General features: G+C 70.0%; 54 protein-coding genes and 1 riboswitch (1 of these 55 only partly in view). Of the genes, 19 read left to right on the top strand and 35 right to left on the bottom strand.

Annotated features, from left to right (window positions below; genetic code table 11):
* Positions 1-345, bottom strand: the 5' portion of a protein-coding gene (locus tag ABTZ43_RS00910) for a TetR/AcrR family transcriptional regulator (RefSeq protein WP_045253331.1). It extends 225 nt beyond the left edge of the window; the window shows 345 of its 570 coding nt (coding positions 1-345); the start codon lies at positions 343-345; its stop codon lies off the left edge, out of view.
* Positions 346-411: 66 nt separating this feature from the next.
* Between ABTZ43_RS00910 and ABTZ43_RS00915 the strand changes: the two genes are divergently transcribed.
* Complete coding sequence (locus ABTZ43_RS00915; RefSeq protein WP_149422178.1) at positions 412-1,050, top strand: NAD(P)H-dependent oxidoreductase; 639 nt, start codon at positions 412-414, stop codon at positions 1,048-1,050.
* Here ABTZ43_RS00915 and rlmN read toward each other — a convergent pair.
* The gene (gene rlmN / locus ABTZ43_RS00920; protein ID WP_188042288.1) at positions 999-2,303 is read right to left on the bottom strand and encodes a dual-specificity RNA methyltransferase RlmN; all 1,305 of its coding nucleotides are present in this window, start codon (positions 2,301-2,303) and stop codon (positions 999-1,001) included. The genes ABTZ43_RS00915 and rlmN overlap by 52 nt on opposite strands.
* A 70-nt stretch (positions 2,304-2,373) precedes the next feature.
* Here rlmN and ABTZ43_RS00925 point away from each other — a divergent pair, with 70 nt between their 5' ends.
* Positions 2,374-2,928, top strand: a complete 555-nt coding sequence (locus ABTZ43_RS00925; RefSeq protein WP_350537544.1) for a ribosomal protein L7/L12 — start codon at positions 2,374-2,376, stop codon at positions 2,926-2,928.
* A gap of 43 nt (positions 2,929-2,971) precedes the next feature.
* On the top strand, positions 2,972-3,721 hold the full coding sequence (locus ABTZ43_RS00930) for a sulfite exporter TauE/SafE family protein (RefSeq protein ID WP_350537545.1): 750 nt from the start codon (positions 2,972-2,974) through the stop codon (positions 3,719-3,721).
* A 37-nt stretch (positions 3,722-3,758) separates the two neighbouring features.
* Here the strand turns inward: ABTZ43_RS00930 and ABTZ43_RS00935 are convergent, their stop codons facing one another.
* Both ABTZ43_RS00935 and ABTZ43_RS00940 read right to left on the bottom strand, forming a co-directional pair.
* Positions 3,759-4,589 carry an SDR family oxidoreductase gene (locus ABTZ43_RS00935; RefSeq protein WP_056415183.1) on the bottom strand — a complete coding sequence of 277 codons (831 nt, stop codon included), beginning with the start codon at positions 4,587-4,589 and terminating at the stop codon, positions 3,759-3,761.
* Positions 4,590-4,644: 55 nt separating this feature from the next.
* On the bottom strand, positions 4,645-5,406 hold the full coding sequence (locus ABTZ43_RS00940; RefSeq protein ID WP_350537546.1) for an SDR family NAD(P)-dependent oxidoreductase: 762 nt from the start codon (positions 5,404-5,406) through the stop codon (positions 4,645-4,647).
* A 183-nt stretch (positions 5,407-5,589) separates the two neighbouring features.
* Between ABTZ43_RS00940 and ABTZ43_RS00945 the strand changes: the two genes are divergently transcribed.
* A complete protein-coding gene (locus ABTZ43_RS00945; RefSeq protein ID WP_350537547.1) occupies positions 5,590-6,315 on the top strand; it encodes a phosphotransferase in 726 nt (241 codons plus the stop codon).
* Between the two features lie 3 nt (positions 6,316-6,318).
* Here the strand turns inward: ABTZ43_RS00945 and ABTZ43_RS00950 are convergent, their stop codons facing one another.
* The 5 genes from ABTZ43_RS00950 to ABTZ43_RS00970 form a co-directional block, all read right to left on the bottom strand.
* The gene (locus ABTZ43_RS00950) at positions 6,319-7,620 is read right to left on the bottom strand and encodes a hemolysin family protein (protein ID WP_350537548.1); all 1,302 of its coding nucleotides are present in this window, start codon (positions 7,618-7,620) and stop codon (positions 6,319-6,321) included.
* Positions 7,621-7,714: 94 nt separating this feature from the next.
* Positions 7,715-8,746, bottom strand: coding sequence for a TerC family protein (locus ABTZ43_RS00955; protein WP_056415170.1), 1,032 nt, complete (start codon positions 8,744-8,746; stop codon positions 7,715-7,717).
* A 221-nt stretch (positions 8,747-8,967) separates the two neighbouring features.
* A complete protein-coding gene (locus ABTZ43_RS00960) occupies positions 8,968-9,765 on the bottom strand; it encodes an energy-coupling factor transporter transmembrane component T family protein (RefSeq protein WP_350537549.1) in 798 nt (265 codons plus the stop codon).
* Positions 9,762-11,222, bottom strand: a complete 1,461-nt coding sequence (locus tag ABTZ43_RS00965; RefSeq protein ID WP_350537550.1) for an ABC transporter ATP-binding protein — start codon at positions 11,220-11,222, stop codon at positions 9,762-9,764. Before ABTZ43_RS00965 ends, ABTZ43_RS00960 begins: the two co-directional genes overlap by 4 nt.
* A complete protein-coding gene (locus ABTZ43_RS00970; RefSeq protein ID WP_350537551.1) occupies positions 11,219-11,887 on the bottom strand; it encodes an ECF transporter S component in 669 nt (222 codons plus the stop codon). Before ABTZ43_RS00970 ends, ABTZ43_RS00965 begins: the two co-directional genes overlap by 4 nt.
* Positions 11,881-11,990: riboswitch (TPP riboswitch) on the bottom strand. (Overlaps the previous gene by 7 nt.)
* An 83-nt stretch (positions 11,991-12,073) precedes the next feature.
* Between ABTZ43_RS00970 and ABTZ43_RS00975 the strand changes: the two genes are divergently transcribed.
* Complete coding sequence (locus ABTZ43_RS00975; protein WP_350537552.1) at positions 12,074-13,696, top strand: D-alanyl-D-alanine carboxypeptidase family protein; 1,623 nt, start codon at positions 12,074-12,076, stop codon at positions 13,694-13,696.
* An 85-nt stretch (positions 13,697-13,781) separates the two neighbouring features.
* Here the strand turns inward: ABTZ43_RS00975 and ABTZ43_RS00980 are convergent, their stop codons facing one another.
* From ABTZ43_RS00980 to ABTZ43_RS00990, 3 genes are all read right to left on the bottom strand, one after another.
* Positions 13,782-16,025 carry an ABC transporter ATP-binding protein gene (locus tag ABTZ43_RS00980; RefSeq protein WP_350537553.1) on the bottom strand — a complete coding sequence of 748 codons (2,244 nt, stop codon included), beginning with the start codon at positions 16,023-16,025 and terminating at the stop codon, positions 13,782-13,784.
* Entirely contained in the window at positions 16,022-17,749 is a 1,728-nt protein-coding gene (locus tag ABTZ43_RS00985; protein WP_149422168.1) for an ABC transporter ATP-binding protein, read from the bottom strand. Before ABTZ43_RS00985 ends, ABTZ43_RS00980 begins: the two co-directional genes overlap by 4 nt.
* Before the next feature lie 168 nt (positions 17,750-17,917).
* Positions 17,918-18,979 carry an enoyl-CoA hydratase/isomerase family protein gene (locus ABTZ43_RS00990; RefSeq protein ID WP_350537554.1) on the bottom strand — a complete coding sequence of 354 codons (1,062 nt, stop codon included), beginning with the start codon at positions 18,977-18,979 and terminating at the stop codon, positions 17,918-17,920.
* A 121-nt stretch (positions 18,980-19,100) separates the two neighbouring features.
* Here ABTZ43_RS00990 and ABTZ43_RS00995 point away from each other — a divergent pair, with 121 nt between their 5' ends.
* Positions 19,101-20,630: an ATP-binding cassette domain-containing protein gene (locus ABTZ43_RS00995; protein WP_350537555.1), complete on the top strand. Its 1,530-nt coding sequence runs from the start codon at positions 19,101-19,103 to the stop codon at positions 20,628-20,630.
* A gap of 81 nt (positions 20,631-20,711) precedes the next feature.
* Here ABTZ43_RS00995 and ABTZ43_RS01000 read toward each other — a convergent pair whose 3' ends face one another.
* The gene (locus ABTZ43_RS01000) at positions 20,712-21,161 is read right to left on the bottom strand and encodes a hypothetical protein (RefSeq protein WP_056415150.1); all 450 of its coding nucleotides are present in this window, start codon (positions 21,159-21,161) and stop codon (positions 20,712-20,714) included.
* A 147-nt stretch (positions 21,162-21,308) separates the two neighbouring features.
* Here ABTZ43_RS01000 and ABTZ43_RS01005 point away from each other — a divergent pair, with 147 nt between their 5' ends.
* Positions 21,309-22,583 carry an HNH endonuclease signature motif containing protein gene (locus tag ABTZ43_RS01005; RefSeq protein WP_350537556.1) on the top strand — a complete coding sequence of 425 codons (1,275 nt, stop codon included), beginning with the start codon at positions 21,309-21,311 and terminating at the stop codon, positions 22,581-22,583.
* 251 nt (positions 22,584-22,834) lie between these two features.
* Here the strand turns inward: ABTZ43_RS01005 and ABTZ43_RS01010 are convergent, their stop codons facing one another.
* The 11 genes from ABTZ43_RS01010 to hemE form a co-directional block, all read right to left on the bottom strand.
* Complete coding sequence (locus ABTZ43_RS01010) at positions 22,835-24,187, bottom strand: glutamate-1-semialdehyde 2,1-aminomutase (RefSeq protein WP_350537557.1); 1,353 nt, start codon at positions 24,185-24,187, stop codon at positions 22,835-22,837.
* Between the two features lie 189 nt (positions 24,188-24,376).
* Positions 24,377-25,354 carry a porphobilinogen synthase gene (gene hemB / locus ABTZ43_RS01015; RefSeq protein WP_350537558.1) on the bottom strand — a complete coding sequence of 326 codons (978 nt, stop codon included), beginning with the start codon at positions 25,352-25,354 and terminating at the stop codon, positions 24,377-24,379.
* A complete protein-coding gene (locus ABTZ43_RS01020) occupies positions 25,351-26,142 on the bottom strand; it encodes a uroporphyrinogen-III synthase (RefSeq protein ID WP_350537559.1) in 792 nt (263 codons plus the stop codon). The genes hemB and ABTZ43_RS01020 overlap by 4 nt, the downstream gene beginning before the upstream one ends.
* Positions 26,139-27,155 carry a hydroxymethylbilane synthase gene (gene hemC / locus ABTZ43_RS01025; protein WP_350537560.1) on the bottom strand — a complete coding sequence of 339 codons (1,017 nt, stop codon included), beginning with the start codon at positions 27,153-27,155 and terminating at the stop codon, positions 26,139-26,141. The genes ABTZ43_RS01020 and hemC overlap by 4 nt, the downstream gene beginning before the upstream one ends.
* Before the next feature lie 7 nt (positions 27,156-27,162).
* On the bottom strand, positions 27,163-27,840 hold the full coding sequence (gene hemQ, locus ABTZ43_RS01030) for a hydrogen peroxide-dependent heme synthase (RefSeq protein WP_045253314.1): 678 nt from the start codon (positions 27,838-27,840) through the stop codon (positions 27,163-27,165).
* A 94-nt stretch (positions 27,841-27,934) separates the two neighbouring features.
* Positions 27,935-28,216 (bottom strand): hypothetical protein, encoded by a 282-nt coding sequence (locus tag ABTZ43_RS01035; protein WP_188042287.1) that lies wholly within the window; start codon positions 28,214-28,216, stop codon positions 27,935-27,937.
* Positions 28,203-28,610, bottom strand: coding sequence for a phage holin family protein (locus tag ABTZ43_RS01040; RefSeq protein ID WP_045253313.1), 408 nt, complete (start codon positions 28,608-28,610; stop codon positions 28,203-28,205). The genes ABTZ43_RS01035 and ABTZ43_RS01040 overlap by 14 nt, the downstream gene beginning before the upstream one ends.
* A gap of 1 nt (position 28,611) precedes the next feature.
* Entirely contained in the window at positions 28,612-29,019 is a 408-nt protein-coding gene (locus tag ABTZ43_RS01045; protein ID WP_056415131.1) for a hypothetical protein, read from the bottom strand.
* 206 nt (positions 29,020-29,225) lie between these two features.
* Positions 29,226-30,806 carry a protoporphyrinogen oxidase gene (gene hemG / locus ABTZ43_RS01050; RefSeq protein ID WP_350537561.1) on the bottom strand — a complete coding sequence of 527 codons (1,581 nt, stop codon included), beginning with the start codon at positions 30,804-30,806 and terminating at the stop codon, positions 29,226-29,228.
* 59 nt (positions 30,807-30,865) lie between these two features.
* Positions 30,866-31,204: a metalloregulator ArsR/SmtB family transcription factor gene (locus ABTZ43_RS01055; protein WP_350537562.1), complete on the bottom strand. Its 339-nt coding sequence runs from the start codon at positions 31,202-31,204 to the stop codon at positions 30,866-30,868.
* Positions 31,205-31,378: 174 nt separating this feature from the next.
* Positions 31,379-32,401, bottom strand: a complete 1,023-nt coding sequence (gene hemE / locus ABTZ43_RS01060) for a uroporphyrinogen decarboxylase (protein ID WP_350537563.1) — start codon at positions 32,399-32,401, stop codon at positions 31,379-31,381.
* 61 nt (positions 32,402-32,462) lie between these two features.
* Between hemE and ABTZ43_RS01065 the strand changes: the two genes are divergently transcribed.
* Positions 32,463-33,758, top strand: a complete 1,296-nt coding sequence (locus ABTZ43_RS01065; RefSeq protein WP_350537564.1) for a glutamyl-tRNA reductase — start codon at positions 32,463-32,465, stop codon at positions 33,756-33,758.
* Positions 33,759-33,809: 51 nt separating this feature from the next.
* A complete protein-coding gene (locus ABTZ43_RS01070; protein WP_350537565.1) occupies positions 33,810-34,379 on the top strand; it encodes an HhH-GPD-type base excision DNA repair protein in 570 nt (189 codons plus the stop codon).
* A gap of 93 nt (positions 34,380-34,472) precedes the next feature.
* On the opposite strand, the gene ABTZ43_RS01075 is transcribed toward ABTZ43_RS01070, so the two are convergent.
* A complete protein-coding gene (locus ABTZ43_RS01075; RefSeq protein WP_253384605.1) occupies positions 34,473-35,858 on the bottom strand; it encodes a glycine--tRNA ligase in 1,386 nt (461 codons plus the stop codon).
* A gap of 89 nt (positions 35,859-35,947) precedes the next feature.
* Positions 35,948-36,637, bottom strand: a complete 690-nt coding sequence (locus tag ABTZ43_RS01080; protein ID WP_230109434.1) for a GNAT family N-acetyltransferase — start codon at positions 36,635-36,637, stop codon at positions 35,948-35,950.
* A 90-nt stretch (positions 36,638-36,727) separates the two neighbouring features.
* On the opposite strand from ABTZ43_RS01080, the gene ABTZ43_RS01085 reads away from it, so the two are divergent.
* Together ABTZ43_RS01085 and ABTZ43_RS01090 are read left to right on the top strand one after the other, a co-directional pair.
* Positions 36,728-38,191 carry a peptide MFS transporter gene (locus tag ABTZ43_RS01085; protein WP_350537566.1) on the top strand — a complete coding sequence of 488 codons (1,464 nt, stop codon included), beginning with the start codon at positions 36,728-36,730 and terminating at the stop codon, positions 38,189-38,191.
* Between the two features lie 83 nt (positions 38,192-38,274).
* The gene (locus ABTZ43_RS01090; RefSeq protein WP_350537567.1) at positions 38,275-39,717 is read left to right on the top strand and encodes an MFS transporter; all 1,443 of its coding nucleotides are present in this window, start codon (positions 38,275-38,277) and stop codon (positions 39,715-39,717) included.
* Between the two features lie 33 nt (positions 39,718-39,750).
* Here ABTZ43_RS01090 and ABTZ43_RS01095 read toward each other — a convergent pair whose 3' ends face one another.
* From ABTZ43_RS01095 to ABTZ43_RS01110, 4 genes are all read right to left on the bottom strand, one after another.
* A complete protein-coding gene (locus ABTZ43_RS01095; RefSeq protein ID WP_350537568.1) occupies positions 39,751-40,146 on the bottom strand; it encodes a hypothetical protein in 396 nt (131 codons plus the stop codon).
* A 65-nt stretch (positions 40,147-40,211) separates the two neighbouring features.
* Positions 40,212-41,135 (bottom strand): serine hydrolase, encoded by a 924-nt coding sequence (locus ABTZ43_RS01100; RefSeq protein WP_056415099.1) that lies wholly within the window; start codon positions 41,133-41,135, stop codon positions 40,212-40,214.
* Positions 41,136-41,289: 154 nt separating this feature from the next.
* On the bottom strand, positions 41,290-43,254 hold the full coding sequence (locus tag ABTZ43_RS01105) for a M13 family metallopeptidase (RefSeq protein WP_350537569.1): 1,965 nt from the start codon (positions 43,252-43,254) through the stop codon (positions 41,290-41,292).
* Between the two features lie 50 nt (positions 43,255-43,304).
* A complete protein-coding gene (locus ABTZ43_RS01110) occupies positions 43,305-43,880 on the bottom strand; it encodes a DnaJ family domain-containing protein (protein ID WP_350537570.1) in 576 nt (191 codons plus the stop codon).
* A gap of 155 nt (positions 43,881-44,035) precedes the next feature.
* On the opposite strand from ABTZ43_RS01110, the gene ABTZ43_RS01115 reads away from it, so the two are divergent.
* Positions 44,036-45,355, top strand: a complete 1,320-nt coding sequence (locus ABTZ43_RS01115; protein WP_350537571.1) for an MATE family efflux transporter — start codon at positions 44,036-44,038, stop codon at positions 45,353-45,355.
* Positions 45,356-45,463: 108 nt separating this feature from the next.
* Here the strand turns inward: ABTZ43_RS01115 and ABTZ43_RS01120 are convergent, their stop codons facing one another.
* Positions 45,464-46,177 carry a TrmH family RNA methyltransferase gene (locus ABTZ43_RS01120; RefSeq protein ID WP_056415089.1) on the bottom strand — a complete coding sequence of 238 codons (714 nt, stop codon included), beginning with the start codon at positions 46,175-46,177 and terminating at the stop codon, positions 45,464-45,466.
* 70 nt (positions 46,178-46,247) lie between these two features.
* Between ABTZ43_RS01120 and ABTZ43_RS01125 the strand changes: the two genes are divergently transcribed.
* The gene (locus ABTZ43_RS01125; protein ID WP_350537572.1) at positions 46,248-47,507 is read left to right on the top strand and encodes an Nramp family divalent metal transporter; all 1,260 of its coding nucleotides are present in this window, start codon (positions 46,248-46,250) and stop codon (positions 47,505-47,507) included.
* Positions 47,508-47,581: 74 nt separating this feature from the next.
* On the opposite strand, the gene ABTZ43_RS01130 is transcribed toward ABTZ43_RS01125, so the two are convergent.
* A complete protein-coding gene (locus ABTZ43_RS01130; RefSeq protein ID WP_350537573.1) occupies positions 47,582-50,143 on the bottom strand; it encodes a rhamnogalacturonan lyase in 2,562 nt (853 codons plus the stop codon).
* A 158-nt stretch (positions 50,144-50,301) separates the two neighbouring features.
* Here ABTZ43_RS01130 and ABTZ43_RS01135 point away from each other — a divergent pair, with 158 nt between their 5' ends.
* The 5 genes from ABTZ43_RS01135 to ABTZ43_RS01155 all read left to right on the top strand — a co-directional run bounded on the left by ABTZ43_RS01135 (position 50,302) and on the right by ABTZ43_RS01155 (position 53,025).
* A complete protein-coding gene (locus ABTZ43_RS01135) occupies positions 50,302-50,604 on the top strand; it encodes a hypothetical protein (RefSeq protein WP_149422143.1) in 303 nt (100 codons plus the stop codon).
* A 132-nt stretch (positions 50,605-50,736) separates the two neighbouring features.
* Complete coding sequence (locus ABTZ43_RS01140) at positions 50,737-51,369, top strand: metal-dependent transcriptional regulator (RefSeq protein WP_056415077.1); 633 nt, start codon at positions 50,737-50,739, stop codon at positions 51,367-51,369.
* Between the two features lie 108 nt (positions 51,370-51,477).
* A complete protein-coding gene (locus tag ABTZ43_RS01145) occupies positions 51,478-52,287 on the top strand; it encodes an HAD-IIA family hydrolase (RefSeq protein WP_045253294.1) in 810 nt (269 codons plus the stop codon).
* Position 52,288: 1 nt separating this feature from the next.
* Positions 52,289-52,858: a YdeI/OmpD-associated family protein gene (locus ABTZ43_RS01150; protein WP_350537574.1), complete on the top strand. Its 570-nt coding sequence runs from the start codon at positions 52,289-52,291 to the stop codon at positions 52,856-52,858.
* Positions 52,855-53,025, top strand: a complete 171-nt coding sequence (locus ABTZ43_RS01155; protein WP_167541586.1) for a hypothetical protein — start codon at positions 52,855-52,857, stop codon at positions 53,023-53,025. The genes ABTZ43_RS01150 and ABTZ43_RS01155 overlap by 4 nt, the downstream gene beginning before the upstream one ends.
* Before the next feature lie 69 nt (positions 53,026-53,094).
* Here the strand turns inward: ABTZ43_RS01155 and ABTZ43_RS01160 are convergent, their stop codons facing one another.
* Positions 53,095-54,261, bottom strand: a complete 1,167-nt coding sequence (locus tag ABTZ43_RS01160; RefSeq protein WP_350537575.1) for an anhydro-N-acetylmuramic acid kinase — start codon at positions 54,259-54,261, stop codon at positions 53,095-53,097.
* A 208-nt stretch (positions 54,262-54,469) separates the two neighbouring features.
* On the opposite strand from ABTZ43_RS01160, the gene ABTZ43_RS01165 reads away from it, so the two are divergent.
* Positions 54,470-54,925: a hypothetical protein gene (locus ABTZ43_RS01165; protein ID WP_350537576.1), complete on the top strand. Its 456-nt coding sequence runs from the start codon at positions 54,470-54,472 to the stop codon at positions 54,923-54,925.
* A gap of 36 nt (positions 54,926-54,961) precedes the next feature.
* Here ABTZ43_RS01165 and ABTZ43_RS01170 read toward each other — a convergent pair whose 3' ends face one another.
* Both ABTZ43_RS01170 and pyrE read right to left on the bottom strand, forming a co-directional pair.
* The gene (locus ABTZ43_RS01170) at positions 54,962-55,864 is read right to left on the bottom strand and encodes an ROK family protein (RefSeq protein WP_056415066.1); all 903 of its coding nucleotides are present in this window, start codon (positions 55,862-55,864) and stop codon (positions 54,962-54,964) included.
* A complete protein-coding gene (pyrE, locus tag ABTZ43_RS01175; RefSeq protein ID WP_350537577.1) occupies positions 55,861-56,421 on the bottom strand; it encodes an orotate phosphoribosyltransferase in 561 nt (186 codons plus the stop codon). The genes ABTZ43_RS01170 and pyrE overlap by 4 nt, the downstream gene beginning before the upstream one ends.
* Positions 56,422-56,446 lie beyond the last annotated feature (25 nt).

Below are 56,446 nucleotides of genomic sequence, written 5' to 3' on the forward strand. Positions count from 1 at the left end.
CACGGTCGGGTCGTAAATCACGTCGAAGCCGTGCGGGTGCTCGACGGCGAAGCGGATGTAGGCGGCTCCGCCCTCGACCGCGGCGGAGGCCGGGTCGGAGGCGCCCTCGATCGACGTGCGCACCGCCGTGACCAGATCGGCCATGCTCCGCTCGGCCAGCACCTTGAGCAGACCGCGGCGGTCGGAGAAGTGGTGATAGGGCGCGTTGTGGCTCACGTCCGCCGCGCGCGCGACCTCGCGCAGGCTGATCTCCTGCGCCGGCCTGTCGACGAGCAGCTGCATCGCCGCCGCCTCGAGCGCGTGGGCGAGGTCGCCGTGGTGATAGCCGGATCGGGAACTTGACACAAGCAACATTGTTGCTTATCTTGACAGTGTCCACCAAAGCTTGACACTGTCAACATAGGAGTCCGCATGTCTTCCGCACTGATCATCGACGGCCACCCGGATGCCCGATCCCTCACCGCAGAACTCGCGCGTCGGTACGCCGCGGCCCACGGCGACGCCCGCATCCTCGCCCTGCGCGATCTCGACTTCGACCCGTCGCTGCGCTTCGGCTACCGCGAGCGCATGCCGCTCGAGCCCGACCTGATCGACGCCAAGCGCGCACTGGCCGAGGCGCGGACGGTCGTGGTCTTCACGCCGCTCTGGTGGGGATCGGTGCCCGCGCTGCTCAAGGGATTCTTCGATCGGGCACTCCTGCCGCAGCAGGAGTACCGCTACTCGAGGCTCGGGATGCCCGAGGGCCTGCTGACCGCCGCGAACGGTCGGCTGTTCCTGCTGGCGGACACCCCGTGGTTCCTCACGCCGTTCACCGGACTGCCGGCGCAGACGCACGTCGCCCGAGGAACGCTGCGGTTCTGCGGCATCCGCTCCGTTCGGACCACCCGGATGCTCGGCGTCAAGGACGCGAGCCCCGCACGCATCGAGTCATGGCTGTCGCGCGCCGAGCACCTCGGTCGCCGGGACGGCCTCCGCGATCGGAGCGGTTCCGCTGGGCCTCAGGCCATCGCTGCGGAGGTGGCCTCGTCTTCAGTCGTCGCGACGAGCTGACCGCACGCGCCGTCGATCTCCTTGCCGCGGGTGTCGCGCAGGGTGGTCGGAATGCCTGCGTCGTTCAGTCGGCGCACGAATTCGTCCGTGACGTCCTTGTCCGACGAGGTCCAGATCGAGCCGGGCGTCGGGTTCAGCGGGATCGGGTTGACGTGCACCCAGCCGCGACCGCGCTCATTGAGCTTGTCGGCGAGCAGGTCCGCACGCCAGGCATGGTCGTTCATGTCCTTGATCAGCGCGTACTCGATCGAGACACGACGGCCGGTCTTGGCGTAGTAGTCGTAGGCGGCATCCAGCGCCTCGTCGACCTTCCAGCGGGAGTTCACCGGAATGAGCTCGTCGCGCAGGTGATCGTCGGGCGCGTGCAGCGAGAGGGCGAAGGTCACCGGAATGCCCTCGTCGGCGAGCTTCTTGATCGCGGGCACGAGACCCACCGTCGAGACCGTGATGCCGCGTGCGCTCATGCCGAGGCCGTCGGGCTGCGGTGCGACCATCGAACGCACCGCGTCCATCACCCGCTTGTAGTTGGCGAGCGGCTCCCCCATGCCCATGAAGACGATGTTCGACACGCGCTCCGGCGTCTGCCCCGGTCCCTGAGCCTGACGAAGGGTCTTGCCGCCGAGACCGCCCTCGGCGATCAGACGGTTGGCGCGGACGATCTGCTCGATGATCTCGGCGGTCGACATGTTGCGGGTCAGACCCGCCTGCCCCGTGGCGCAGAACGGGCAGTTCATGCCGCATCCCGCCTGGCTCGACACGCACAGCGTGATCCGGCCGGGATAGCGCATGAGCACCGACTCGACGAGCGCACCGTCGTGCAGACGCCAGAGGAACTTGATCGTGTCTCCGCGATCGGTCTCGAGGCGGCGCACCTCGGTGAGCAGCGGCGGCAGCATGCCTGCGACGAGCTGCTCGCGAGTGTCGGCCGGAAGATCGGTCATCGCCGCCGCATCCGACGTGTAGTGGCGGAAGTAGTGGGTCGAGAGCTGCTTCGCGCGGAAGCCGGGCAGGCCGAGCTCCTTGACCTTCTCGATGCGCTCGGCAGGGGTCAGATCGGCGAGGTGCACCGGCGGCTTGCCGCGTTTGGGGCTCGCGAACTGCAGCAGCGGCCGCCCCTCGGCATCCTTCAGCTGGGTCCAGCCCTCGGTCGCCGGACGCACCTGGGCGGGTCCGGTGGAGCGGACAGCCCCCGAACGGGACGACGCGGGAGCCGTGGCGGGGCGCGTCTCGGGCGTGCGGGGAGTCTCGGTCATACCTCCAGGGTACGCGGTGGCGGATGGGAAGGCCCTTCGGCGAGAGCGCACGCGTCCCTAGACTGAGCGGATGGACACCATCCTCGTCATCGGCGGAGTCATCCTCGTCATCGCCGTCGGCGTGCTGATCCTCGCTGCCGCACTGCGGTCGATGCGTCCGCAGCCCCCCGAGCCGCAGACGTACACCCCGTCCCCCACGATGGGGCGCTCTGTCGCCGCCACCTCCACCTCGACCGCGTCGGCCTCGGCGCTCAGCCCGACCGCGATCGCCGAGATCGATCGCCTCGTCGCCGCCGGACAGAAGATCCAGGCCATCAAGGTCTACCGCGAGAACACCGGTGTGCGCCTGCAGGAGGCGAAGGACCGCATCGACCACTGGTCGGTCAGCACCACGGCCCCCCATCTCGCGGCGGTCTCGAACGCCTCGGCCGCATACTCATCGATCACGGCCACGCCGTCGTCGGTGCGCGGCGCCCTTCCGGCATCCGTCGCGGCAGAGGTCGACCGCCTCGTCGCCGCCGACGAGAGGATCCATGCGATCAAGCTGGTGCGCGAGCACACCGGTCTCGGGCTCAAGGCGTCGAAGGACGTTGTCGAGGCCTGGCCAGTGCAGCGCCACTCATGACCGGTGCAGCACCGCTCATGACCGCACGTCCCCTCGCGCGACGGTGATCGGACTCGAGCCCCTCGCCTGGGCGGCACTCGGCGTCGCGGCCCTCACGATCGGCGTCTCGAAGACCGCACTGCCGGGCGGCAGCATCCTGGCGATCGCTTTGTTCGCGACCGTCCTGCCCGCACGCACCTCGACCGCGGCGATGCTCCTGCTGCTGATCGTGGGCGACGTCTTCGCCCTGATCACCTATCGGCGGCATGCGCACTGGCCCACCCTGCTGCGCCTGGCCCCGGCCGTGGTCGCCGGACTCCTGGCCGGGTTCGCATTCCTGGCCTTCGCGGGCGATGGGATCGTGCGGCGCGCGATCGGAGTGATCCTGCTCGCGATGATCGCCGTCACCCTGTGGCGGCGATGGCGGCAGCACAGAGCGGATGCGGTCGCACCGGCCTCGGGCGGCATCCTGCTCTCCGGCGTCTACGGCACGCTCGGTGGTTTCACGACGATGGTCGCGAACGCGGGCGGGCCCGTCCTGTCGATGTACTTCCTGGCGACGCGCACGCCGGTGCAGGTGTTCCTGGGCACCTCGGCCTGGTTCTTCGCCATCATCAACCTCGTCAAGATCCCGTTCCTCGCGGGACTGGGACTCTTCGACGGGCACGTGCTGCTCATGGACGCCGTACTCGCACCGCTCGTCGTGATCGGCGCCCTCGGCGGCATCCGCCTGGCGAAGCGCATGGACCAGGTGCTGTTCGACCGCATCGTGATCGCGCTGACGATCGCCGGCGCCGTCTACCTGCTCTTCTGACCTGCCCGCCCTCGGCCGGGATGCCGTCGGCGGAGCGTCAGTCGAGGAAGATGTCGGGGAACAGCTGCGCGTCCGGGGTGCCCGCCACCGCGGCGTAGCCCGAGAAGTCGGTGACGCCGTCGGCCTCGAGCACGTCCTCGACGATCAGCGTCTGCCCGGTGTACTCGGCGGCGGGCTTGCACAGCACGGCGTATGCCGCGTCCGCATAGATGTCGGGGGTGCGGCTCGCGGCCATCACCCGGTCGCCGCCGAGCAGGTTCTGCACCGCCGCCGTCGCGATCGTGGTGCGCGGCCACAGGGTGTTCGCGGCGATCCCGTCGCGGGCGAACTCCGCGGCGAGCCCGAGAGTGACCATCGTCATCCCGAACTTCGCGAGCGTGTATCCGGTGTGCGCTCCGAGCCACTTCGGGCTGGGGTTCAGGGGCGGTGACAGCGACAGGATGTGCGGGTTCTCGGCATCCTTGAGGATCGGGATCGCCGCGCGCGACAGCATGAACGTACCGCGCACGTTGACGTCCTGCATCAGGTCGTACTTCTTGGCGCCGAGGTCGAGCGAGCGCGAGAGGTCGATGACGCTGGCGTTGTTGATGACGATGTCGATGCCGCCGAACTCACCCTGCGTCTTCAGCACGGCCTCGGTGATGTCGTCATCGTCGCGCACATCGCCGACGATGGGCAGCGCGCGTCCGCCCGCGGCGCGGATCTGCTCGGCAGCGCTGTGCACGGTGCCCTCGAGCTTGGGATGCGGGGTGTCGGTCTTCGCGAGCATCGCGATGTTGGCGCCGTCGGCCGCGGCGCGCAGCGCGATCGCGAGGCCGATGCCACGGCTGCCGCCGGACATGAGGATGGTCTTTCCTGCGAGGGACATGCGGTCTCCTTGGAGCGTGGGCGGCGGTGCGAGGGTCGCGGTCGGGGGTCGCGGTCTACTTCGGTGCCATGCGGATGGCGCCGTCGAGCCGGATGGTCTCGCCGTTGAGATAGCCGTTCTCGGCGATCTGCTGCACGAGGGCGGCGTACTCGTCGGGACGCCCGAGTCGCGAGGGGAACGGCACCTGCTGGCCGAGCGAATCCTGGGCGGCCTGCGGCAGCCCCATCAGCATCGGGGTCTCCATGATGCCGGGCGCGATCGTGCAGACGCGGATGCCGTGGCGGGCGAGCTCACGGGCGACCGGCAGGGTCATGGCATGCACGCCGCCCTTGGAGGCGGAGTAGGCGGGCTGCCCGATCTGTCCGTCGAACGCCGCCACGCTCGCCGTGTTCACGATCACGCCGCGGTCACCGTCGTCGGTCGGGTCGTTCTTCGCCATGACGGCCGCGGCCTGCGACAGCACGTTGAAGGTGCCGACCAGGTTGATGCGCACGACGCGCTCGAAGTCGGTGAGCGCGGCGGGGTTGCCCTCGCGGTCCAGCACCTTGGCGGGCGGCGCGATGCCGGCGCAGTTCACGACGATGCGCAGCGGGGCGGTGTCCTGTGCCGCGGCGGCGGCTGCGGCCGCGTCGTCCGCGTTCGTCACGTCGCCGGAGACGAACACCCCACCGAGCTCGGCGGCGACGTCGGCGCCGTGCGACGACGGCAGGTCGAGGACGGTGACGACGGCGCCGGCGGCGGCGAGCCTGCGCGCGGTGGCGAGGCCCAGACCGGACGCACCGCCGGTGATGAGAGCGCTCGAGCCCTGGATCTGCATGCGGTTCTCCTTCGAAACGGGTGCGACTCAGTGTCAGCTTAGCTGATTCGGAGTGTCAGACTGAGCCTCGGTCCGCTCGGGGGCGGCCCGTCGACCACGAGCCTACGCCGCGGGAGGCGGACGGAAGGGCCGCACGAGAGAATGGTCGTGCAGCCGTCACCGACCGGAAGGAGGACCCGCACCGTGAGCATCCCGAGCCAGGCCGTCGAGATCCCGGCCGTCGTGCGGACCCTCGCCGGCGAGGCCGCACTGGCCCCCGTCTGGGTGAACGGCATCGGAGGCGTGACCTTCCGCACCGACGACGGGCGCTACATCAAGTGGGGTCCGCACGATGCCGAGGCGAACATGCGCGACGAGGCCGTGCGCATGCGCTGGGCTCGCCGATGGATCGCGGTGCCCGAGGTCCTCGATCAGGGCCAGGACGCCACCCACGAGTGGCTGGTCACCGCGGCGCTGCCCGGCGTCAGCGCCGTCGACCCCCGCTGGGCCGACGAGCCCGCGACGGCGGTGCGCGCGGTCGGGAGGGCGCTGCGGAGCCTGCACGACGCCCTGCCCGTCGAGCACTGCCCCTGGAACTGGAGCCCGCAGTGGCGGATCTCGAACGCCCTCGAGCGCGGCGTCGCCGTGCCGGACGACCTGCGCACGCCGCCGAGCATCGACCTGCTGGTGGTGTGCCACGGCGATGCGTGCATGCCCAACACCCTGCTCGACGACGACGGTCGGCCGCTCGCGCATGTCGACCTCGCAGCCCTCGGGGTCGCCGATCGCTGGGCGGACCTCGCCGCGGCCTCGATGAGCACGGAGTGGAACTTCGGCCCGGGGTGGGCCGATGCGCTCATCGAGGCCTACGGCGTCGCCCCCGATCGGGAGCGGCTGGAGTACTACCGGAGGCTGTGGAACGAGACCTGAGCGTCAGTTCTCGCCGGCGGGTTCGACCGGAGCATCCGCTCCCTCGTGAAGCGCGACGCGGATCTCCGAGATCCGTCGACGATCCACGGCCGTGACGCGGATCGTCGCACCGGGCACCTCGACCGCGTCGCCCACCACCGCGAGGCGTCCGAGCATCTCGGTGACGAACCCGGCGACCGTGTCCGACGCCCCGCGGGGCAGAGCGATCCCGGTGATCTCGGCGAAGTCCTGCAGATTCAGGCGTCCGTCGAGGGCGCCGCCGGCGGCCGGCATCCGCTCTTCGGTGTCGTACTCGTCGAAGATCTCGCCGACGACCTCTTCGACGAGGTCCTCGAGGGTCACGATGCCGTCGGTTCCGCCGTACTCGTCGACGACGACCGCGATGTGGTGCGACGACGCCCGCAGGCGGGTCAGCGTCGGCAGCACCCCGGCCGTCGACGGGACGTACTCGACCGGGCGCATGAGTTCGACCACGGGTCGCTCCGCATCGGCCGCCGCGGCCTCGAACAGGTCGCGCACGTGCACGAAGCCGACGATGTCGTCGAGCGAGGCGTCGATCACCGGATACCGCGAGAACGGCAGCTCTCGCACCTGGGCGATCGCTTCGGCCAGGGGCGCGGCGCCGTCGAGCGCGACGACCTCGGGCCGCGGCCGCATGACCTCGCTCACCTGGCGTCCCCGCAGGGACAGCACGTCGTCGAGGATCCGTCGCTCCTCGTCGGGCAGGCTCTGGTGCGTCGCGACGATGTCGCGCAGCTCTTCGTCGCTGAGTTCGTCCGCCGCCTTGTTCGGGTCGCCGCCCAGCAGGCGCACGACCGCATTCGTCGACACCGAGAGCAGCCAGATGACGGGTCGCATGATCGTGGCGAAGCCGTCGAGCACCGGTGCGACCGCGTAGGCGAACTGCGCGTTGCGCTGGATGGCGAGGCGCTTGGGCACGAGCTCGCCCAGCACGAGGGACAGGTACGCGATCACGAGGGTGAGCAGCACTGTCGCGAGCGTCAGCGCCAGCGGTGCCGCGACGCCGAGATTCTCGAGCAGCGGCGCGACCGACGGGGCGATCGAGGTCGCACCGTACGCCGCAGAGGCGAACCCGGCGACGGTCACGCCGATCTGCACCGCCGAGAGGAAGGTGTTCGGGTTCCTCGCCAGGCCCGCGACCTTCTCGCCGCGCTTGCCGCGAGCGGCGATCGCGTTGAGCTGGCTCTCGCGCAGGGTGACGAGTGCCATCTCCGTCGCGGCGAACACTCCGCCGACGAGGACGAACACGAACACCAGGGCGATGTTGACCGCGAGATCGCCCATCAGCGGGTCACCTCGAGCGGTGCGGGGGTGCCCGAGGTCACTCGGGCACCGGGTCTGTCAGGGTCTGCGGACGCGTCGGAGCGGCGCGACTGGTTCACGAGTGTTCCTTCTGTGTGTCGGTGGTGAGGGGTGCAGAGGTCGAGGCCGCGGCCGCATCGATCCGGTCGTCGCGGCGCGTCTTCATGAGGCTGGCGACGGTCGCCACGGCGATGGTCGCGCCGATGAACACGAGCGAGAACCAGATGGGGATCTCGGGCGCCCACAGCATCGGCTCGCCGCCGTTGATGAACGGCAGCTCGTTGACGTGCATCGCGTGCAGCACGAGCTTGACGCCGATGAAGGCGAGGATGACCGCGAGGCCCTGCGCCAGGTACACCAGGCGCTCCAGTAGACCGCCGATGAGGAAGTACAGCTGACGCAGACCCATGAGGGCGAAGGCGTTGGCCGTGAAGACGATGTACGCCTCTTCGGTCAGGCCGTAGATCGCGGGGATCGAGTCGACCGCGAAGATCAGGTCGATGAACCCGATCGCGATGATCACGAGGAACATCGGGGTGAAGAAGCGCTTGCCGTCTCGCTGGACGGTCAGGCGGTCGCCGTTGTACTCGTTGCTCACGGGCAGGATGCGGCGCACGAGGCGCATGAAGCGGCCGTTGGCCGGGTCGGACTCGCCGTGGGCGAAGGCCTGACGGTAGGCGAGGAACAGCAGCAGCGCGCCGAAGAGGTAGAAGATCCAGGAGTAGTTCTCGATCAGAGCCGCGCCGAGCGCGATGAATCCACCGCGCATGATCAGCGCGATGACGATGCCGATCATCAGCACCTTCTGCTGATACTTGCGCGGCACGGCGAAGCCGGTCATCACGATGAGGAAGACGAAGAGGTTGTCGATCGACAGCGCCTTCTCCGTGAGGTATCCGGCGAAGTACTCGCCGCCGTACGTCCAGCCCGACACCGCGCCGATTCCGACGCCGAACAGCAGTGCGAGGCCGATGTAGAACGCCGACCAGCGGGCGGATTCGCCGATGGTGGGCTCATGGGGCTTTCGCACGTGGGCGAAGAACTCGTACACGAAGAAGGCGATCGTGACGGCGATCGTGATGATCCACACGAGAGGCGTGATGTTCAAGAGGTCTCCAGAAGACGTAGGCGTGACGATGTCGACGCCAAGGTCTTCTCCATCCTCGCGAACGAGGACCGGGGACCCGGGATGCAGGGACATCCGTAATGACGAGCCGCCCGTGGTGGAGTACTCCCCTTGGGTTCACTCGATGCTAGCGAATACATCGGCATTCCAGCTATGAGAATGCTGAATATCGTCAGGCGGTCGCCGGGTCAGGCGGTCGCCGATCAGGCGGTCGGGCCGAGGATGAAGTTCCACGCCCCCGTCGCCACGGCCGCCGCGATCGCCGAGGCCGGGATGACGGCGGCGAGGAGCACCAGCAGGGTGTCGCGACGATCCCACGTCGATTCGCGGGCCCAGGATCTCGGTTCCGGACCGCCGAAGCCGCGCGCCTCCATCGCCGTCGCCAGCGACGACCCACGCCGGATGGCGAGCACGAACAGGGCGAACGCCATGCCGAACGCGCGGCGCACGCGCCCCTCGTCGGCGACACCCCTGGCACGCCGTGCCAGCGCGAGCGCACGCCAGTCATCGACGAGCAGACCGAGCATGCGCATTCCGGCGAGCGCTCCGACCACGAAACGGGCGGGGAGCTTCGCGCGCTGCGCGAGGTCGTCCGCGAGGTCGGTGGGGTCGACGGTGACGAACAGCACCACCGCGGGGAGTCCGATCGCGAGCACGCGCACGGCCGTCGCCGCGGCGAGCGCCAGTGACCCGTCGCTGACGCGCATGACCAGCCACTCGAAGTGGACCGTGCCGCTCGTCGCGCCGTACAGAGCGATGGTGACGGCGCTCAGGGGCGCCGCGACCCACAGCACGGCGGTGCGGATCCAGAACTCTCGGGCACGCAGACCGGCGAGCAGCAGCAGCGGGATCTCCAGGAGCAGCGCGACGGATGCCGAGACGACGTCGATCGTCAGCACGAGCGGCACCGCGATGAGCAGGGCGGCGGCGAGCTTCGCCAGCGCGGAGCGCGGAGCGACGGGTCCCGGCCGCTCGATGCGGGCGGTCAGCGGGTCGATCATCGCCCGACCTCGAGACGTCGGGCGTGCAGGGCCTCGAGGACGGCCTCATCGTGGCTGATCGCGACGACAGCGGCGCCCTGATCCCGCAGATCGGCGATCAGCGCGACGAGTTCGGCCCACGTGGTGGCGTCCTGACCGAACGTGGGCTCGTCGAGGACCAGCATCCGTGGGCGGGTGGCGAGCGCAGCGGCGACCGTCAGCCGCCGCTTCTCGCCCCCCGAGAGGGTGTACGGATTCGCCCCGGCGACCGATGCGAGTCGCAGGCGGTCGAGCAGCTCGTCGACGCGCGCGGTGATCTGGGGCTCCGGCATCCGCAGCGCCCGAGGGCCGACCGCCAGCTCGTCGCGCACGGTCTTCGCGAGCAGCTGATGCTCGGGAGTCTGCATCACGGTCGCGATGCGGGTGAGCAGCGCGCGCGACGACCATCGGAAGGGATCGTCCCGCTCGCCTGCGGCCAGGGCGGGAAGAGCGCGGACACGGCCGTCCTCCGGAGGGAGCAGGCCTGCGAGGGTCAGCCCGAGCGTCGACTTGCCCGTGCCGTTCGCACCGGTCACCCCGAGCACCTCGCCGGCGCGCACCTCGAGGTCGAGCGGACCGGCGACGGGCAGGCCGCGCTGCCGGGCGACGGTGACGCCGCGCGCCTCGAGGAGGCGCTCCCCGGCGTCGTGTGCGGGAGCGGGGGGCGCGATCGGCGGATGCCCCGGCACCCAGACCCCGGATGCCGCGAGCTCCGCGCCGCGCGCCCCGAGCACCTCGTCCGGACTGCCGTCGGCGAGCACGACGGTGCCTTCGGGGTCTGCGCCGAGCACGATCACCCGGGTGACCAGCGGCAGCCAGACGTCGATGCGGTGTTCGATCACGACGAGGGTCGCGCCGCTGACCTCGAGCGCCGCGGCCACGGCGTCCCGCACGTCACGCACTCCCTGGGGGTCGAGATTGGCGGTCGGCTCGTCGAGCAGGATCGCCCCGGGTCGCATCGCGAGCACGCCGGCGAGTGCGAGCCGCTGCTTCTGCCCGCCCGAGAGCGCCGAGGTCGAGCGATCCATCGGGACGTCGAGCCGCACGGCATCCAGCGCCGCCCGCACACGGGTCCAGATCTCCTGACGGGGAACGCCGAGGTTCTCGCATCCGAAAGCCACGTCGTCACCGACCCGCGCGAGGATCGTCTGCGTGTCGGGGTCCTGCAGCACCATGCCCACCCGGCCGCGTTCTGCGGCCGCCGGACGGCCGTCGACGAGCAGCGCGCCGTGCGTCTCGCCCTCGTCGGCCCCGCCGAGCACACCGCCGAAGCCCTGGAGCAGGGTGGACTTGCCCGCACCGGAGGAGCCGAGCAGCAGCACGCGCTCCCCCGGTTCGATACGCAGATCGACGGCGCGCACGGCCCACCGCAGTCGCGTGGCGTACCGCCACCCCCAGCCACGGGCTTCGAGGGTGGCGGGTGTCGTGGGGGCGCTCACACCCGTGCGGTGACCTCACGACCGGCGGCGAACCGGCCGAGCGCGCCCGTGGCCGCGAGACCCCGGGCGATCAGCCAGGCTCCGAGCCCGGCGATCACCGCACCCGAGATGGTGGTCGAGACGATGTAGACCGTGGTGAAGAGCGTGTCCGCCCCCGCGTACCAGAGGATGCGGTCGTTGATGCCGCAGGCGAGTCCTGCCCCGGCGCCCGCCAGCATCGCGACCGGGAGACGCCAGACCCCGTACACGAAGAGGAGGAAGACGAGCTCGGCACCGAGACCCTGCACGAGGCCCGACACGATGGTGAGCGGACCCCAGGCATTGCCGACGAGGGCCGAGATGACCGCGGCCACCAGCTCGGTATAGAGCGCCGCACCCGGCTTGCGGATGATCAGCGCCCCGAGCACGCCGGCGATCAGCCAGGGGCCCGCGAGGAGCCCCTGCACTCCGGGAAGCAGGGGCTTCAGGATGCTGCTCGGCACCTCGTACCCGACGTTCCAGAGCAGGAAGATCAGCGCGCAGGCGACGGCGATGACGCTGGCGACGACGATGTCGACGACCCGCCACCGCCACAGCTCCGGGCGGCCGAGGCCCCGAGAGGCCGAGGCGGCGGATGCCGATGCGGGTGCGGACCCGGTGGTGGATCCGGACGTGGATGTACTCATCAGTGACTCCTCCCTGCGCTGGCATGACCCAGATCAGGTTCGACGGTCGAAGCGCGATTCGCTCCCTCTCAGCCCGGCTCGCCGGACTCCCGTGGTTTGTGCTCTCGATCTTACCCAGTGCCGACACTCCCGTCTGCTTCCGTTGCCGCGCCGCTGATCTGCGTGCGGGTTCGGTACCGTGAGGAGGTGACCGCTCCCGACTCCGCCGAGGCCACCCCGTCCGACGCCCTCGGCACCGATGCACCCGGCACCGATGCCCCCGGTGCTGTCGCGACCGCCGATGCCGAGACCGGGGATGCTCCGACCGGGGATGCTGAGACCGTCGACGCCGAGACACCCGATGCTGCGACCGCCGCCCCTGCGGCGCTCGATGCCGAGATCGTCGATGCCGAGATCATCGATGTGGAGACGCTCCACGCCGCGGCCGCCGATGCCGAGCCGCAGTGGGCGGATGCCGGCAGCGGCGGCACTCCCCTCACCTGGGTCGACCCGCTCGACGTCGCCGCGCACACGTCCTCGGGCTCCCTGGACACCGCGCCGCATCCGACCTCTGAGACCGGACTGCTGAGCGACGCGAGCCTGCGCCCGGCGATCGCCCGTCCCGGGTTGCTGGTGCCCGCCGGCATCCTCGTCGGACTCGTCGCCGCGTACGCCGGCACCACCCTGCTGTGGCCGCTGCACGAGGTGGCGCCGACCGTGCGGGCCGTGGAGATCGCTCCGGTCGCCGCCTCCGCGGCGGCGTTGACGTGGCCGGGGCAGGGGAGCGCTGCCGCCGGCATCGCCGGGATCGGCACCGCGTCGTCCTCCGTCGACCAGGCCGCGATCGCCAGCGTCACGAAGGTCGTCTCGAGCCTGATGGTGCTCGACAGGATGCCGCTCGCGGTCGGCGAGCAGGGTCCCGAGTTCGCCTTCACCCGCGCCGACAACCTCGCCTACTGGGACTACCGCCGCTCCGACCAGTCCGCCCTGGACGTGCCGGTGGGCGGCACCCTCACCGAGCTGCAGATGCTGCAGGGCACACTGCTCGGATCCGCGAACAACTACATCGATCGTCTCTCCCGCGAGATCTGGGGGTCGGAGTCGGCGTTCACCTCCGCCGCCGCGCAATGGCTGGGCGATCGGGGTCTCGACGGCATCACGATCGTCACGCCTTCGGGGTTCGACGCCCGCAACACGGCCACCCCGGAAGCGCTGGTGGCGCTCGCCGAACTCGCGATGCAGAATCCGGTGTTCGCAGGCATCGTGGGCACCCCGTCGGTCGATCTGCCCGGAGCCGGAACCGTCGTGAACACCAACGGCATGCTCGCAGACCCCGGAGTGGTCGGAGTGAAGACCGGCACGCTCGACGACAGCTGGAATCTGCTGACGGCGAAGGACATCACCGTCGACGACACGACGGTGCACCTGTATGCCGCCGTGCTCGGCCAGACCGACGATGCACAGCGGCTGGCGGAGACGCGCTCCCTGTTCTCGCAGATCGAGACCGCACTGACGGGCCAGGCACCCGCCGTCCCGAAGGGCACGGTCGTGGGCGCCGTCACGACCCGATGGGGTACGACCACGGATGTCGTGACGGATGCCGACGCCGAACTCGTGCTGTGGAACGGCACGTCCGCGCAGACGACCACGACATTCACCCTCGGCGAGAACCGTGAGTCGGGTGAGGCGATCGGCACGGCGACGAGCGTCGGTCCGCTGAACACCGTGACCACCTCGGTCTCCCTGGTCGACGACGTCGAGGGACCGAGTCCCTGGTGGCGCCTGACGCACCCTCTCGAACTCTTCGGCCTCGCCGACGAGCAGCGCTGACCCCCGGCAGCGAGCGGCTTCGGCGGCGGAACGAGAAAGCGAACGCCCCACCCGGATGATCGGGTGGGGCGTTCGCCGTCTGCGGTCAGTGCGTGGTCTCTCCGGCATCCGGGCGCTCCACGACCGCCTGGGCCGCGGCCGCCTCGGCGGTGGGGACCTGCGCCCCGACCGACGCACCGATCTGCGCGGCACTCGCCGCATCGTCGGCATCGCCGCTCACGACCACCGGAGTCGTCCCGGTGAGCGCGTCCTCGGCATCGATGTCGGTCGCGGCCTGCTCGAACTGCGACTGGTACAGCCGCCAGTAGGCGCCCTGTGCCGTGATGAGCTCGTCGTGCGTGCCCTTCTCGACGATGTCTCCGTGCTCCATGACGAGGATGAGATCGGCGTCACGGATCGTCGACAGCCGGTGCGCGATCACGAACGACGTGCGCCCCTGTCGCAGCGCGGCCATCGCGTTCTGCAGCAGCAGCTCGGTGCGGGTGTCGACGGCCGACGTCGCCTCATCGAGGATGAGGATCGACGGCTGGGCGACGAACGCTCGCGCGATCGTGATGAGCTGGCGCTCTCCCGCGGAGACGTTGGAGGCGTCTTCGTCGAGCACGGTGTCGTATCCCTCGGGGAGGGCGTGCACGAAGCGGTCGACGTACGTCGCCTTCGCGGCCTCGAGCACATCCGCGTCGGTCGCAGTGGACCGCCCGTACCGGATGTTCTCGCGGATGGAGCCCGCGAACAGCCACGGATCCTGCAGCACCATGCCCGTGCGCGAGCGCAGCTGGTCCCGCGTGATCTCAGAGATGTCCTGGCCGTCGAGGAGGATGCGCCCGCCGTCGAGCTCGTAGAACCGCATGATCAGGTTGACCAGCGTCGTCTTTCCCGCTCCGGTCGGTCCGACGATCGCCACGGTCTGGCCGGGCTCGACGCGGAACGACAGGTCGGTGATCAGCGGACGATCGGGCGTGTACGAGAACGCGACGTTCTCGAACTCGACGACGCCCTCGCCGTCGGCGAGCATCGGCGCATCGGGCTCGTCGGCCTCCTGCTCGTCGGTGTCGAGAAGCTCGAACACGCGCTCCGCCGATGCGGTTCCGGACTGCACGACCGCAGCCATGCCGCCGAGCTCCGACAGCGGCTGCGTGAACTGCTGCGAGTACTGGATGAACGCCTGCACGTCGCCGAGACGCAGCTGGCCGCTCGCGACCATGAGACCGCCGAGCACGGCGATGCCGACGTAGGTGAGGCTGCCGACGAAGGTCATCGCCGGCATGATGATGCCGGAGAGGAACTGCGCCTTGAAGCTCGCCTGGAACAGCTCCTCGTTCTCGTCCTTGAACTTGTCGAGGGCGTCCTTCTCGCGACCGAACACCTTGACGAGCGCGTGTCCCGAGAACGCCTCCTCGACGCGGGCGTTCAGACGCCCCACCTTGCGCCACTGCGTTCCGAAGGCCTTCTGCGACCGCGGACCGATGACGCCGAAGATCACGCCCATGAGAGGCAGTGCGACGAGGGCGACGAGAGCGAGCTGCCAGGAGATCGAGAACATCAGCACCAGCACGCCCACGACCGTCAGCACGGCGGTGATCGCGCCCGACAGCGACTGCTGCATGGTCTGCGTGATGTTGTCGATGTCGTTGGTCACGCGCGAGATCAGGTCACCGCGCTGCACCTTGTCGAAGTACGACAGCGGCAGGCGGTTGATCTTCGCTTCGACCGACTCGCGCAGGCGCCACATGGTGCGCACCATGATGACGTTGATGACGTAGCCCTGGATCCAGCTGAGGAAGGCCGCGACGATGTAGATCGCGAGCACGGCGATGATGACCCACCGCAGCGCCTCGAAGTCCACCCCCTCGCCGACCCGGAAGTCGCCGAGGGCCGAGATCTGGTTCGCGTAGTCGTCCTGTCCTCCCTGGCGGAGCGCTTCGACCACGTCGTCCTTCGCGGTGCCGGCGGGGAAGCCCGGGAAGTCCCCGTTCGCCTGCGCGAGCTGCACCGAGATGAAGCCCTTGTAGATGAGGTTGGTCGCCTCGCCGAGCACCTTGGGGGCGGCCACCGTCAGCACGACGCCGACGGCACCCGCGATCGACACCAGGATGAACCACACGGCGGACGGCTTGAGCAGACCGATCATCCGGCTGAAGCTCTTGCCGAAGTTGTCGGCCTTGCCCGGTGCGACGCTGTCCCAGCCGCCGCCGTTCTGTCGTGCCTTCTCGGCGAGCTCGGCCTCGTACTTCTCCTCCTCGGTCAGTTCCGGCTCGGCCGGCTGCGCGACGTCCGCCTGGGCGGCGGCGCGACCACGTCGGGTCTTCGGCGTGTTCTGCTCGCTCATGCGTCCACCCCCAGCTGCGACTCGACGATCTCCCGATAGGTCGTGCTCGTCTCGAGCAGTTCCGCGTGCGTGCCGACGCCGACCATGGTGCCTCCCTCGAGCACGACGATGCGGTCCGCATCCGTGATGGAGGACACTCGCTGAGCGACCACGATCTTCGTGACATGGGGCAGTTCGCGCCACAGCGCCTGCCTCAGGCGGGCGTCCGTGGTGAGGTCGAGAGCGGAGAACGAGTCGTCGAAGACGAGGATCTGCGGCTGCCGGACGATCGCGCGGGCGATCGCGAGACGCTGCCGCTGACCGCCCGACACGTTCGTACCGCCCTGCGTGATGCGCGACTCGAGCCCCTGCGGCATCTCCTCGACGAAGTCGCGACCCTGCGCGATCTCGAGCGCATGCCAGAGCTCCTCGTCGGTGGCCTCCTCGCGTCCGTAACGGAGGTTCGATGCCACGGTTCCGGTGAAGAGGAACGGGCGCTGCGGCACGAGGCCGATCGTCGCCCACAGCGACTCCACATCGGCCTCGCGCACGTCGACGCCCCCGACGGAGACAGCGCCGCCCGAGGCGTCGAACAGGCGGGGGATCAACGACACCAGCGTGGTCTTGCCCGCACCCGTCGATCCGACGATCGCCACGGTCTCTCCGGGTTCTGCGCCGAAGCTGATGCCCGTGAGCACGGGCGAATCGGCACCCGGGTACGTGAACTCGACGCCGTCGAAGGCGACGGATCCGGGCGTCGGGAAGTCGGTCACGCCGTTCGTCGGACGCTCCATGCTGGACTCCGTGTCGAGGACCTCTCCGATGCGCTCGGCCGAGACGGCCGCACGGGGGATCATGATCGCCATGAAGCTGGCCATGATCACACCGCCCATGATCTGACCGATGTACTGCATGAAGGCGAAGATCGTTCCCACCTGCACGGTGCCGCTGTTGACCTCGATCCCTCCGAACCAGACGACGGCGACCACGGTGACGTTGAGGATGAGCATGAACAGCGGGAACAGGAGGACGAAGAGGGAGCCGACCTTGCGACCGACGACCATGATGTCCGTGTTCGCGCCGCGGAAGCGCTCCTCTTCGATTCGTTCGCGCACGAAGGCGCGCACCACGCGGACTCCGGTCAGCTGCTCGCGCATGACGCGGTTCACGGTGTCGAGCCTGCCCTGGTAGCTGCGGAAGAGGGGCACCATCCGGCTGACGACGAGACCCGCCACGATCAGCAGCAGCGGAACGGAGACCGCGATCAGCCAGCTGAGGCCGATGTTCGTCTGCACCGCGAAGATGATGCCGCCGATCGCGAGGAGGGGCGCGGTGACGAGCATCGTCGCACCCATCATCGCGAGCATCTGCACCTGCTGCACGTCGTTGGTGTTGCGGGTGATGAGCGAGCCCGCTCCGAACTGCGACACCTCGCGCTCGGAGAATCCGCTCACCTTTCCGAAGACGTCGGCGCGGATGTCGCGACCGGCGCTCATCGACGCGCGCGCGGCGAAGTACGTGGCGATGACCGACGCGGTGATCTGCCCGAGCGACACGGCGAGCATGAACAGCCCGGTGCGCCAGATGTAGTCGGTGTCGGACTGCGCGACGCCCTTGTTGATGATGTCTTCGTTCAGACGGGGCAGGTAGAGAGTCGCGATCGCGCTGGCGAACTGGAAGACCAGCACGGCCACGAGCAACCACTTATAGCGGGACAGATATCGGACGAGGATTTTTCCCAGCACAGGCGGACTTTCTAGGAAGGATGGCGTCGCTGATCTCTCGGCGGGCGGACGCGGGCCGACGATCGCGCACAAGCTAGAGTGCCACGAACCGCTGACATTCGTATCCCCCTGCCGGTGGACCTTCGCTCACAGCGAACCGACGCCACCCGCTCGGCGGCCCCGCCGTCGTCAGAACAGCCGCGGCTCCGGCACGAACTCGCGGGCACCGGCACCGGCATCCGCGGGCAGGTCGGCGATGGATGCCGGATCCCACCGCGGGTTCCGATCCTTGTCGATCAGCTGCGCGCGGATCCCCTCGACGAGGTCGGGGTGCCGCGTGACGAACCACATCACACGCCGGTATTCGCCCTCGAGCGCTGCACGCAGCCCCGGGAGCTCGCGCGCCTCGCGGACGGCGTCGAGGGTCACCGCCAGCCCGGTCGGCGCCAGGGATTCGAGGACCTCGGCGGCCTCGGCGGCCTCGGGAGCATCGTGCGCGTGCAGGCGCTCGAGGATGCCCGCGACCGTGTCGGCGGAGAACGCCTCGTCGATCCATCCGCGGGACTCGGGAAGAGCGGACGGCTCGGGGGTCTCGTCGAAGAGCAGCACGATCTCGGCGGGCCCGGTCGGGTCCGCGCGGTAGGCGAGCGCCTCGCGCAGGGCGTCGAGCCGGTCCGAGGGCACGAAATGGTCGGCGAACCCGAGCAGCACCGCATCGGCGCCGTCCATGGTGCCGCCGGTGAGACCGAAGTACTCCCCGAATCGTCCGGGCGCCCGCCCGAGCAGCCACGTCCCGCCGACATCCGGGGTGAACCCGATGCGAGTCTCCGGCATAGCGATCTTCGAGCGCTCGGTGACGATGCGGATCGAGGCGTGCCCGGAGAGCCCGACCCCGCCGCCCATCGTGATGCCGTCGGCGATCGACACGATCGGCTTCGGGTACTCGGCGATCATCGCGTTGAGCGCGTACTCCGCGCGGAAGAACTCCGCCGCCTCGTCCGCATGACCCGCCACGATCTGCGCATGCAGGCCCCGCACGTCGCCGCCGGCGCACATCCCCCGCTCGCCCGCCCCGTCGATGACGACGATCTGCACGTCGGTGTCGTCCCGCCACGCCTCGAGGGCCTCGGCCAGCAGCCGGACCATTCCGAAATCGAGCGCGTTGATGGCTTCGGGCCTGTTCAGGGTGAGCCTGCCGAGGGCGCCGTCGGTGCGGACGAGGACCCGGGAGACGTCGAGGGAATCGGTCACGGGTGCCAGGCTACCCCGTACATTCGGCCTTGCCACGGCGGCCGTTCGTGGGGTAAATACGCGATCCAGCGGCTTTTCCGGCAGGATAGACGGAACTGCCCACTGCAACGAGAGGTCGCAGATGCCCGACGGACAGGTGCTGGAGTTCACGCACGTGACCAAGCGCTTCAATGACGTGACGGCGGTGTCCGACTTCTCCGCGCGAGTCGAGCCCGGCGTCGTGACCGCTTTCCTCGGCCCGAACGGAGCCGGAAAGACGACGACGCTGCGCATCCTCCTGGGTCAGGTGCGCGCCACCAGCGGAACCGCGACGATCGGCGGTGTCGCGTTCCCCGACCTGCGTCATCCGCTGCGCACCATCGGATCGGTCCTCGAGGAGACGGCCTACCGTCCGCGCCGCTCGGCCGAACGCCAGCTCACCATCGCGGCCAAGGCGAACGGCATCCCGCTCTCCCGCGTCGACGAGGTGCTCGCGCTGGTCGGTCTCGAGCACGAGGCCGAGGGCCGCATCGGCAGCTTCTCACTCGGCATGCGCCAGCGCCTGAGCGTCGCGCACGCCCTGCTCGGCGACCCGGGCGCTCTCGTCTTCGACGAGCCGGCGAACGGCCTCGACCCCGAGGGCATCCGCTGGATCCGCCTCCTGATGCGCCGGCTCGCCGACGAAGGTCGCACGGTGCTCGTCTCCTCGCACGTGTTGAGCGAGGTCGAGCAGGTCGCCGACAACGTGCTCGTGCTCTCGAAGGGCCAGCTGATGCTCTCGAGCGGCATCGAGACGCTCGCCGATCCGTCGTCCGGATCCGTGGTCGTCGACGCCGCCGATCGCGCCGCGCTCACCACCGCGCTCTCGGCCGCCGGGCTCGAGGTCGAGGTGCTCCGCTCGGGACTCACGGTGCGCGGCAGCGACGCCGGAACGGTCGGTGCGATCGCGGCATCGGCCGGGATCGCGCTCAGCACGCTCGTGCAGCGCGGACCCACCCTCGAAGACGTCTTCATCGATCTCGTGCGCGGCGGCCGGTTCGAGCCGCGCGCCGACGCAGCGCCTGCGGCGATCGAGGCGCCTGCCGTCGTCGAGACGCCTGAGGCTGTCGACGCGGATGCGGCTGTCGAGGCTGAGGCGGCTGTCGAGACGGATGCGGTCGTCGAGGCTGAGGCTGAACCTGCCGTCGCGGCTGCGGACGACGAGAACGACGTCCCGGGCGAAGCGTCTGCCGAGGAGTCGGAGACTGTCGAGTCCGAGGCGCGTGCCGAGGAGTCGGCAGCCGAGGAGGAACCGGTGTCAGCCGAGACCGACGCACCTGCCGAGCCCGCCGAGGATGCGGCGTCAACCGGTTTCGAGGCGCCTGCCGAGTCCGCCACCGCACCGTCTTTCGACGAGATCCTGTTCGGCACGACGCCGGCGACTACTGCGGACGACGAGGCGGATGACGACGAACCTGAGGACGACGACCCGCGGTCCGCAGCCGTCAGCTCCATGCTCGCCCAGGCGGCTCGGGCGTATTACGAGGACGAGCCGAGGGAGTACCCGCTCGAGAACGCGTCGAGTGAGGACAGCGTCGTCGAGAGCATCGACGAGGCCGCGCCCGAGGGTGCTGCCGTCGAGAGTGCTGCCGACGACTCGGAGCAGAACGACTCCGAGCCTCATCGTTACTGAGACCTGACGCGAACGCCCTCCACGCCGCACGGCGGTGGAGGGCGTTCCTCGTTCATGAGGGAGTCTCGGCGCTCCCCGGCCTCACGCCGGACGCGGGCGGATCACCGGACGCCGGCTGCCCTTCGACACGGGGACCGGGGAGGTGGCGACGATCTCCTCGACATCCGCGGGCTCATCCGTCACGTCGAGCCTGAGCGCCTGCGTTAGTGCGAGACCGTGGCTCGTGGTGAGGATCAGTCGCCGGTACTGGTCGTCGCCGAGGAGGTCGACGACGACGCTCGGTCGCCGCCTGCGGATCAGCACGAAGTCGGTACTGCCGGCGGCCTTCCACGTTCCGGCGGCGAGGATGCCCGGAATGTGCGTCCCCGGATTGGGAACTCCCCGAAGCCACGTCCACGCGTCGTCGATCAGCTGCACCTTCGCGATGGTCTCTCGCTCGATGCGGAGATTGTCGCGGTGAAAGCTCGCAGCCCGCTCGATCGGCGAGAGCACGACCTCGAGTCGCGTCTGATCAAGCAGCAACGTCACCATGCGTCCAGTCTGCCAGCGGCACCCGCCCAGATGTCTGTGTCTTGCTCACAGGAAGGCAACGATCCCTTGTCGGTTCCCACGTGTCCACGTCTTTCTCCCATTCCGATGTTCTGCTCGACATTCGAACAAACGTACTAGAATCGGAGTATGACCTCGACCACAGACCTCAGCCTCGAACAGCGCGGTGCGCTGCTCGATTCCTGGGTCGAGAAGCGACGTCAGATCGCCCGACTGGAGGCGGAGGCGTCTGACATCCTCGCCGAGCGGATGCGGCTCTGCACGGCCGAGTCCGAAGAGCACCCCTACCACCGTGACGCGATCCATCGATCCATGGTCGCGGAGTACGCGGCCGCCGGGCAGATGAGCCAGGGCAGCGTCGAATACGCGCTCACAGACGCGGGATTCCTCGCCGACGGCCGCCACCCCCGCGTGCAGGAGGCGTTCCGAGCCGGAGCGATCTCGGCCGCACACGTCCGCGAGATCGTGCGGGCGGCGGGAGTGGTCCGAGAGGCCGTGAACAACGGACGGGCCGACTCCGATGCGCTGCCGTTCTACGACAGCGCGGCGGTCATCGTCGCCGAGCACGAGACGCCGGCCCGCACCCGCGCGCACATGCGCGAGCTCGCCGCCGCCCTCGCCGGCTCGACGACGGTGGAGCGTCACGCACGAGCGACATCGGAGCGCACCGTCACGCTGCGGTCCGCCGACGACGGCTTCTCCGTCCTGAGCGTCGTCCTCCCCGAACACCTCGCCACGGCGATCCACGACCGTCTCACCCGGCTGGCGCGGGTGGTGATCGCGGGGCGGGGCGGCGACGGGATCCAGGTCGAGATGACGGACTCACGCTCCATCGACCAGGTGCGCACCGACCTCCTCATCGACCTGCTCCTGACCTCCGACCCGAGCGCGGCGAACGGCTCGGGTCTCGACAACATCCAGGCTCGGATCCAGGTGACCGTCGCGGCGACGACGCTCGCCGGGATCGATGACCGTCCTGCCCACCTCGACGGACACGGACCGCTGCACCCCGACGTGGCCCGCGACCTCGCGGGACGCAACGGCGGGTGGTCACGTCTGTTCCTCGATCCGTCAGGGCTCGTCGTGGAGACGGATGCCTACACCCCGACCGAATCGATGCGACGATTCCTGCGGGCCAGAGATCAGCACTGCCGATTCCCGGGATGCAGGATGCCGGTGCATCGATGCCAGCTCGACCACACGTTCGATCATGCGAAAGGCGGCAGGACCGAGATCCACAACCTGGGTCACCTGTGCGCGACCCACCATGTGCTCAAGCATCCCGACGTCGGCGACGACCATCGATGGACCGCCCATCAGCTCCCTGACGGAACCATCGACTGGCGGAGTCCGCTCGGACGCACCTACCGCGATACTCCGCCGCGCCGGGTCATGTTCGTATGAGGACCCGTGGGGTTTGCATGACGACGTGGAACGATCGCGTGACGACCCGAGACCGAGACGCCGAACACGTTCGCGTGACGACCCGAGACAGTCGCGCGACGACCCGAGACAGTCGCGCGACGACCCGAGACAGTCGCGCGACGACCCGAGACGTTCGCGTGACGACCCGACGCGTTCGCGTGACGGCCCGTGACGGATGCGCGACGACCCGCGACGGATGCGCGACGGTCAGAGCGAAGACGGCAGCGTGCTCACGCCGTCGCGGCCGGGGCAGTAGCGGCCGGGTCCGTGGCGGCAGCAGCGGCACGAGCCGCGATCGGCAGCGCCGCCTCGATCCTCTGCAGCTCCTCTTCGCCGTGCGCGGCGGTGAGGAACCATGCTTCGAACACGCTCGGCGGCAGGGCGACGCCCTGCTCACGCATCGCGTGGAAGAACGGCGCGTAGCGGAACGACTCCTGCGCCAGTGCGTCGGCGTACGTGCGGGGCGACGACGCGCGGAACGACGCGCTGAACAGGCTGCCGGCGTGAGCGACGGCATGGGTCACGCCGGCATCCGTGAGCGCGGCATCGAGCGCCGCCGAGACCCGGGCGGCCGCGGCATCGACCGTGGCGTAGACCTCCGGCGTCGCGAGCCTCAGCGTGGCGAGACCCGCGGCGACCGAGAGCGGGTTACCCGAGAGCGTGCCCGCCTGGTACACCGGGCCGAGCGGCGCCAGCATGTCCATGACCTCTGCGCGCCCACCGAGAGCAGCGAGAGGCATCCCCCCGCCGACGACCTTGCCGAAGGTGATGATGTCGGGCAGATACTGCTCTCCCGCCTCCGCCTGCAGGCCCCAGAATCCCGCCGGATGCACGCGGAAGCCGGTGAGCACCTCGTCGAGGATCAGCAGCGCGCCGTGCGCGTGGGCGGTGTCGGCCAGCAGCCGGTTGAAGCCGGGCGCGGGCGGCACGACGCCCATGTTGGCCGCAGCCGCCTCGACGATCACCGCGGCGATGCGATCGCCATGCTCGGCGAACACCGCCTCCAGCGCCCCGGGGTCGTTGTAGTCGATCACGAGCGTCTGTGCCGCGATCGGTGCGGGGACACCCGCCGAACCGGGCAGGGCGAGCGTGGCGACACCCGAACCTGCCGCGGCGAGCAGGCCGTCGGAATGTCCGTGATAGTGGCCGGCGAACTTCACCAGCAGGTCGCGTCCCGTCGCACCACGAGCGAGACGGATCGCCGTCATCGTGGCCTCCGTGCCGGTCGACACCAGACGCACGCGCTCGACGGGCCGGGCCTCGCCGACACGCACGCGCTCGGCGATCACGGACGCGAGTTCGACCTCGCCCTCGGTCGGAGCACCGAAGGACAGACCGCGGGTCGCCGCCTCCTGCACCGCGGCGACGACCTCGGGCTGCGCGTGCCCGAGCAATGCAGGACCCCACGACGCGACCAGGTCGACGTAGTCGGTGCCCGCGGCATCGGTGACCGTCGCACCCGACGCCGACGCGAGGAAGCGCGGCGTTCCACCGACCGAACCGTACGCGCGCACCGGCGAGTTCACGCCACCGGGGATCACCGCACGGGCAGCGGAGAACAGGTCGTCATTGCGGTCGGTCACAGCACACTCCTCAGCGATGCGCGGAGGTCTCCCGGCATCTCCTCCAGGCTAGCCCGAAGACCTGGGCAGCGGGCTCAGACCCGAAGACCTGGGCACAGGGCTCAGACCCGAAGACAGGACTCAGGCCCGAAGACCTGGGCTGGGTGAAGTACCCGGGCCGGGTGAAGTACCCGGGCTGGGTGACTCAGGTCAGCCGCGCAGCCAGCGGGCGGCCTCGGTGGCCCAGTAGGTCAGCACGACATCGGCGCCGGCCCGACGGATCGAGAGCAGCGACTCCAGGATCGACGCACGACGGTTGATCCAGCCGTTCGCGGATGCCGCCTCGATCATCGCGTACTCGCCGGACACCTGATACGCCCACACCGGGATGTGGACGGTGTCACGCACCTCGCGCAGCACGTCGAGGAAGGCCATCGCCGGCTTCACCATGACGATGTCCGCACCCTCCTGCTCGTCGACCACGGCTTCCCGCACGCCTTCGCGGCGGTTGCCCGGGTCGAGCTGGTAGGTGCGGCGATCCCCCGTGAGCTGGGAGTCCACGGCCTCGCGGAACGGTCCGTAGAAGGCGCTCGCGTACTTCGCGGCGTACGCGAGCAGCAGGGTGTCGGTGAATCCCTCGGAATCGAGCGCCTCGCGGATGACCGCGACCTGTCCGTCCATCATTCCCGACAGCCCCAGCAGCTGGGATCCGGCGCGCGCCTGGGAGAGCGCCATCGAGGCGTAGCGCTCGAGCGTGGCGTCGTTGTCGACCGAGCCGTCGGCCGCGAGGACACCGCAGTGCCCGTGGTCGGTGAACTCGTCGAGGCAGAGATCGGTCTGCACGACGAGTGCGTCGCCGACCTCGGCGGCCAGCACCTCGGTCGCCACATTCAGAATGCCCTGGGGGTCGTCCGCGCCCGAGCCCCGTGCATCGCGCACCGCCGGGACGCCGAAGAGCATCACGCCGCCGACACCCGCCTCGGCGGCCTCGGTCGCCGCGACCCGCAGGGAGTCGAGCGAGTGCTGCGCCACTCCCGGCATCGATCCGATCGGTGCCGCCGCGGTCAGACCCTCGCGGACGAAGAGCGGCAGCACCAGCTGCCGGGGTTCGAGCGAGGTCTCCCGCACGAGACCGCGTACAGCGGGCGACTGGCGCAACCGGCGCAGCCGGACGTCAGGGAAACTCACGGTGCGAGCTCATCCGCCGCGTGCGGGAGGGTGAAGCTCGACACGGCATCGATCAGCGCATCGACGGTCTGCTTGTCGGCGACGACCGTGATCGGGAGGCCGGCCTTGTCGGCATCCTTCGCCGTGCGCGGTCCGATGGCCGCCAGCAGCGTGTCGTCGGGGATCTCGGGGAACTGCTCGCGCACCTGTGCCGCGACCGATCCGCTCGTGATCAGGATCGCGTTGATGCGGCCGTTCTCGACGTCACGCTTGATGCGATCGGTCACCGGGACGCCGACCGTGCGGTATGCCACGACGCTGTCGACATCGTGGCCCGCCTCCTGCAGCAGCACACTGAGCACGGGTTTCGCGATCTCGCTGCGCAGGGCGAGGATGCGGCGCGGCTGCGTCTCGAGAGCGATCAGCTGCTCCGCCATCCCCTCGGCCGAGTTGTCCTGCTCGGGAACCAGCGCGACCTCGTACCCGACCGCCTGCAGCGCCGCCGCGGTGGTCTCGCCGACAGCGGCGATCCGCGTGCTGCGCGGCACCACCGCCCGGTGCGCGAACATGACGTCGACGGTCGTCGCACTCGTGACGGTCAGCCAGTCGTACGATCCGCCGGCGAGTTGCGCGAGGGCCACGTCCAGCGCCGCCTGGTCGGTCGTCGGCGCGAAGTTGATCAGCGGCGCGACGACGGGCACAGCACCCTGCGCGCGCAGGCTCGCGGCGACGCTGTCGCCCCACGGGCCCCCACGGGGAACGAGGATGCGCCAGCCGTCCAACGGTCGGTCTTGCTTCGTATTGGTCATGATGAAGGATGCTCTCGGGAGACGAGGTCGGCCGCCCCTTGATCGAGCAGCCGATGGGCGACAGACAACCCGATCTCGCGTGCCGCGTGCATCGGGGGTGCACCATCGGCAGCATCCGCTCCGTTGCCGCTGCCGTTCCGACGAATATACTCCCCGTTCAGGGGTTCGGTGACGTCGAGCCCGATCCGACGGCCGCCGTCGGAGGCGTAGACGACCGCCCGCACGCGGATATCCCCTCCCTCGACGACCGCATGAGCGGCCATCGGAGCCTGGCATCCGGCGTCCAGTCCCTCGAGCACGGCGCGCTCCGCGGTCACGGCCACACGGGTGTCGTGATCGTCCAGCTCGGCGAGCGCGGCGAGTAGGTCGGCCGGAGCATCGGTGCGGGTCTCCACCGCGAGCGAGCCCTGCCCGGGCGCGGTCGGCCACTCGGCGAGGCCGAGCTCCTCACGCCGCAGCGGCGAATCGGAGCCCAGACGCGAGAGGCCCGCGGCGGCGAGGATCACGGCCTCGAGCTCCCCCGACGCGACCCGCTGCAGACGCGAGTCGACGTTGCCGCGGATGTCGACCACCTCGGCATGCGGGGCCCGGCGATGCACCTGCGCCATGCGACGCGGCGAACCCGTGCCCACTCGGCTGCCCGCACGCAGCGCATGCAGCGGTGTGCCTTCGCGAGTGATCGCCACGTCGCGGGCGTCCTCGCGACGGGGCGTCGCCGCGATCACGAGACCGTCCGGGATCGCGGTCGGCAGGTCCTTCAGCGAGTGCACGAGGAAGTCGCACTCCCCCGCGAGCAGCGCCTCGCGCAGACGGGTGGCGAAGATGCCCTGTCCACCGATCTCCGACAGCGATGCACGATTGGTGTCGCCCTCGCTGGTGATCGGCACGAGTTCGACCGGATGCCCGGTGATCTTCTCGAGAGCCGCGGCCACGTGGCCGGACTGGGCCTGCGCCAGCGCGCTGCGTCGAGTCCCCAGTCGGATCGGGGCGGTCCTGGTGCGAAGAATGCTCATGGTCGGCTTACTGCAGCACGTCTGCGATCTCGTCGAACCGGAGACGACGTCCCGTGTAGAAGGGGATCTCCTCCTTCACGTACAGACGCGCATCCGTGTACCGCAGGTCCCGCATGAGGTCGACCAGCTCGGTGACCTCGTCGGCCTCGAGCGGAAGGATCCACTCGTAGTCGCCGAGCGCGAAGGCCGCGACCGTGTTCGCGATGACGCCCGTGAACGCGGCACCCTTGCGACCGTGGTCGGCGAGCATCTTGCGACGCTCCTCCTCCGGTGCGAGGTACCACTCGGGCGTGCGCACGAACGGGTACAGGCACAGCCAGTCCTTGGGCTCCACACCGCGGAGGAATCCGGGGACGTGCGCGCGGTTGAACTCCGCGTCACGGTGCACGCCCATCACGTTCCAGACGGGGAGGAGGGTGCGCAGCAGCTCCGTGCGACGCAGGCGACGCAGCGCCTTCTGCAGACCCTCAGCCGTGTCGCCGTGCAGCCAGACCAGCAGGTCCGCGTCGGCCTTCAGGCCGGAGACGTCGTAGAAGCCGCGGACCGTGACGCCGGAATCCTCGACGTACGAGACGATCGTCTCGAGTTCGGTGGAATCGGATTCGGTGACCGGAACATCGGGGTTCCGTCGCCAGACCGCCCAGAGGGTGAAGCCGGACGGGTTCTCTTCGCGTTCATCGGACATGGCTCCAGTCTGCCCCCTTCGTGGAGAGCTCGCGAACGCGAGTCGGATTGCGCTGATGTGCCGTCGGTCGGGCGCCCGGTCAACGGGCGTTCGGTCAGCGGGCGAGTGCCCGAGCGATCGCCCAGACGGCCCCTCCGACGACCACGGCGACACCGACTGCACCGGCGATGGCGGCACCCGGGTTGCGGTCGGCGAGCACCCGCGCCTTGGCGACGGCGCGCTTCGAGGCCTTGTCGATGCGGCGGGGGAAGTTGCCCTTGACCTCGATCGCCGCGAGAGCGGCCTTCAGCTCGGCGCGCGCCGATTCGACGGGGTCGACGATCCCTGCGGGGACCGCGGTCTTCGGCAGCGATCTCGTGATGTCAGAGTTCGTCACGGCCGGCCTCCTTCACGAGTCGGACGTCCTCGCCCACCGCCTGGACGGGGTTCTTCCGGGCGAGCACCTTGCGGAACTTCAGGATGCCGAGCAGCGCGAACAGCAGCACGGCGAGGATCAGGATGCCGAGCACGGCGAGCGCCGACAGCCAGACCGGCCACCACGACGACAACCCGGCGATCGCGAAGACCAAGATCACCGGCACGGCCCAGAACAGGAAGAACAGCGCGACGAGGAACCAGACGGATCCGATGCCTGCATCCTTCGCGACGCGCGAGACCCAGGCCTTGGCCGCGTTGATCTCGGCCTTGACGAGGCTCGTGATGAGCTCCGGGAGGTCGCCGATCAGCGACAGCAGGCTGTCCTCTGCACGATCGCGGTATCCGCGGGGCATGTCAGCTCCCGGACTTCGCGGCGGTGGACCGCGATGAGGCCGGCTTCTTCGCGGCGGGCTTCTTCGCGGTGTCCTTCGCCTCGTCGACGGCGTCTTCGGTCGCATCGACGATGTCGTCCGCAGCCTTCTTGCCCGCGGCGACGGCGGAGTCCAGTCGCTGTCCGGCGGTCTTGTCGTTCCCGCCGACCGACTTCACGACCTTCTGCACGCCGTTCCAGATCGCCCCGGGCACCGCGGCGGCCTTGTCGCCGACGTAGCCCTTGACCTTGTCGACCTGCTCCTGCACCGGGTCGAGGTTCCAGACCTTGAGCCACTGCGTCTTGATCTGCTCGTAGCGCTCGCGGCCCGCGCGCGTTCCGAGGACGTATCCCGCTCCGAGCCCTACGACGAGTCCGATCTTCCCCTTCATGGGGTCTCCTCACGTTGTTCCGGTAGAACGCCCTGGGGCGAACTGACGGCCCGGTGCCGCCTGGCAGGAGTCCAGCGTAGCCCCGTATGCCGAATTCGGCATCTACCGGGGCAGAGGGTTGACAGCGGGCCGACTTTCCGCTTCATCCTGCGGGTCACCCGTGCTCCCGCATCCGCGGCTCGTCGGCCCCGCCCAGCGAGTCGCCGTCAGTCCCAGAGCAGCGATCGGCGCAGCCGATCCGCTTCCTCCTGCGCATCGGGGATGACCTGCGCGAGACCGGTCCCGGCGAGCCACGCCCCCACCGCCGCGATGCCGGGCACCGCCTGGATCGCGCGGCGTGCGGCCTCGCGTCGGGCGCCGGAGCCGATGATCGACGCGGGTTGGGACTGCACGTAGCGCGCTCGGTGCGCGTCGACGAGATCGCTCTCCGCCAGCGGAACCCCGAGCAGGGCCGACGCCTCACGCAGAGCGACTCGGGCGGCGGCGGCGTCATCGAGCCCGGCCGTCGCAGCAGGCTCGCCCTGCGCGCCGAAGGAGACGCGCACCAGGTGGCGGTCGCCGGCGGCCTCGCGCACCCAGTCCCACTTCGCGCTCGAATGGGTGAGCGCCTTGGCGGTGTGGCTCCCCGGGACGGTCAGCACACCGGTACCGCGCGGAGCGCCCGAGAGCGCCCGGGCGGCGAGCAGCAGCGTCACGATCTCGATCTCCGGGGCATCCGCCGCCGTCGTCAGGGAGAGCTCCGGTGCGGCCTCCTCGAGAAGACGTCGCGCGGCGTGCTCCGACGTGGCCAGCACGACCCCGTCGGCCGCGAGGTCGAGCTGCTCCGTCGCCTCCTCGGCGAGTCCCGCCGTGGCGTCGGCATCCGTGGCGTCGGAATCCTTCAGGCCGACATCCGCGGCGTCGGCGCGCACGACCCAGCCGTCCCCCGACGACGCGATCCGCGTCACTCGGGCCCCGGTGCGCACGACGCCGCCGAGCTTCTCGATGTCGGCGACGAGCGCCTCGACGAGCACCGTCATCCCGCCCTCGAGCCCTTCCACCGCGGCACCGGGCGCCTGGGCCGGGACCTGCGCCTGGGCGGCGCGCGCGGCCCCCTGCTCGCGGAGCGCCTGGACGGCTCCCGACAGCGAGCCGACGCTCGTGAGCGCCGCGTTGAGTCCGGGGGCGGCGATGTCGGCGTCGACGTCGTCGGGTGACGCGGAGTAGACGCCGGTCGTGACGGGGGCGACGAGGCGATCGCGCACCTTCGCCCCCATGCGCGACGAGACGAGTCTGCCGAGGCTCTGGTTGTGACCGATCGTCAGAGGGGGGCGGATCCGGTCGAGGTACGCCCGCCACGCTCCCGACCATCCGATGACGCGGCGGACGTCTTCCTGGAACGGGTTGCCGGGGATGCCGAGGATCCCGCCGACCGGAAGCGGAGCGGCGCCGACTCCGGGGATGCCGGCCAGCCAGGCTCCTCCTGCCGCCGGGGCGACGATGCGATCGGAGAGGTCGAGTTCGGCGAGCAGCGCGCGGACCCGCCCGCCCCTCGTCGCGTAACTCTCGGCGCCGGCATCGACCACGACCCCGTCGAGCTCCGCGCGCCGGATCGCACCGCCGACGGCATCCGCGGCCTCCAGCAGCGTCACGTGCATGCCGACCTTGACGCATTCGCGTGCCGCGATCAGTCCGCCGACGCCCCCGCCGACCACGACGATGTGCCGCGTTGCGGCACGGGCGGCCAGGTCGACGGGCTCGGGGCGGGACGACTCACTGTTCGCGGGCTTCGCGGGCTTCGAGGTCATGGATCAATCCTTTCATCCACGTCGCGGCGTCGATCCGGTCTCGGGCCGGAAGAACCGGATCACGCCTCGGCGGGGGTGTGCGCGCTGCTCCCGGTGCCGCGCTTGCGCACCTCGCGGAGCACGATCTGCTCCGGGCACACCGCCGAGAGGAAGTCTCCGACGGACAGCGCCAGGCGCTCCCCCACGAGCGAGTACAGGATGCGGTTCGCGTCGCGCCGCTCGGTGACGAGCCCCGCCTGGCGCAGCACACCCAGGTGACGCGAGATGGTGGGGCCGCTCGACGAGAACCGCGAGGCGATCTCGCCCGCCGCCAGCTCGCCCTCCTTCAGATTCTGCAGGATCTGCCGTCGCGTCGGGTGGGCCAACGCCGAGAAGATGTCCGACGCGTCATCTGCCATGTTCGCAATCTAGCACTCAGGCTATATTGCGAGGGCCGCGGGGCCGGCAAGAGCGTTGGTCGGGGCGCCCGGGACCAGGATCCGATCAGAGCGTCCGGGCCGGGTCAGATCAGATCGAGTGGACGAGCTCGACGATGCGCGTCAGCTGGTCGGGGCGTCCGGGACCGGGTCCGATCAGATCGAATGGACGAGCTCGACGATGCGCGTCAGCTGGTCGGGGTCGGTCTCGGGCGGCACGCCGTGTCCGAGGTTCACGATGTGACCGCGCGCCGCGCGCCCACGCTCGACCACATCGCGCACGTGCGCCTCCAGCACCGGCCAGGGCGCCGCGAGCAGCGCGGGGTCGATGTTGCCCTGCACCGTGACGTCGGGTCCGAGGATCCCCGCCGCCTCGTCGAGAGGAAGCCGCCAGTCGACCCCCACCACGTCAGCGATGCCGCCGAGGCGCATGTCCTGCAGGAACGGCCCCGTGCCCACGCCGAAGTGGATGCTCGGCACGCCGATGGCGTCGAGCGCCACGCGCGAGTGGGGAGCGACGAACCTCCGGTAGTCGGAGGTGCTCAGCGACCCCGCCCACGAATCGAACAGCTGGACGACGGAGGCTCCGGCGTCGCGCTGGACCTCGAGGAAGCGACGCGAGACCAGGGCGAGCCAGCCGGCGAGCCGGTTCCAGGAGTCCGGGTCGGCGTGCATCATCGCCCTCGCGCGCAGGTGCTCCTTCGACGGGCCGCCTTCGACGAGATAGGCGGCGAGCGTGAACGGCGCGCCCGCGAAGCCGATGAGCGGGGTGTCGCCGAGCTCGGCGGTGACGATGCCGACGGCCTCGGCGATGGCCGTGCCATCGAGGGAGAGCGGATCGATCGCGGTGAGACGATCGACATCCGCGGCCGAGCGCACGGGGTTCGCGAACACCGGTCCGCGGCCGGGCTCGATCTCGACATCGACCCCGGCGAGACGCAGCGGGATCACGATGTCGCTGAAGAACACCGCGGCGTCCACGCCGTGGCGGCGCACCGGCTGCAGCGTGATCTCCGCCGCGAGATCGGGGGTGAGGCAGGCGTCCAGCATCCGCGTGCCGACGCGCAGTTCGCGGTACTCGGGCAGCGATCGTCCGGCCTGTCGCATGAACCAGACGGGGGCGTGCTCGGGGCGGGGGCCGGTGAGGGCGCGCAGCAGCGGAGCGTCGGAGAGAGCCATGCCTCCATCCTCCCATCCACGTCCGGGCCGACGTGCCCTGCGGCTCAGGTAGAATCGATCTGTGCTGCTGGTTGTCACGGCGAGTCACAAGACCGCCTCCTTCGAATTGCTCGAACGACTGAGCCGCACCCCCGAAGACGTCGCCTCCACCGTGGTGGACATGGCGTCCTGCGTGCAGGGTGCGGTCGTTCTGGCTACCTGCAACCGCTTCGAGGCCTACGTCGAGATGGACGAACCGGTCACCGCAGCGGGTGCGATCGGTGTCGAAGCCGTGCTGGAGGCCGTCGAATCGTCGACCGGCATCCGCGCCGAGGAACTCGAAGGCGCCTACGAGGTGCACGCCGGTCGCCGCGTGGCCGAGCACCTCTTCTCGGTCGCCTCCGGCCTCGAATCCGTCGTCTCCGGCGAGGGCGAGATCGCCGGCCAGGTGCGCCGTGCGCTCAAGTCCGCTCGCAAGGAGGGCACCACCTCCCCCGAACTGGAGCGCCTGTTCCAGCGGGCGAGCCAGGCCCAGCGCAAGGTCAAGAACGTCACGGCGCTCGGCCGCGCCGGCCGTTCGCTCGTGCGCCTCGCACTCGAGCTCGCCGACAGCCGCGTCGTCGACTGGTCGACCGAGCGAGTGCTGCTGGTGGGCACCGGCGCCTACGCCGCGGTCACGCTTGCGACGCTGCGCGAGCGGGGTGCCGTCAACATCTCGGTGTACTCGCCGTCGGGGCGAGCCGAGAAGTTCGCGGCGAAGCACGGCATCCGCCCCGTCGCCGAGGCCGACTACGCGCGGGTCGCATCGCGCTCGAGCCTGCTGATCACCTGCACCACCGCGACCGCACCCGTGCTGACACCCGAGCACCTGCATGCCCCCGCCGGCATCGCGGTCGAGGGATGCCCCGTGGCGTCGCACAGCCAGCTCGTCGTCGACCTCGGGATGCCCCGCAACGTCGACCCCGCCGTCGCCGCCCTCGAAGGGGTCGCCCTCCTCGACCTCGAGACGATCAGCCTGCACGCACCGCTCGAAGAGCTGCAGGCGACGGATGCGGCCCGCTCGGTCGTGCGCGAGGCCGCCGAGACCTTCCATGTCGTCGGCAGCCGACAGAGCGTCACCCCCTCGGTGGTGGCACTGCGGTCGCACATGTTCGGTCTTCTCGAGGCCGAGATCTCCCGGGCCCGCGCCCGGGGTGACGAGGACGGACGTGTCGAGCAGGCGCTCCGACACCTGACCGGCGTCCTGCTGCACACCCCCACGACGCGGGCGCACGAGCTGGCCGCCACCGGCCGCGCGGATGAGTTCGCTGCGGCACTGTCGACCCTGTACGGGATCGACCAGGTCGCCCCGGCGGCGGACGACGCCGCCACCGCCTGATCACAGCGGCGCCTGATCGCGGCGGCGAGCAGCCGGTGCCACACTGGATTCATGGCCCTGCACATCACCGGCGATTCCGACGCCGACGCTCTGCTGTCCGACAACCCGCTCGCGCTGCTCGTCGGGATGCTGCTCGATCAGCAGGTGCCGATGGAGACGGCGTTCGCCGGTCCGCTCAAGATCGAACAGCGCACCGGGGCCGCAGATGCCGCCACGATCGCCCGGATGGACCCGGACGAGTTCCTCGACGCCTTCAAGACCACGCCCGCCGTGCACCGGTTCCCCGGCTCGATGGCCGCCCGCGTGCAGTCGCTCTGCCAGGAGCTCGTCGACCGGTGGGGCGGAGACGCGTCCGCGATCTGGACGGACGGCGATCCCTCGGGGGCCGAGGTGCTCGGACGTCTCGAGGCCCTGCCGGGCTTCGGGGAGCAGAAGGCCAAGATCTTCCTCGCGCTGCTGGGCAAGCAGTACGGCTTCACCGGCGACGGATGGCGGGAGGCGGCGGGCGACTACGGCGTCGAGGGATCGTTCCGCAGTGTCGCCGACATCGTCTCGCCCGAGTCGCTCACGAAGGTCCGCGAGCACAAGAAGGCCATGAAGGCGGCGGCGAAGGTGAAGTAGCGAGCCGGCGCGGGGCAGCCGGGCGCGCTGCAGTCAGGCGCACTGCAGTCAGGCGCACTGCTGTCAGGCGCACTGCTGTCAGGCGCACTGCTGTCAGGCGCCGCGCAGGAGCCCGGCGAGGTGGTCGTGCAGGCGGTCGATGGGGATGCGTTCCTGCGCCATGCTGTCGCGATCGCGCACGGTGACCTCGTGGTCGTCGAGCGAGTCGAAGTCGACGGTCACGCACAGCGGAGTCCCGATTTCGTCCTGGCGTCGATAGCGTCGGCCGATCGCCCCCGCATCGTCGAAGTCCACGGCCCAGGAGCCCCGCAGCGCATCCGCCACCTCGCGCGCCAGCGGCGACAGCCGCTCGTTCCGGCTCAGCGGCAGCACCGCGACCTTGACGGGAGCGAGGCGCGGGTCGAGCCGCAGCACCGTGCGCACATCCGTGCCGCCCTTGGCGTTGGGCGCCTCCTCCTCGCGGTAGGCGTCGACGAGAAAGGCCAGCATCGAGCGCGTCAGCCCGAACGACGGCTCGATCACGTGCGGGGTGTACCGGTCGCCCGTCGCCTGGTCGAAGTACGTCAGGCTCTGCCCCGACGCCTCGCTGTGACGGGCGAGGTCGTAGTCGCCGCGGTTCGCCACCCCCATGAGCTCGCCCCACTCCCTGCCCGCGAATCCGAAGCGGTACTCGACGTCGACCGTGGCGGTCGAGTAGTGCGCGCGGTCGCCGTCGGGCACGTCGACCCGGCGGAGGTTGGCAGGGTCGAGGCCGAGATCGAGATACCAGTCCCAGCTGGCCTCGACCCAGTGCGCGAACCACGTCTGCGCGTCGGTCGGCGCCGTGAAGAACTCGACCTCCATCTGCTCGAACTCTCGGGTGCGGAAGATGAAGTTGCCGGGGGTGATCTCATTGCGGAACGCCTTGCCGACCTGCCCGATCCCGAACGGCGGCTTCTTGCGGCTGGTGGTGAGCACGTTCGAGAAGTTGACGAAGATGCCCTGCGCGGTCTCCGGACGCAGGTAGTGCAGGCCGGACTCGTCGTCCACGACGCCGAGATGGGTCTTCACGAGCCCCGAGAACGATGCGGGTTCGGTGAACCGCCCTCGGGTTCCGCAGTTCGGGCACGGGGCGACCGCGAGAGCGCCGTCGACGGTGCGGGCCGCGCGCCTCTCGGCCTCCTCCACGACAGCATCGGCACGGAAGCGCCGATGGCAGTTCAGGCACTCCACGAGCTGGTCGCTGAAGGTCGCGACGTGGCCCGAGGCCTCCCACACCCGCCGAGGGAGGATGACGCTCGAGTCGAGTCCCACCATGTCGCCGCGGCCACGGACGAACGTCTGCCACCACTGGCGGCGGATGTTCTCCTTGAGCTCGGTGCCGAGGTGCCCGTAATCCCACGCCGACCGGGAGCCGCCGTAGATCTCACCGGTCTGGAAGACGAACCCGCGGTGGCGAGCAAGGGCGATGACCTTGTCGAGGCGGGACTGTTCGGCCACGGTGGCTCCAGAGGTCGCAGGGGCGAGCCCGTGACGACGGGCACTTCGATCCTATCCGCGCGACACGAGCCGTCACGGGGCCACGACCCTCAGGCCGTGAAGAGGTAGCCCTTCGCGACGTCGAATCCGGCGAGGGTGAGGCCGCTGCCGAGGAGCCCCTCCATCTGCGCGCGCAGGCGGGTGCGCCACTCGTGCGCGGCCTGCGGATCCTCGACGCGGATCGTCTCGATGTCGGACGGGATCTCCAGCGTCTCCACGACGGATTCGGATGCCGGGGGCTTGGCGATGTCGGCGAGGGCCCATTCGACATCGAGTCGGTCGCTCTCGTCGCCGGCGTCGCCACCGCCGAAGATGCCGTAGCGGTTGACCGAGTATCCGGTCGCGCGGGCGCCGAGCACCGTGAGGAAGAAGTGCGCGTTGCGGGCGACGAGCGGATCGAACGTCCAGGTGATGCGGCCGACGTCGCGGGAGAAGGCCCACTGACGCTGGTGCTCCTTGAGCTCCCGGCCCCAGCCGCGTCCGCGGTACTCGGGTCGCAGCGCGGTGATGTGGGAGTGCATCGCCCGTCGCGCCGGAGCACCGAAGAAGGCGATCGACGCACCGACCATCCGCTCCTCCCCGCCCTCGGCGTCGAACAGGCCGACGACGTAGTTGCCGGACTGCTGCAGCGCGCGCAGCGTCCCCGCGTCGATGACTCGCTCGGGTCCACGGATGGAGTCGAGCAGCCCCTGCGCGTCGATGATGAGTTCAACGGTGTCGAGATCACGGATGGTTCGCACGCCCCCAGTCTGCCCTCCCCACCGCCGATTTCGGAATCGCCCGCCCCGGAACGGGCGAAACGGCGGGCGCGCCGGGCGTACCGTGGAGGGATGTCAACCAGCGACACCACCGCCGAGAAGTCCGACACCCGGTTCTTCGGGCAGCCCTGGGCTCTCGTCCACATCTTCGGCGTCGAGATGTGGGAGCGCTTCAGCTTCTACGGCATGCAGGGGATCCTGCTGATCTACCTGTACTTCTCGGTCAGCGAGGGCGGGCTCGGGCTCTCCCAGGCCGTCGCCGGCGGCATCGTCGGTGCGTACGGCGGATCCGTCTATCTCTCCACCATCCTCGGGGCGTGGATCGCCGATCGGATGCTGGGATCGGAGCGGGTGCTGTTCCTCAGCGCGATCGTCATCGTGGCCGGGCACGTGGCCCTCGCCCTGCTCCCCGGGTTCCTCGGGGTGGGCGTCGGTCTCGTCCTGGTCGCCCTCGGCTCGGGCGGCCTCAAGGCGAACGCGACCTCGGTCGTCGGAACCCTGTACAGCGCCGACGACACGCGCCGCGACGCCGGTTTCTCGCTGTTCTACCTCGGCATCAACCTGGGCGCGTTCATGGGGCCGATCCTGACCGGCATCCTGCAGTCCTCGCTCGGATTCCACTACGGCTTCGGCCTCGCCGCGATCGGCATGACCCTCGGTCTCGTGCAGTACTCGTTCGGGCGCCGCGCTCTGCCAGACGAGGCCCGGCGCGTGCCGAATCCGCTGCCCTCCGCGCGGTACCCGCTCGTCGCGATCATCGCGCTGGCCGCGATCGCCGCGATCGCCGTGCTGGTGCTGGTCGGGGTGATCAGGGCCGACAACCTGTCGACCATCGTCATCATCGGCACGGTCGTCGCGGCCGTCGCCTATTTCGCGGTGATCCTCAGCAGCCGCCGCATCGACGGCACCGAGCGCTCGCGAGTGTGGGGCTTCCTGCCGCTGTTCGTCACCAGCGTCGCGTTCTGGTCGCTGTACCAGCAGCAGTTCACCGTGCTCACGGTCTATTCGGACGAGCGACTCGATCGCAACATCCTCGGGTTCGTGATGCCGGTCTCATGGGTCCAGTCGATCAATCCGGTGTTCATCATCATCCTCTCCGGGGTGTTCGCCGCGATCTGGACGCGTCTCGGCACCCGCCAGCCGTCGACGCCGGTGAAGTTCGCCCTGGGGGCGATGATCATGGGCGCCGCCTTCCTGCTGTTCCTCCCCTTCGCGGGTGGCGGGCCGAACTCGACACCGCTGCTCGCGATCGTCGGGATCCTGCTCGTCTTCACGATCGCCGAGCTGCTGATCTCGCCGGTGGGTCTCTCTGTGACCACCAAGCTCGCGCCGAAGGCGTTCCACACGCAGATGGTCGCGCTGTTCTTCCTCTCGATCGCGCTCGGCACGGCGATCTCCGGCTGGCTCGTGCAGTTCTACGACCCGAAGAACGAGGTGCCGTACTTCTCGATCCTCGGCGGCATCGCGATCGTCGTCGGCCTCGGTCTGCTGCTCTCGGTCAAGCCCGTGCTGCGCCTGATGAAGGGTGTGAGCTGAGCACGATCCGCTGAGCGCGATCCGCTGAGCACGATCCGCCCTCCCCGCGCCTCGGGTGTCTCGGACGCCGATAGCCTGAAGGGATGGGAGAGAACGAAGATCGCGCGCGCAGACGACTCTCCCGAAAGGCTCCGAGATGGGCCGTCATCGCCGTGCTGGCGTTCGCAGGGCTCTGTGCGTCGTTCATGTTCACGCTCGTCGTGCCACTGCAGGCCGAGCTGCCGAGGCTGCTGAACGCCTCCCGCGAGGACACCACCTGGGTCGTCACGATCACCCTGCTGGTCGCCGCGGTCGCCACACCCATCTCGGGTCGCCTCGGCGACATGTACGGCAAGCGCCGCGTGGTGATCGTGCTGCTCGCTCTGCTGATCGTCGGCTCGCTGGTAGCCGCGCTCTCGGGGTCGATCGTCGGCGTCATCATCGGCCGGGCGCTGCAGGGCGCCGTCACCGGAGTGGTGCCGCTCGGCATCGCGATCATGCGCGACATCCTCCCCCCTGAGCGCCTCGGCTCGGCGGTCGCGCTCATGAGCGCGACCATGGGCGTGGGCGGTGCGATCGGGTTGCCGGTGGCCGCCCTGCTCGCCGAGAACGCCGACTGGCACTGGCTGTTCTGGCTGGCCGCCGCTCTCGGGGTCGTCGGGCTCACCCTCGTGCTCCTCGTCGTGCCGGAAGACGTGCTGCGCTTCCCCGGCCGCCTCGATGTGCTCGGCGCGATCGGTCTCGCGATCGGCCTCACCGGCATCCTGCTGTTCGTCTCGCGAGGCGCCGAGTGGGGCTGGACCGCACCCCTGACCCTCGCCTGCATCATCGGCGGGGTCGGCGTGCTGCTGGTCTGGGGCTGGTACCAGCTGCGCACGACCGACCCGCTGCTCGACCTGCGCGTCGCCGCCCGGCCGGCCGTGCTGTTCACCAACATCGCCGCGATCGGCATGGGATTCGCCCTGTTCGCCTCGAACGTGACGTTCCCGCAGCTGCTCGAGGGACCCGTCGCCTCGGGCTCGGGCTTCGGGCTCGACATGGTCTCGGCCGCGCTCATCGTCATGCCCGCCGGTCTGGTGATGATGGTGATCTCTCCGCTGTCGGGCTGGCTCGAACGGGCCGTCGGCCCGCGCCCCCTCTTCACGGTCGGCGCCGGTGCCATCGTGCTCGCCTACCTGTTCGTGCTGCTGTGGTCGAGCGAGGTCTGGCACATCCTGGTCGGCAACGTGCTGATCGGCGTCGGGATCGGCTTCACGTTCGCCGCCATGCCGATGATCATCATGCGTTCCGTCCCCGCGAGGGAGACGGGCGCATCGAACGGCCTGAACGCGCTCTTCCGCTCCGTGGGCACCTCCAGCGCGTCGGCGGTCATGGGCGGAGTTCTCGCCGCCATGAGCACCGACATCGGCGGGGTGTCGGTTCCGACGCGAGCGGCCTTCGACCTGTGCTTCTGGCTGGCCATCGCGGCGGGAATCCTCGCGCTCGTGCTGTCGCTCTTCATCCCCCGCCAGCGCGCTGTCGAACAGCATCCGTCGCTGCCGGGCTGACCGGGGCTCGGGCTGACCGCAGGTCAGTCGCTGTCAGATCACTCGCGGATCGGGATCTGTGTCCGTCGGCGGTCGCAACCGTGCAGGGATCGGCCACTCGAGCACGTACTGCTGCACAGGCGGACGAGTGACGTCGCCGAAGTCATCGATCTTCACCACGATGCGCCCGGGAACGTCGTCGTCATCGGGAGTGACCTCGAAGATGCGCACGCGAAGCGGCCGATCAGCTTCGCCCTCGAGCATCCACGGATCCGCGAGCCAGGCGAGACCCCTCGCCTCGAGAGCGGCCTCGGCATCGAGCCACTCCGTGGGAGCGGATGCCGGACGCCCGAGCACGTCGACGGCCACCCAGTCGTCGCCGTCAGGGTGGATCCACCCGAGCAGCTCTCGGTCATCACGGCGGTGCGGAGTCCAGTCGGGGCGGGGCATGCCTCCAGGCTAGCGACCCCGGCGCGGGCTGTCCGGGGGCCGGGAGCCTGCCACCGCGCGGGCTGTCAGTGCGTGTACTCCATGAGCTCGACGCCGAGAACCCTGAAGGCGTCGTGGGCGCGCAGTCGATGGGCGATGGACAGGTCGTCGAAGCAGACGATGAGCGAATAGGCGACGCCGGCACGCGGGCCGGCGAGGACTCCGGCCTCCGCCCGCACTCCGCGGTCACGGCCGGTCTTGTTGATGAAGAGCAGTCCGTGCGCGTCGTGCTCGTGCGAGAAGGGGTCGAGGCCCGTCGAGGCGGCGACGAGGCTGAGGTCCTGATTCAGACTGAGCCACTCCGACACCTGGGCGCTGACGGGGGCGTCCACCACCTGGGAGTTCACCAGGGCCGAGAAGAGACCGGCGAGTTCGCGTGCAGAGCCGACCGCGACCTGCGGGGCGTCATCGGGTCCGCGCTCGTCGCGGAAGCGGTCGAGCAGGGCGGTACGACGCAGGCCGAGCGCCTCGATGCGATCGCGCACCCGCTCGTGGCCGACGCGCTGCAGCAACGCGTTCACGGCGATCGGATCTCCGGCGGTGGCCGCGAGCACCGCGAGATCCTCGAGCGGCAGGGCGGGCGCGTGCAGATGCCGCCACACACCCGACGTCGACACCGCGTCGATGGTGCTCCGTTCGACGATCTCGAGCGGGTCGAGAGAGCCGTCCTCGAAAGCGGCCGCGACCTCGATCAGAAGAGGGACGACACCCAGACCCGCGACGGGCATGGTGACGTGATCGTCGCCGGCGAGCACGTGCACGTGGGTGTCGAGATCGACGACGTGCACCGAGACCTGGGCACCCGCATCCGCGAGCTGTTCGAGCGCCCGCAGCGTCGAGGTGAACGACCTCCGCCCGGAGGCGGCACGGCGCGGCAGGCGACGGCTGGTCCGCTGAGAGCGGCGCAGCGAGGCCAGAGGCGGCCCTTCGACAGGCTCGTGAGCACCCACGCGTGATCCTTCTAGGGGGGTTGGACAGGCGGGATGCTGCGGGGTCCGTCCCCCACAGCACGGATATCGTAACCCCGGTCGGTGAGGATGCCCTACAGACTGCGACGTTCGGTCATCAGATCGTCACATGGGAGTCTGCAGGGCATCCCGCGTCTCACCAGATCGTGACCCTGGAGTCCTGCGGCAGCCAGAGCGCGTCGTTCTGGGAGACGTCGAACGCCTCGTAGAAGGCGTCGATGTTGCGGACGATCTGGTTGCAGCGGAACTCGTTCGGCGAGTGCGGGTCGATGGTGAGCAGTCGCAGCGTCTCGGCGTCGCGGCTCTTCTGCTGCCAGACCTGCGCCCACGACAGGAGCAGGCGCTGCACGCCCGTGTACCCGTCGACGACCGGCGCCTCGGCACCGTCGAGCGAGATCTCGTACGCCTTGAGCGCGATGCCGAGACCACCGAGATCGCCGATGTTCTCGCCGATCGTCAGGGCGCCGTTCACATGGTGCTCGGCGTCGAGACCTTCGGGGACCAGCTCGTCGTACTGCGCGATGAGGGCCTTGGTGCGCTCCTCGAACGCCGACCGGTCGGCATCCGTCCACCAGTCCTCGAGCTTGCCCGCGCCGTCGTACCGGCTGCCCTGGTCGTCGAATCCGTGTCCGATCTCGTGGCCGATCACGGCGCCGATCCCGCCGTAGTTCGCCGCCGCGTCGCGGGAGGCGTCGAAGAACGGGTACTGCAGGATGGCCGCGGGGAAGACGATCTCGTTCATCGACGGGTTGTAGTACGCGTTGACCATCTGCGGCGGCATGTGCCACTCCTCGCGGTCGATCGGCTGCCCGACCTTCGCGACGTTGCGGTCGTGCTCGAAGATCGCCGCGCGCCGCACGTTGCCGAACAGGTCGTCGCGGTCGACCTCGAGGGTGGAGTAGTCCCGCCACACGGTGGGGTGACCGATCTTCGGGGTGAACGAATCCAGCTTCGCCAGCGCGCGCTCGCGGGTCTCCGCCGTCATCCACTCGAGGTCGGTGATGCTCTGGCGATAGGCCTCGATGAGGTTCGCGACGAGCTCGTCCATCTCAGCCTTGGCCGTCGGCGGGTAGTGCCGCTCGACGTACACCTTTCCGATGGCCTCGCTCAGCGCGCTCTCGGTGACCGAGACACCGCGCTTCCAGCGCTCGCGGATCGTCGGCACTCCGGTGAGCTCGGTGCCGTAGAACGAGAAGTTCTCCTGCACCATGTCGTCGGTCAGGTAGGGAGCCGCGGCGTGCACGACCTGGGCGCGCAGCCATGCCTTCCAGTCGTCGAGCCGCTCGGCGACCAGGAGCGATCCCAGTCCCTCGAAGAAGCTCGGCTGCGAGACGACGACCTCGGCGAACGCGTCGGGGCGCCCGGGGGCCACCGCGTCGCGCCACGGCTCGAGGTCGACGCCCGCGAGCTCCTGGATCTGCGCCCAGGACAGGAGGTTGTAGGTGGCGACCGCGTCGCGGCTGCGCACGTTGTCCCAGTGGTGCCCCGCGAGCTCGGTCTCGAGCGCGATCGCACGATCGGCGGACCCGGTCGGCTCGGCGATCCCGGCGAGACCGAGCAGTCGCTCGAGGTGCGCGCGGTAGGCCGCACGCGTCTCGGCGAAGGTGTCGAGCCGGAAGTAGCTCTCGTCGGGCAGCGAGAGACCCGACTGCACGGCCACCGGCAGATAGCGCTCCGGGTTGCCGGGGTCGCCGTCGACGTAGAAGCCGATCAGGTGGGCACGGCCATCGCGGTCGTACGCGCCCACGGTGCGCAGGAACGCGGGGATGCCGTCGATGGCGTCGATCTCGGCGAGGGTCTCCGCCAGGGGCGACACCCCCGCCGCCGCGATGCGCTCGGTGTCCATGAAGCTCGCGAACAGATCGCCGATCTTGCGCGCGAGGGTGCCGACCTCGGCATCCTGCGACTCCTCGATGATCGCGCGGACGTCTTTCTCCGCCTGCTCGGCGAGGAGGTGGAAGGACCCCCATCGCGCCTTGTCGCCGGGGATCTCGGTGCGCGCGAGCCACGCGCCGTTGACGTGGCGGTACAGGTCGTCCTGCGGGCGGATGTCGGAGCTGAACTCGGCGATCTCGAGGCCGGAAGGGAGCACATCTGTCATGCGACCCAGCCTATGCGCCGGTCCGACATCCGGGTCGGCGGGCGCGAGGATCAGCCCCGGCGTCCGAGACCGAATCTCCGACGCCGCGGCTGCTCCGGCGGCTCCGCGGCACGGGCGGCGAGCCTGGCGGCGCGCCGTTCGGCCCAGGCGGTGACCTCGGCGTCGACGTCGCGAGTGCTCGTCACGACCGGCGGGCCGCCCTGCAGCTGCCGTCGCGCGTCGACGACGCGCCTGTTGAAGTCGACGAGGACATCACGGACGTCGCTCTCGCGCCCCAGGAGGTCGAGCTGGGCGTCGAGCTCGCGATCCTCGGTGCGGAGCAGGATCGCGGGCGGTCCGAGCCCGGTGAGGTTCTCGGTCCCGATCTTGCGGCGGATCCACCAGTCGGGGTCGTGGTGGGTGCCGAGCCCGTCGAGGGGCTTGCCCGCGCCGGGCAGATCGTCGAAGTCGCCCCGCCGGATCGCGACCTGGATGGCCGTCTCGATGAACGCCGCGCGATCGGTGGCGGCCGCGATGCCCGGAGCCTCGGCGGACTCCGCGTCATCCTCCGCGCCGTCGCTCTGCTGCCGCGCGCGGTATCGGGCTGCGGCCTCGCGGGGGTCCGACACGATGCACCTCCCTGGCATCCGGTGGGTGATTCCAGGGTACGGCCGGAGGCGACGACACGGCTCGTGTCGTCGGTGGCAGGCCATACACGTCGGTGGAGTCCATACACGTCGATGGAGTCCATACACGTCGGTGTCAGCGCAGGGGCGTCGGTGCCAGCCCATAGGCTCTGAGGATGACCGAGCGCACCCTCAACCGTGAGATCCTGCGCCTCGCCGTCCCCGCGCTCGGCGCGCTGATCGCGGAACCCGCCTTCCTCATCGTCGACGCCGCGCTCATCGGGCACCTCGGCACGACGCCGCTGGCCGGACTCGGCATCGCCGGCGCCGTGTTGCAGACGGTGGTCGGGCTCATGGTCTTCCTCGCCTACTCCACGACGCCCGCGGTCGCTCGCCTGTTCGGGGCCGGCCGCCCCGGCGAGGCCGTGTCGGTCGGGATCAACGGCATGTGGCTGGCGCTGGCACTCGGCGCCGTGCTCGCGGCGGCCGGCGCCGTGGCCTCGCCGTGGCTGGTGTCGCTGTTCGGAGCGAGCGATGCCGTCGCCAGCCAGGCCAACGACTACCTCGTCGTATCGATGTGGGGTCTCCCCGCCATGCTGATCGTCTTCGCGGCGACCGGACTACTGCGCGGGATGCAGGACACGGTCACGCCGCTGTGGATCGCCGGGCTGGGGTTCGGGGCGAACGCCCTGCTCAACGTCGTCTTCATCTACGGGCTCGGCTGGGGCATCGCCGGCTCCGCGGCGGGCACCGTGGTCGCGCAGTGGGGGATGGTCGGCGCCTACGTGCTGGTCATCCGACGGCTCGCCGTGACCCATGATGCCTCGCTGACGGTGAAGCGCGAGGGCATGGGCCGCACCGCGCGGTCCGGGGGCTGGCTGTTCCTGCGCACGGTGAGCCTGCGGGCAGCGCTGCTCGTGACCGTCGCCGTGGCCACGGGCATCGGCACGGACGAGCTCGCCGGCTGGCAGATCGTGTTCACGATCTTCTCGGCAGCGGCCTTCGCCCTCGATGCGCTGGCGATCGCCGCGCAGGCCCTGATCGGCAAGGAGCTCGGCGCCGGCGACCAGCGGCAGGTGCAGCGCGTGCTGGCACGGACGGTCGCGTGGGGCGTGTGGTTCGGGGTGATCGTGGGGGCGCTGATCGCCGCCCTGTCCGGCGTGCTGGGCATCGTGTTCACCGGCGATCCCGACATCGCGGCGCTCGTGCAGCCGGCGCTGCTGATCCTCGCGGTCGCCCAGCCGATCGCCGGTGTCGTGTTCGTGCTCGACGGCGTGCTGATGGGCGCGAACGACGCCCGATACCTCGCACTCGCCGGCGTGCTCAACCTCCTGCCGTTCCTCCCCGCGCTCTGGATCATCGCCGCGACCGGCGTCGACGGTGCCCCCGGACTCATCTGGCTCGCCGTCGCGTTCTTCGGCGTGTACCTGCTCGCTCGCCTCGGCACTCTCGGCTGGCGGGTGCGCTCAGGACGCTGGCTCACCGCCGGAGTCTGATCCTGCACACACGCGCAGGACTCGACGTTCTCCACGTATCTCGGAATCCCGGACAGGTGGGCCGCGCAGCCCTGGACCGGGACTGACGGCTGCGCAGGAACCCGAGGTTCAGCCCGCGTGCCTCCGGCACCACTCGTACATGATCACGGCTGCGGCCGCGCTCGCGTTGATCGACCGGGTCGAGCCGTACTGGGTGATCTCGATGTGCCCGGATGCCGCGGCGAGCGCCTCGTCCGAGAGACCCGGCCCCTCCTGCCCGAACAGCAGGACGCAGCTCTGCGGCAGCTCGGCACGATCGACGGGCACCGCCCCCTCGACGTTGTCGACGGCGATGATCGGGATGCCCTCGGCCGCCGCCCACGCCGCGAAGGTCTGCACATCCTCATGGTGGACGACGTGCTGGTAGCGGTCGGTCACCATGGCGCCGCGCTTGTTCCAGCGGCGACGACCGATGATGTGCACGGTGTCGGCGAGGAATGCGTTGGCGCTGCGCACGATCGAGCCGATGTTCATGTCGTGCTGCCAGTTCTCGATGGCCACGTGGAACGGATGCCGCTTCGTGTCGAGGTCGGCGACGATCGCCGGCATCCGCCAGTACCGATAGCGATCGATCACGTTGCGGGTGTCACCGGCGGCGAGCAACTCGGGGTCGTACTGCTCCCCCTGCGGCCACTCCACGGGTCCGCCGGGCCAGGGGCCCACCCCGTACCCGGGCTGCGCCGACGATCCGCCTGCGTCTGAGGATCTGCTTGTCTCCGACGTGTCGCCTGTCCCCGAGGTGTCGCCCGTCTCCGCCGGGCCTGCGGGCGTCTGCTCATCCATCCCGTCAGGCTATCCGCCGCACGACGGCTCGCATATTTAGGTGCACCGAAATATCCGCTACGATTTCGGCATGCCTAAAAATGCCGCGACACCGCCCCGCAGTCTGTGGCTGCTCGGACCCGCTCTGGTCGCCGGAGTCGCCTACCTCGACCCGGGCAACGTCGCGAGCAACATGACGGCCGGTGCCCAGTACGGCTACCTGCTCGTGTGGATCGTCGTGGCGGGCAACATCATGGCCTGGCTGATCCAGTACCTCTCCGCCAAGCTCGGCGTCGTCACGGGCCAGAGCCTCCCCGAGGTGCTGGGCACGCGGCTGACGAGACCGTGGGCCCGCCGGGCGTACTGGCTGCAGGCCGAGCTCGTCGCAATGGCCACCGACCTCGCCGAGGTCATCGGCGGGGCGGTCGCGCTGTACCTGCTGTTCGACATCCCGCTGCTTCTCGGCGGCGTCATCACCGGCGCGGTGTCGATGATCCTGCTCGCGGTGCAGAACCGGGGCGGCGCGCGGCCGTTCGAGTTCGTGATCATCGGGCTGATGGCGATCATCGCGGTCGGCTTCGTCGCCGGCCTCTTCGTCGCTCCACCGGATGCGGGCAGCGTCGTCGGCGGACTCGTTCCCCGCTTCGAGGGCACCGGATCGGTGCTCCTCGCCGCGTCCATCCTCGGCGCGACGATCATGCCGCACGCGATCTACGCCCACTCCTCGCTGACCCGCGACAGGTTCGGCGCGGCCACCGCGCACGGACCGACCGAGGCGGCGCGCACCGAGGTCTCCCGCATCCGCCGTCTGCTGACCGCGACCCGCTGGGACGTCTCGATCGCGATGATCATCGCCGGGACGGTGAATCTCGGCATCCTGCTGCTCGCCGCCGCCAACCTCGCCGGGGTCGACGGCACGGACTCCCTCGAAGGAGCGCACGCCGCGCTGGCCGCGGGGCTCGGGCCCGTCGTCGCCACCTTCTTCGCCGTCGGCCTGCTCGCCTCGGGGCTCGCGTCGACCTCGGTCGGCGCCTACGCGGGAGCCGAGATCATGCACGGCCTGCTGCACGTGCGCATCCCTCTGCTCGCACGCCGACTGGTCACCCTGATCCCGGCGCTCGTGATCCTCGGGCTCGGCGTCGATCCGACACTGGCCCTCGTGCTCAGCCAGGTCGTGCTGTCGTTCGGCATCCCGTTCGCGCTGATCCCGCTGGTGGCGCTCACGGCCCAGCGTCGCACGCTGGGCGCCTGGGTGAACCGGCGATGGACGACCGCGGCCGGTGTCCTGGCGTCGGTGCTGCTCATCGCCCTCAACGGCGCGCTGCTCTGGCTGGTCCTGACCGGCGCCTGAGCAGGCGTCGCGCACGCGGAACCGCCCCGAGCCGGCACGGGAAGATTCGGCTCGGGGCGGCGATCTGTCCGCGCTCAGCGCGAGCGGAGCGTCTCCGTCCACTGCGAGACGGCGCCGTCGGCGATGCGGTGCCCGGGGTCGGGGACCGCGACCACGGTCACCTCCCCCGTGACGCGCACCTTGCCGTTGCGCGCCTCGACCTTCTCGCCGTTCACGTAATAGGTGACGCCCTTGACGTTGGTCGGCACCTTCACCTCGTCACGAGACGTCCCGGGCTTGTCGGTGAACTTCGGAGCCTTGGGCGTCACCGGCGCGGTGAGCACCGGGACGTTCGCCCAGTCGACGTCGCTCGCCAGGTAGAACGAGGTGTACGCGGGCTGGTTGTAGGTCGTCTGCTGACGTGCCGTCTCGGCGCGATACTGCACGTCGTGCATGAGCGTGGTGAGCTTGTGCGCCGTCGGCTCGGTGGTCGTGTAGAACCGCAGCGCGCTCGAGTCGGTCGTGCGCACCAGCAGCTCCTCGCGCCAGTCCCCCAGCACGTCGGCGACCAGGGAGGGATTGCCCTTGGTGCCGTTGTTCGTGAGGGTTCCGGTGGCCGTGAGCACGGTGCCACGGGTCCAGTCGTCGATCGTGGGTGTCTGATCGCCGCTGCCGTTCACGATCTGGGTGGTCAGGTCTCCCGCCCAGCGGATCGACATGTTCGTGCCGGGCGTCGCCGTGTCGAGCAGCTCTCCTGTGGCGCTCAGCAGTCCGCTGCCCTCGGTGCCGCCGGGCATGCTCGACCACACCTCGATGCCGGGGATGTCCGGGCGGACGTCTCCGATCATCGCCCGACCGGTGTCGCGACCGGAGTAGGCGCCGAACAGCGATTCCCCCGTGGCCGCATCACGCATCACCGATCCGTACGGGGCGAAGGTGCCGCCCTCGTGGGCCGTCCAGATCTCGAGTCCGGGGCGGCTCGGATCGATGTCCGCCACGTGCATCGCGTCACCGTGGCCGAGGCGCACGTTCTCGCCCGGCGCGGCGCTGCCCTCGGGCAGCACGTCGAACGAGCTGTACAGCAGGCTGCCGTCGTGATCGATCGTCGCCGATCCGTAGACGAGCTCCTGCTTGCCGTCGGCATCCACGTCGGCGAAGCTCAGCGAGTGGTCGCCCTGAGTCGTGATCGTCCCGAACTCGGGGTCGGTGCCGTCACGCCCGTGGGGCGAGTCGTTGAACGGGTTCGTCATCGGCGCGTGGCCGCTGTCGACATCCCAGCGCTCCTTGAGGCGCTTGCCGTCCCAGTCGAAGGCCGTGACGGTCGTGCGCGTGTAGTAGCCGCGTGCGAAGACGGCGGACGGATGCTGGCCGTCGAGGTAGCCGACGCCCGACAGGAAGCGGTCGACGCGGTTGCCCGGCTCGATGCGGGACATCGCGTAGTCGCCCCACAGCAGGCCGTCATCGCCGCGCTCGGTCGGATACGGGATGGTCTGGAGTTCCTTGCCGGTGGCGCTGTCGAAGACCGTGAGATACTCGGGCCCGTCGATGATGAAGCCCTCGAACTCCCGCAGCAGGTTGCGGGCGCTGCGGCTCGGCGCATACACGTCGATGAACGTGTCGGCGAGCTCCTCGGCGCTCTCCCTGCTCAGCGGGTACTCGTGTGTGACGGGCATGCCCCATGCCTCTTCGAGAGTCGCCGGCCACTGCCCCGAGACGACCTCGTCGCGTGAGCTCCAGCCGAGGAACATCTCGACGAGATGTGCTTCGTAGTCGGCGGCGCTGAGCCGGTAGTCGTCGTCGTGGGTGACCCCGGCCTTGCGGTCGGACTTCGGCAGGGTGATGAAGGACTCCCCGACGACGGCCCCGTCGGCGCCGTACTGCACCGACCTGGTGCCCGGCGCCGTCTTCAGCATCGTCTCCGAGCGGCCGTCCCCGTCGAAGTCGTAGACGAGGAACTGCGTGTAGTGGGCTCCCGCCCTGATGTTCACGCCCAGGTCGAGGCGGTTGAGCAGCGTGCCGTCGAGCTCGTAGGTGTCGAGGTAGACGGAGCCGGTGTAGCCGCGCTGCGAGACGTCCTTCGCATTCGACGGCTCCCACTTCACGACGTACTCGTACTGCCCGTCGCCGTCGACATCGCCGACCGACACGTCGTTCGCGGAGTAGGTGTAGGCCTCGCCCGCGGGCGTGACGCCGTCGGCGGGCTTCTGCAGCGGCAGGTCGTGATGCCCATCGGCCCAGGCGGTGACCGGGGCGGAGGCGGATGCCGCGAGCTCGACGCCGTTCACGATCGGGACGACGGAGTACTCCGCCGTGGCCGTTCCCTCGGCATCCGCGAGGTTCGTGCTGTCGGTCACGGTGGCGATCTTCGTGCCGTCGCGGTAGACGGCGAAGTCGGGTCCGGCGAGCCCGGTGTCCGTGGCGCCGGTCGCCTCGGAGGACAGCAGCCGCCAACTCAGGAAGACGCCGTCGGCGGTGGAGACGGCGACGAGGCCGCGGTCGAGGTTCTCCAGCTGCGGAGTCGCGGATGCCGGGCCATGGCGTCCGGCGTCCGGGCCCGTGGCAGGGGCGGCGGCGGCGCTGTGCACGCCTCCCACCAGCAGGCAGCCTGCGGCGGCGACCGCGACGGCAGCGCGGAATGAATGATGTCGGATGTTCATCGTCGAAATCCTTCTCTGGGCAGGACGCCCGCTCGGATAGCGTTTTCCCGTGCCCGGTCGAAGTTACCCGCCACCCCCGGCGCCGTCAAGGAGATCGGCTCAATTGAGACGATTCACAGCGGGCGGCGCGGCTTCACCCGGCCAGTAGGCTCGAGGGCATGCCCGTCGAGAACGCCCGTCGCACCGTCCGCATCCTCACCTGGATCGCCATCGCGACCGGCGTGGCCGGCGGACTGCTGGTCGCCTTCCCGACGGTGCTGCCCATCGGCGGCCCGTGGGTGCAGCTCGCCCTCGGTCTCGCGACGCTCGTGCTCGCCTTCCGTGCCCGAAAGATCGGCATCGCCGGCATCGAGGGATTCGACGGCCGCCTCTCGCTCTTCGCCGCGCTGCTGGGATTCCTCATCATGTTCTTCGCGGGCCAGGTGGCCTTCGGCATCCTCGTCGACGTCGCCAACCCCTGAGCGCCGCCGAGTCCTGACCGCAGCGAACTCCTGAGCCCCACCGAGCCCTGGCCCCCGGAGCCCTGAGCCCGGCCGAGCTCTGAGCCACACCGAGGACAGAATGCCGGCACCCTCCTGATCTAGGCTGGGAGCGTGGCATCTCCGGCAGCAGACGACTATCTCAAGACCGTCTACGCGCACACCGAATGGCAGGATGCGCCGATCACCCCGTCGGTCCTCGCGGCGAAGCTCGGCATCGCCCCCTCGTCGGTGACCGAGATGGTGAAGAAGCTCGCCGCGGCCGGGTTCGTCTCGCACGTCCCGTACGGAGCGGTGCGCCTGACCGATGCGGGCACCCAACGCGCGCTCGCGATGGTGCGCCGACACCGCCTGATCGAGACCTGGCTGGTGCAGGAGTTCGGCTACGGCTGGCACGAGGTGCACGACGAGGCCGAGGTGCTCGAGCACACCATCAGCGATCGGCTGCTCGAGGGCATCGACGCGCGCCTGGGGCGACCCCGGTTCGATCCGCACGGCGATGCCATCCCCGACGCCGACGGACGCGTCGACCGCGAGCCGTTCGTGCTGCTCGCCGACGCTCCCGCCGGTCACACCGGGCGGGTCCTGCGCGTCGACGACCGCGATCCCGAGCTGCTGCGCTCGCTCGAGGCCGCCGGCGTCGTGGTCGCGGCGACGATCACCACCACCGCATCCGGTGTCGAGCTCGACGGCTCTCCCGCGACGCTCCCCGAAGGCGCGGCGGATGTCGTCTGGCTCAGCGCCTGAACTGCGCGGGGCAGGGATGCCCCCGCGGGCACGCACCTGACAGCACGACCTGACAGCGCGACGCAGACCCGACACCTGCACGCCACCCCGGGCGAATAGGCTGTGCACATGGGACACCGCGACGACATCGAATGCTGGCTGACCGACATGGACGGCGTTCTCGTGCACGAGAACGACGCGATCCCGGGCGCATCCGAGCTGCTGGCGGGATGGGAGCAGAACGAGATCCCCTATCTGGTCCTGACGAACAACTCGATCTTCACCGCGCGCGATCTCTCGGCGCGGCTGCGGGCCAGCGGCCTGACCGTTCCGGAGGAGCGCATCTGGACCTCGGCGCTTGCGACGGCCGACTTCCTCAAGCAGCAGGTTCCCGGCGGCTCGGCCTTCGTGATCGGCGAGGCCGGCATCCTCACCGCTCTGCATGAGGCCGGCTTCATCATGACCGAGACCGACCCCGACTTCGTGGTCGTCGGCGAGACCCGCAACTACTCGTTCGAGGCGATCACCAAGGCGATCCGGCTGATCATCCGCGGCGCGCGGTTCATCGTCACGAACCCCGACGCGACCGGCCCCTCGGCCGATGGCGTGATGCCGGCGACCGGCGCGATCGCCGCCCTCATCACGAAGGCCACGGGCAAGGAGCCCTACGTCGTCGGCAAGCCCAACCCGATGATGTTCCGGTCGGCTCTGAACAAGATCGGTGCGCACTCGAAGAAGACCGGCATGATCGGCGACCGCATGGACACCGACATCATCGCCGGCATCGAGGCGGGTCTGCACACCGTGCTCGTGATGACCGGGATCAGCGACCAGGCCGAGGTCGAGAAGTACCCGTTCCGGCCCGACGAGATCGTCGACTCGGTCGCCGATCTGCTGCCCACCGTCACCGAGTCGATCCCGACGCTCGACGAGGACTGACGTGGGCGCGCTCGACGAGGGGGAGCGCGTCGTCGCGGCGGATGCGGAGGTCTGGCGCGACTGGCTCGCGCAGCATCATGAGCGCGCCTCGGGGGTCTGGCTGCTGAGCATCCGCGGCAAGGGCGCCGACGGCATCGGCTACGAGGACGCCGTGCGTCAGGCCCTCTGCTTCGGCTGGATCGACGGCCCGGTGCGCACCTTCGACGACGAGACGGTGGGGCAATGGTTCTCCCCCCGCCGTCGAGGCAGCGGATGGGCGGCGACCAACAAGGCGCGCCTGATCGAACTCGAGGCCGCGGGACTGCTCGCGCCTGCGGGCCTGCGCGTGCTCGAGGCCGCGAAGGCCGACGGATCGTGGGTCCTGCTCGACGGCCCCGAGGCGGGCGTCGAGCCCGACGAGCTCACACGCGCGCTGAATGCCGAGCCGGCCGCGCGGGCGAACTGGGACGCGTTCCCGCCTTCGGTGAAGAAGTTCGGACTCACGCACATCGCGATGGCGAAGCGCGCGGAGACGCGCGCGGCGCGGATTGCCAAGATCGTGGCGGATGCCGCGGAGGGGAGACGCCCATGAATCAGTCCGACGTGCTGTTCCTCGTCCTGTTCCTGATCCTGCTCAGCACGCTGACGGTGTTCGTCGTGCAGCTGGTCCGTTCCCGACGCCGCGGCGGCGGCGCAGAGGGCGACGGCCGCGCCGGCTGGTGGGAAGGCCCCTGGGACGACGACGACCGCAGGCGCTGACGGCTCTCAGCACCTGATGGCATGCCTGACCGCTCTCAGCGCCTGACCGCTCTCAGCGCCTGACCGTTCTCAGCGCAGCGTGAGGCTGCGCACGCGCGCGACCGGCTCCGGCATCCGCAGCGGACCCGCCCCCGGGGTGATCGTCCCGAGGATGCGCGGCTCGTGCGCCCCGGTCCCGCCCGGGGCGACGGCCGCCACACCGTGCATGGTGCACCAGCCGATCAGCGCGAACAGGATGGCCTCCTTGCTGTCCACCGGCGCGCCCAGCTCGTCGGCCAGCACGACCTCGACACCGGGGAGGGCATCGCGCAGGCCCTGCAGGATCAGCGGGTTGTGACAGCCGCCTCCGGACACCGCGAGGAAGCGGATGCCGGCGGCGACGACATCCGCGGCGACCGTCCGCACGGTCAGTTCGGTGAGGGTGCGCACGAGGTCGGGGATCGCGATCTCCCGCCCGCGGTCGCGCTGCCGAGCGACATGCTCGCGCACGTACTCGAGGTGGAAGTGCTCCTTGCCGGTGCTCTTGGGCGCGGGGAGCGCGTAGTACGGGTCAGCGAGCAGAGCGTCGAGCAGAGCGTCGTCGACGATGCCGGCACGGGCGATCGCGGCATCCGCGTCGTAGCCGCGCTCGTCCAGGCCCTCCGCCACGACGATCGCATCGACCAGCGCGTTCGCGGGGCCGATGTCGTACGCCGACAGACCGTCGGGGCCGACCACGGTCATGTTCGCGATACCGCCGAGGTTGACGGCCGCCGAGACGCCTGCGCGGTCGCGCAGCAGCAGCTCGTCGAGGAACGACACGAGCGGAGCCCCGTGCCCGCCGGCGGTGACGTCACGGATGCGCACGTCGGAGACCACCGGCGCCCCCACCTTCTCGGCGATCCAGGCGGGCTGGCCGATCTGCAGAGTGCCGAGCGCGTGACCGGCGTCGACCCAATGGAAGACCGTCTGGCCGTGCGTGCAGACGGCGTGCACTCCCCCGACCGCGGCCGCCGCCGTGGCCGCGACCTCGGCGAACGCCTGGCCGATCAGGGTGTCGAGCTCGCACACCTCGGCGAACGTGGCGGGTGCGGGCGGCAGCGCCGCCACGAGACGCGCGCGCAACTCGGGATCGTACGGCACGCTGTCCTCGTGGAGGACGGTGCCGCGAAGAGTCCCCTCGTTCTCCACGAAGTCGACGACCGCGACATCGATTCCGTCGTGAGAGGTGCCCGAGAGCAATCCGAGTACGCGCATGAGTGTTCCTTCCGTCGCCTGCTACGAGCGTAGGCCGGTTTTGTTAGGGAGGCGAACGGAAGGGGGTCGTCCTTCCTGCACGGATGTTCGCTCCACGCGACTCATCCACCGTGGCCGGTTCCCTGGCACCCCGCGGGATCACGTGCGACAACGGCGCACGTAGCATTCTGCGAGGGCCGCCCGTCACCGTCAGAATGGGAGCATGTTCGTGTCCGCAGAAACTCTCACGATCGTCCTCAGCGCCGTCGGCCTCCTGCTGACGCTGGGCAGCATCATGTGCGCGGGCTTCGCGTGGTGCATCCGACGCATCGACGGAGTCGAGAGGTCACTCGGAGCACGCATCGACGGAGTCGACGACAAACTCGGAGCACGCATCGACGGAGGCGACGACAAACTCGGAGCGCGCATCGACGGATTCGAAGAGAGGCTCGGAGCGCGCATCGATGGAGTCGAGAGGTCACTCGGAGCACGCATCGACGGAGGCGACGACAAACTCGGAGCACGCATCGACGGACTCGAAGAGAGACTCGGAGCACGCATCGATGGAGTCGAGAGATCACTCGGAGCACGCATCGACGGAGTCGCAGCGGACATGGTCGAACTCAAGGTCGCGGTCGCGCGGCTTGAAGGCCCGCAGCGCCACCTGATCGTCGCGTCACGCTGACGCGCCGCTCCCGATCTGCTGCAGACGACAGACGCGTCAGCGCAGAACAAGTGCGGCGGCGCCGATGAGCGGCCCCTCGTCGCCGAGGCCCGAGCGGACGACGCGGGTGCGGCGCGAGTACTCGTGCGCGGCGCTCGCGGTGAGGGCCTGCTGCACGAGGTCGATGTAGTCGGCAGAGACTCGCGAGAAGCCTCCGCCGATCGCCACCATGTCGAGGTCGACGAGGGTCGCGGCATCCGCCAAGGCCTCGCCGACGGCCTTCGCCGAGCGTTCGATGGCCGCACGCGCGGTGGCGTCGCCCGCCGCAGCATCCCGCGCCAGGTCTTCGCCCGTCGATCCCGCCCAGCCCTGCTGCTGCGCCCACGCGGCGCTCGCCGGTCCCGAGGCGATTTCTTCAAGCGTGAGCCCGCCCTCGCGGCGCACCTGTCCGAGGTGTCCGGCGTTGCCGGTAGCGCCGGGGATGTAGGCGCCGTTCACGACGAACCCGCCCCCGACGCCGGTCGAGACCACGATCGACAGGGACGCGCCAGCATCCTGCGTGGCGCCCAGCCACGACTCGGCAAGCGCGAGCGCGCCGCCGTCGTGGCCGAGGACGGTGGGCACCTCGCGGCCGAGCGCAGCAGACGCCGCAGTGCGCACCGACTCCGCAAGCCCGAAGCCGCGGGCGAGCGGCATGTTCACCGGCAGGATCGATCCGGTGCCACGGTCGATCGGCCCGGCGCTGCCCGCTCCTGCCCCGACCAGCTCGGCATCCGCCGGCAACGCGGCCAGCGCGTGTGTGACGATCGCCGCGACGGCGGCGTCGAGCGAATCAAGCGTCGCCTCTCGCCCGGTCGTCTGTCGCGAACGACTGCCTTCGACCAGCGCGCCGTGCGCGCTCACGAGCGCGGCCTCCATCTTGGTGCCGCCGACGTCGACGGCGAGTGCGTACCGGGTCACTGGGGGTCGAGTCCGAGGTCGTCGAGGTCGAAGGCGGCGCGCCATTCGAGGCCCTCGGCCTCGATCGCGGCCTGCGCGCCGGTCTTGCGGTCGACGATCACCGCGACGGCGACGATCTCGGCGCCCTCCTTGCGCAGCGCCTCGACGGCCTTGAGCGCGGACTGTCCCGTGGTCGAGGTGTCTTCGAGCACGACGACGCGCTTGCCCTTGACGTCGGCGCCCTCGATCTGGCGGCCGCGGCCGTGGTCCTTCGGCTCCTTGCGCACGACGAACGCGTCGAGCGGTCGGTCGGCGGCGACCGATGCGTGCAGCACCGAGTTCGCGATCGGGTCGGCGCCGAGCGTCAGGCCACCCACGGCGACCACGTCGAGGTCCGCGATCAGGTCGAGCATGATGCGGCCGATCGCGGGGGCGGCCCGGTGGTCGAGGGTGAGCTTGCGCATGTCGACGTAATACGTCGCCTGCTTGCCGCTCGAGAGGGTGAAGTCGCCGTGGAACACCGCCTCACCCTTGATCAGGTCGAGGAGTGTCTGGCGGTCTGCGTCGAGTGCGGTCACGGCATCCAGTGTAGGAGGCGCGGGG

Origin of the sequence: Microbacterium sp. NPDC097977 (assembly GCF_040302605.1) — a bacterium.
GTDB lineage: Bacteria > Actinomycetota > Actinomycetes > Actinomycetales > Microbacteriaceae > Microbacterium.

Excerpts from the sequence above, each read along its gene's own strand:
- hemE (WP_350537563.1), bottom strand. The coding sequence starts at position 32,401 with ATGGCTCTCTCCGACGCTCCGCTGCTGCGCGCCCTCACCGGCCCCCGC.
- ABTZ43_RS00925 (WP_350537544.1), top strand. The coding sequence starts at position 2,374 with ATGGACACCATCCTCGTCATCGGCGGAGTCATCCTCGTCATCGCCGTC.
- ABTZ43_RS00960 (WP_350537549.1), bottom strand. The coding sequence starts at position 9,765 with ATGATCGACCCGCTGACCGCCCGCATCGAGCGGCCGGGACCCGTCGCT.
- ABTZ43_RS00970 (WP_350537551.1), bottom strand. The coding sequence starts at position 11,887 with ATGAGTACATCCACGTCCGGATCCACCACCGGGTCCGCACCCGCATCG.
- ABTZ43_RS00950 (WP_350537548.1), bottom strand. The coding sequence starts at position 7,620 with ATGGGCGATCTCGCGGTCAACATCGCCCTGGTGTTCGTGTTCGTCCTC.
- ABTZ43_RS01120 (WP_056415089.1), bottom strand. The coding sequence starts at position 46,177 with ATGGATGAGCAGACGCCCGCAGGCCCGGCGGAGACGGGCGACACCTCG.
- hemG (WP_350537561.1), bottom strand. The coding sequence starts at position 30,806 with ATGACCTCGAAGCCCGCGAAGCCCGCGAACAGTGAGTCGTCCCGCCCC.
- ABTZ43_RS01020 (WP_350537559.1), bottom strand. The coding sequence starts at position 26,142 with ATGACCAATACGAAGCAAGACCGACCGTTGGACGGCTGGCGCATCCTC.
- ABTZ43_RS00915 (WP_149422178.1), top strand. The coding sequence starts at position 412 with ATGTCTTCCGCACTGATCATCGACGGCCACCCGGATGCCCGATCCCTC.
- ABTZ43_RS00980 (WP_350537553.1), bottom strand. The coding sequence starts at position 16,025 with ATGAGCGAGCAGAACACGCCGAAGACCCGACGTGGTCGCGCCGCCGCC.
- ABTZ43_RS01055 (WP_350537562.1), bottom strand. The coding sequence starts at position 31,204 with ATGGCAGATGACGCGTCGGACATCTTCTCGGCGTTGGCCCACCCGACG.
- ABTZ43_RS01125 (WP_350537572.1), top strand. The coding sequence starts at position 46,248 with ATGCCTAAAAATGCCGCGACACCGCCCCGCAGTCTGTGGCTGCTCGGA.
- ABTZ43_RS00935 (WP_056415183.1), bottom strand. The coding sequence starts at position 4,589 with ATGTCCCTCGCAGGAAAGACCATCCTCATGTCCGGCGGCAGCCGTGGC.
- ABTZ43_RS01130 (WP_350537573.1), bottom strand. The coding sequence starts at position 50,143 with ATGAACATCCGACATCATTCATTCCGCGCTGCCGTCGCGGTCGCCGCC.
- rlmN (WP_188042288.1), bottom strand. The coding sequence starts at position 2,303 with ATGACCGAGACTCCCCGCACGCCCGAGACGCGCCCCGCCACGGCTCCC.
- ABTZ43_RS01085 (WP_350537566.1), top strand. The coding sequence starts at position 36,728 with ATGTCAACCAGCGACACCACCGCCGAGAAGTCCGACACCCGGTTCTTC.
- ABTZ43_RS01135 (WP_149422143.1), top strand. The coding sequence starts at position 50,302 with ATGCCCGTCGAGAACGCCCGTCGCACCGTCCGCATCCTCACCTGGATC.
- ABTZ43_RS01115 (WP_350537571.1), top strand. The coding sequence starts at position 44,036 with ATGACCGAGCGCACCCTCAACCGTGAGATCCTGCGCCTCGCCGTCCCC.
- ABTZ43_RS01045 (WP_056415131.1), bottom strand. The coding sequence starts at position 29,019 with ATGAAGGGGAAGATCGGACTCGTCGTAGGGCTCGGAGCGGGATACGTC.
- ABTZ43_RS00940 (WP_350537546.1), bottom strand. The coding sequence starts at position 5,406 with ATGCAGATCCAGGGCTCGAGCGCTCTCATCACCGGCGGTGCGTCCGGT.
- ABTZ43_RS01160 (WP_350537575.1), bottom strand. The coding sequence starts at position 54,261 with ATGCGCGTACTCGGATTGCTCTCGGGCACCTCTCACGACGGAATCGAT.
- ABTZ43_RS01095 (WP_350537568.1), bottom strand. The coding sequence starts at position 40,146 with ATGCCCCGCCCCGACTGGACTCCGCACCGCCGTGATGACCGAGAGCTG.
- hemC (WP_350537560.1), bottom strand. The coding sequence starts at position 27,155 with ATGAGCATTCTTCGCACCAGGACCGCCCCGATCCGACTGGGGACTCGA.
- ABTZ43_RS01070 (WP_350537565.1), top strand. The coding sequence starts at position 33,810 with ATGGCCCTGCACATCACCGGCGATTCCGACGCCGACGCTCTGCTGTCC.
- ABTZ43_RS01040 (WP_045253313.1), bottom strand. The coding sequence starts at position 28,610 with ATGCCCCGCGGATACCGCGATCGTGCAGAGGACAGCCTGCTGTCGCTG.
- ABTZ43_RS01155 (WP_167541586.1), top strand. The coding sequence starts at position 52,855 with ATGAATCAGTCCGACGTGCTGTTCCTCGTCCTGTTCCTGATCCTGCTC.
- ABTZ43_RS01090 (WP_350537567.1), top strand. The coding sequence starts at position 38,275 with ATGGGAGAGAACGAAGATCGCGCGCGCAGACGACTCTCCCGAAAGGCT.
- ABTZ43_RS01000 (WP_056415150.1), bottom strand. The coding sequence starts at position 21,161 with ATGGTGACGTTGCTGCTTGATCAGACGCGACTCGAGGTCGTGCTCTCG.
- ABTZ43_RS00995 (WP_350537555.1), top strand. The coding sequence starts at position 19,101 with ATGCCCGACGGACAGGTGCTGGAGTTCACGCACGTGACCAAGCGCTTC.
- ABTZ43_RS01145 (WP_045253294.1), top strand. The coding sequence starts at position 51,478 with ATGGGACACCGCGACGACATCGAATGCTGGCTGACCGACATGGACGGC.
- hemQ (WP_045253314.1), bottom strand. The coding sequence starts at position 27,840 with ATGTCCGATGAACGCGAAGAGAACCCGTCCGGCTTCACCCTCTGGGCG.
- ABTZ43_RS01105 (WP_350537569.1), bottom strand. The coding sequence starts at position 43,254 with ATGACAGATGTGCTCCCTTCCGGCCTCGAGATCGCCGAGTTCAGCTCC.
- ABTZ43_RS01005 (WP_350537556.1), top strand. The coding sequence starts at position 21,309 with ATGACCTCGACCACAGACCTCAGCCTCGAACAGCGCGGTGCGCTGCTC.
- ABTZ43_RS01110 (WP_350537570.1), bottom strand. The coding sequence starts at position 43,880 with ATGCCAGGGAGGTGCATCGTGTCGGACCCCCGCGAGGCCGCAGCCCGA.